Source organism: Burkholderia sp. AU31652, assembly GCF_002223155.1.
Lineage (GTDB): Bacteria > Pseudomonadota > Gammaproteobacteria > Burkholderiales > Burkholderiaceae > Burkholderia.
The window spans coordinates 1,191,589-1,249,049 of record NZ_NKFG01000005.1; the positions used below are offsets into that span (position 1 = coordinate 1,191,589).

Annotated in this window: 46 protein-coding genes and 1 pseudogene (2 of these 47 only partly in view); 31 read left to right on the forward strand and 16 right to left on the reverse strand. The window is 67.7% G+C overall.

Annotated elements, in window-relative coordinates:
- The 7 genes and pseudogenes from CFB40_RS22955 to CFB40_RS22995 all read left to right on the forward strand — a co-directional run.
- A protein-coding gene (locus CFB40_RS22955; protein WP_089432466.1) for an RNA-guided endonuclease InsQ/TnpB family protein crosses the window boundary here: on the forward strand, positions 1-912 show its 3' portion. Its footprint begins 291 nt before the window's first position; 912 of the gene's 1,203 nt are visible here — the last part of the coding sequence; the start codon falls outside the window, past its left edge; it ends in the stop codon at positions 910-912.
- 63 nt (positions 913-975) lie between these two features.
- Positions 976-1,869, forward strand: a pseudogene (locus tag CFB40_RS22960) (MFS transporter); the annotation flags it as partial.
- A 514-nt stretch (positions 1,870-2,383) separates the two neighbouring features.
- Complete coding sequence (locus CFB40_RS22970) at positions 2,384-3,799, forward strand: NAD(P)/FAD-dependent oxidoreductase (protein ID WP_089432467.1); 1,416 nt, start codon at positions 2,384-2,386, stop codon at positions 3,797-3,799.
- A gap of 180 nt (positions 3,800-3,979) precedes the next feature.
- Positions 3,980-5,401, forward strand: coding sequence for an amino acid permease (locus tag CFB40_RS22980; RefSeq protein WP_089432468.1), 1,422 nt, complete (start codon positions 3,980-3,982; stop codon positions 5,399-5,401).
- 252 nt (positions 5,402-5,653) lie between these two features.
- Positions 5,654-8,590, forward strand: a complete 2,937-nt coding sequence (locus CFB40_RS22985; RefSeq protein WP_089432469.1) for a molybdopterin oxidoreductase family protein — start codon at positions 5,654-5,656, stop codon at positions 8,588-8,590.
- Positions 8,591-8,606: 16 nt separating this feature from the next.
- On the forward strand, positions 8,607-9,353 hold the full coding sequence (locus CFB40_RS22990) for a 4Fe-4S dicluster domain-containing protein (protein ID WP_089432470.1): 747 nt from the start codon (positions 8,607-8,609) through the stop codon (positions 9,351-9,353).
- A gap of 41 nt (positions 9,354-9,394) precedes the next feature.
- Positions 9,395-10,342: a dimethyl sulfoxide reductase anchor subunit family protein gene (locus CFB40_RS22995; RefSeq protein WP_089432471.1), complete on the forward strand. Its 948-nt coding sequence runs from the start codon at positions 9,395-9,397 to the stop codon at positions 10,340-10,342.
- Positions 10,343-10,374: 32 nt separating this feature from the next.
- Here CFB40_RS22995 and CFB40_RS23000 read toward each other — a convergent pair whose 3' ends face one another.
- Positions 10,375-11,127: an IclR family transcriptional regulator gene (locus tag CFB40_RS23000; protein ID WP_089432472.1), complete on the reverse strand. Its 753-nt coding sequence runs from the start codon at positions 11,125-11,127 to the stop codon at positions 10,375-10,377.
- A 196-nt stretch (positions 11,128-11,323) separates the two neighbouring features.
- On the opposite strand from CFB40_RS23000, the gene CFB40_RS23005 reads away from it, so the two are divergent.
- Together CFB40_RS23005 and CFB40_RS23010 are read left to right on the forward strand one after the other, a co-directional pair.
- Positions 11,324-12,313: an AAA family ATPase gene (locus tag CFB40_RS23005; protein WP_089427827.1), complete on the forward strand. Its 990-nt coding sequence runs from the start codon at positions 11,324-11,326 to the stop codon at positions 12,311-12,313.
- The gene (locus CFB40_RS23010) at positions 12,310-14,031 is read left to right on the forward strand and encodes a cobaltochelatase CobT-related protein (protein ID WP_089432473.1); all 1,722 of its coding nucleotides are present in this window, start codon (positions 12,310-12,312) and stop codon (positions 14,029-14,031) included. Before CFB40_RS23005 ends, CFB40_RS23010 begins: the two co-directional genes overlap by 4 nt.
- Positions 14,032-14,119: 88 nt before the next feature.
- On the opposite strand, the gene CFB40_RS23015 is transcribed toward CFB40_RS23010, so the two are convergent.
- The 6 genes from CFB40_RS23015 to pdxR form a co-directional block, all read right to left on the reverse strand.
- Complete coding sequence (locus CFB40_RS23015) at positions 14,120-14,887, reverse strand: sulfite exporter TauE/SafE family protein (protein ID WP_089427825.1); 768 nt, start codon at positions 14,885-14,887, stop codon at positions 14,120-14,122.
- Positions 14,884-15,918 carry a phosphate acetyltransferase gene (gene pta, locus CFB40_RS23020; protein ID WP_089427824.1) on the reverse strand — a complete coding sequence of 345 codons (1,035 nt, stop codon included), beginning with the start codon at positions 15,916-15,918 and terminating at the stop codon, positions 14,884-14,886. The genes CFB40_RS23015 and pta overlap by 4 nt, the downstream gene beginning before the upstream one ends.
- A gap of 129 nt (positions 15,919-16,047) precedes the next feature.
- The gene (gene xsc, locus CFB40_RS23025) at positions 16,048-17,865 is read right to left on the reverse strand and encodes a sulfoacetaldehyde acetyltransferase (protein WP_089427823.1); all 1,818 of its coding nucleotides are present in this window, start codon (positions 17,863-17,865) and stop codon (positions 16,048-16,050) included.
- Between the two features lie 160 nt (positions 17,866-18,025).
- Positions 18,026-18,424, reverse strand: coding sequence for a nuclear transport factor 2 family protein (locus CFB40_RS23030; protein WP_089432474.1), 399 nt, complete (start codon positions 18,422-18,424; stop codon positions 18,026-18,028).
- Between the two features lie 375 nt (positions 18,425-18,799).
- Positions 18,800-21,685 (reverse strand): GH92 family glycosyl hydrolase, encoded by a 2,886-nt coding sequence (locus tag CFB40_RS23035; protein WP_089432475.1) that lies wholly within the window; start codon positions 21,683-21,685, stop codon positions 18,800-18,802.
- Between the two features lie 480 nt (positions 21,686-22,165).
- On the reverse strand, positions 22,166-23,692 hold the full coding sequence (gene pdxR / locus CFB40_RS23040) for a MocR-like pyridoxine biosynthesis transcription factor PdxR (RefSeq protein WP_089432476.1): 1,527 nt from the start codon (positions 23,690-23,692) through the stop codon (positions 22,166-22,168).
- A 271-nt stretch (positions 23,693-23,963) separates the two neighbouring features.
- Here pdxR and CFB40_RS23045 point away from each other — a divergent pair, with 271 nt between their 5' ends.
- A complete protein-coding gene (locus tag CFB40_RS23045; RefSeq protein WP_089432477.1) occupies positions 23,964-24,305 on the forward strand; it encodes a GNAT family N-acetyltransferase in 342 nt (113 codons plus the stop codon).
- Positions 24,306-24,349: 44 nt separating this feature from the next.
- On the forward strand, positions 24,350-25,804 hold the full coding sequence (gene phnY / locus CFB40_RS23050; protein WP_089432478.1) for a phosphonoacetaldehyde dehydrogenase: 1,455 nt from the start codon (positions 24,350-24,352) through the stop codon (positions 25,802-25,804).
- A 45-nt stretch (positions 25,805-25,849) separates the two neighbouring features.
- Here the strand turns inward: phnY and CFB40_RS23055 are convergent, their stop codons facing one another.
- Positions 25,850-28,093 carry a TonB-dependent receptor gene (locus CFB40_RS23055; RefSeq protein ID WP_089432479.1) on the reverse strand — a complete coding sequence of 748 codons (2,244 nt, stop codon included), beginning with the start codon at positions 28,091-28,093 and terminating at the stop codon, positions 25,850-25,852.
- 322 nt (positions 28,094-28,415) lie between these two features.
- Between CFB40_RS23055 and CFB40_RS23060 the strand changes: the two genes are divergently transcribed.
- Entirely contained in the window at positions 28,416-29,480 is a 1,065-nt protein-coding gene (locus tag CFB40_RS23060) for an asparaginase (protein ID WP_089432480.1), read from the forward strand.
- An 88-nt stretch (positions 29,481-29,568) separates the two neighbouring features.
- Here CFB40_RS23060 and CFB40_RS23065 read toward each other — a convergent pair whose 3' ends face one another.
- Positions 29,569-30,543: a LysR family transcriptional regulator gene (locus tag CFB40_RS23065; protein ID WP_089429133.1), complete on the reverse strand. Its 975-nt coding sequence runs from the start codon at positions 30,541-30,543 to the stop codon at positions 29,569-29,571.
- Between the two features lie 142 nt (positions 30,544-30,685).
- Between CFB40_RS23065 and CFB40_RS23070 the strand changes: the two genes are divergently transcribed.
- Both CFB40_RS23070 and CFB40_RS23075 read left to right on the forward strand, forming a co-directional pair.
- A complete protein-coding gene (locus CFB40_RS23070; protein ID WP_089432481.1) occupies positions 30,686-32,092 on the forward strand; it encodes an aspartate ammonia-lyase in 1,407 nt (468 codons plus the stop codon).
- 108 nt (positions 32,093-32,200) lie between these two features.
- Positions 32,201-33,712: an amino acid permease gene (locus tag CFB40_RS23075; protein WP_089432482.1), complete on the forward strand. Its 1,512-nt coding sequence runs from the start codon at positions 32,201-32,203 to the stop codon at positions 33,710-33,712.
- A gap of 61 nt (positions 33,713-33,773) precedes the next feature.
- Here the strand turns inward: CFB40_RS23075 and CFB40_RS23080 are convergent, their stop codons facing one another.
- Positions 33,774-34,457, reverse strand: coding sequence for an alpha/beta hydrolase (locus tag CFB40_RS23080; RefSeq protein WP_089432483.1), 684 nt, complete (start codon positions 34,455-34,457; stop codon positions 33,774-33,776).
- Between the two features lie 214 nt (positions 34,458-34,671).
- On the opposite strand from CFB40_RS23080, the gene CFB40_RS23085 reads away from it, so the two are divergent.
- Positions 34,672-34,914 (forward strand): antitoxin, encoded by a 243-nt coding sequence (locus tag CFB40_RS23085; protein WP_089432484.1) that lies wholly within the window; start codon positions 34,672-34,674, stop codon positions 34,912-34,914.
- Positions 34,911-35,318, forward strand: coding sequence for a type II toxin-antitoxin system VapC family toxin (locus CFB40_RS23090; RefSeq protein WP_089432485.1), 408 nt, complete (start codon positions 34,911-34,913; stop codon positions 35,316-35,318). The genes CFB40_RS23085 and CFB40_RS23090 overlap by 4 nt, the downstream gene beginning before the upstream one ends.
- A gap of 62 nt (positions 35,319-35,380) precedes the next feature.
- On the opposite strand, the gene CFB40_RS23095 is transcribed toward CFB40_RS23090, so the two are convergent.
- Complete coding sequence (locus CFB40_RS23095) at positions 35,381-36,868, reverse strand: aldehyde dehydrogenase (RefSeq protein WP_089432486.1); 1,488 nt, start codon at positions 36,866-36,868, stop codon at positions 35,381-35,383.
- 28 nt (positions 36,869-36,896) lie between these two features.
- Positions 36,897-37,475, reverse strand: a complete 579-nt coding sequence (locus CFB40_RS23100; RefSeq protein ID WP_089427810.1) for a thioesterase family protein — start codon at positions 37,473-37,475, stop codon at positions 36,897-36,899.
- A 273-nt stretch (positions 37,476-37,748) separates the two neighbouring features.
- On the opposite strand from CFB40_RS23100, the gene CFB40_RS23105 reads away from it, so the two are divergent.
- Complete coding sequence (locus CFB40_RS23105; RefSeq protein ID WP_089427809.1) at positions 37,749-38,879, forward strand: porin; 1,131 nt, start codon at positions 37,749-37,751, stop codon at positions 38,877-38,879.
- 193 nt (positions 38,880-39,072) lie between these two features.
- Here CFB40_RS23105 and CFB40_RS23110 read toward each other — a convergent pair whose 3' ends face one another.
- The 3 genes from CFB40_RS23110 to CFB40_RS23120 are packed head-to-tail and all read right to left on the reverse strand — an operon-like array spanning position 39,073 to position 43,210.
- Positions 39,073-41,208 (reverse strand): acetate--CoA ligase family protein, encoded by a 2,136-nt coding sequence (locus CFB40_RS23110; RefSeq protein ID WP_089432487.1) that lies wholly within the window; start codon positions 41,206-41,208, stop codon positions 39,073-39,075.
- 52 nt (positions 41,209-41,260) lie between these two features.
- On the reverse strand, positions 41,261-42,418 hold the full coding sequence (locus tag CFB40_RS23115) for an acyl-CoA dehydrogenase family protein (RefSeq protein ID WP_089427807.1): 1,158 nt from the start codon (positions 42,416-42,418) through the stop codon (positions 41,261-41,263).
- Positions 42,419-42,421: 3 nt separating this feature from the next.
- Positions 42,422-43,210, reverse strand: coding sequence for an enoyl-CoA hydratase/isomerase family protein (locus CFB40_RS23120; protein ID WP_089432488.1), 789 nt, complete (start codon positions 43,208-43,210; stop codon positions 42,422-42,424).
- A gap of 145 nt (positions 43,211-43,355) precedes the next feature.
- On the opposite strand from CFB40_RS23120, the gene CFB40_RS23125 reads away from it, so the two are divergent.
- From CFB40_RS23125 to CFB40_RS23155, 7 genes are all read left to right on the forward strand, one after another.
- The gene (locus CFB40_RS23125; protein ID WP_089427805.1) at positions 43,356-44,522 is read left to right on the forward strand and encodes an ABC transporter ATP-binding protein; all 1,167 of its coding nucleotides are present in this window, start codon (positions 43,356-43,358) and stop codon (positions 44,520-44,522) included.
- A gap of 114 nt (positions 44,523-44,636) precedes the next feature.
- A complete protein-coding gene (locus CFB40_RS23130; RefSeq protein WP_089427804.1) occupies positions 44,637-45,746 on the forward strand; it encodes an ABC transporter substrate-binding protein in 1,110 nt (369 codons plus the stop codon).
- A 25-nt stretch (positions 45,747-45,771) separates the two neighbouring features.
- Positions 45,772-46,647, forward strand: coding sequence for an ABC transporter permease (locus CFB40_RS23135; protein WP_089432489.1), 876 nt, complete (start codon positions 45,772-45,774; stop codon positions 46,645-46,647).
- Between the two features lie 20 nt (positions 46,648-46,667).
- Positions 46,668-47,462: an ABC transporter permease gene (locus CFB40_RS23140; protein ID WP_089427802.1), complete on the forward strand. Its 795-nt coding sequence runs from the start codon at positions 46,668-46,670 to the stop codon at positions 47,460-47,462.
- Positions 47,463-47,503: 41 nt separating this feature from the next.
- Entirely contained in the window at positions 47,504-48,232 is a 729-nt protein-coding gene (locus CFB40_RS23145; protein WP_089427801.1) for an NAD(P)H-dependent oxidoreductase, read from the forward strand.
- A 64-nt stretch (positions 48,233-48,296) separates the two neighbouring features.
- Positions 48,297-48,935: a MarC family protein gene (locus tag CFB40_RS23150; protein WP_089432490.1), complete on the forward strand. Its 639-nt coding sequence runs from the start codon at positions 48,297-48,299 to the stop codon at positions 48,933-48,935.
- A 55-nt stretch (positions 48,936-48,990) separates the two neighbouring features.
- Positions 48,991-50,592 carry a 5-guanidino-2-oxopentanoate decarboxylase gene (locus CFB40_RS23155; protein WP_089432491.1) on the forward strand — a complete coding sequence of 534 codons (1,602 nt, stop codon included), beginning with the start codon at positions 48,991-48,993 and terminating at the stop codon, positions 50,590-50,592.
- An 88-nt stretch (positions 50,593-50,680) separates the two neighbouring features.
- Here CFB40_RS23155 and CFB40_RS23160 read toward each other — a convergent pair whose 3' ends face one another.
- A complete protein-coding gene (locus tag CFB40_RS23160) occupies positions 50,681-51,337 on the reverse strand; it encodes a TetR family transcriptional regulator C-terminal domain-containing protein (RefSeq protein ID WP_256976886.1) in 657 nt (218 codons plus the stop codon).
- 259 nt (positions 51,338-51,596) lie between these two features.
- On the opposite strand from CFB40_RS23160, the gene CFB40_RS23165 reads away from it, so the two are divergent.
- The 7 genes from CFB40_RS23165 to CFB40_RS23195 all read left to right on the forward strand — a co-directional run.
- Complete coding sequence (locus tag CFB40_RS23165; RefSeq protein WP_373452696.1) at positions 51,597-52,382, forward strand: ABC transporter ATP-binding protein; 786 nt, start codon at positions 51,597-51,599, stop codon at positions 52,380-52,382.
- A gap of 74 nt (positions 52,383-52,456) precedes the next feature.
- Positions 52,457-53,254 carry a transporter substrate-binding domain-containing protein gene (locus CFB40_RS23170; protein WP_089432492.1) on the forward strand — a complete coding sequence of 266 codons (798 nt, stop codon included), beginning with the start codon at positions 52,457-52,459 and terminating at the stop codon, positions 53,252-53,254.
- 40 nt (positions 53,255-53,294) lie between these two features.
- Positions 53,295-54,011: an ABC transporter permease gene (locus CFB40_RS23175; RefSeq protein ID WP_089427796.1), complete on the forward strand. Its 717-nt coding sequence runs from the start codon at positions 53,295-53,297 to the stop codon at positions 54,009-54,011.
- Positions 54,012-54,060: 49 nt separating this feature from the next.
- On the forward strand, positions 54,061-54,756 hold the full coding sequence (locus CFB40_RS23180; RefSeq protein ID WP_089432493.1) for an ABC transporter permease: 696 nt from the start codon (positions 54,061-54,063) through the stop codon (positions 54,754-54,756).
- A gap of 52 nt (positions 54,757-54,808) precedes the next feature.
- Entirely contained in the window at positions 54,809-56,002 is a 1,194-nt protein-coding gene (locus CFB40_RS23185) for a pyridoxal phosphate-dependent aminotransferase (protein WP_089432494.1), read from the forward strand.
- A gap of 31 nt (positions 56,003-56,033) precedes the next feature.
- Positions 56,034-57,044, forward strand: coding sequence for a succinylglutamate desuccinylase/aspartoacylase domain-containing protein (locus tag CFB40_RS23190; RefSeq protein ID WP_089432495.1), 1,011 nt, complete (start codon positions 56,034-56,036; stop codon positions 57,042-57,044).
- 272 nt (positions 57,045-57,316) lie between these two features.
- Positions 57,317-57,461, forward strand: the 5' portion of a protein-coding gene (locus CFB40_RS23195; protein ID WP_043179330.1) for a DUF485 domain-containing protein. The gene runs 164 nt beyond the window's last position; only the first 145 of its 309 coding nucleotides appear in the window; its start codon is at positions 57,317-57,319; the stop codon falls past the right edge of the window.

Here is a 57,461-nt window from a genome sequence, read left to right on the forward strand (position 1 = left end):
GGGGCGTTTCCGAAGTTCAAGAAGCGCGGCCAGCGCGACAGTTTTCGCTACCCGGACCCCAAGCAATTCAAGCTCGACCAGCCCAATGGGCGCATTTTCCTGCCCAAGCTGGGCTGGATGCGGCTGAGGCTGTCGCGTCCCGTGCTTGGCGAACTGCGCAACGCAACGGTCAGCTTCAACGCGGGCAAGTGGTGTGTCTCGATTCAGACCGAGCGCGAGGTCGAGCAGCCGGTGCCCGATGCCACCAGCGTGATCGGCATCGATGTTGGCATTGCCCGCTTCGCCACGATGAGCGACGGCACGTTTCTCACACCGCTCAACAGTTTCAAGAAACATGAGGCTCGTCTGCGTCGATGCCAACGTGCGATGAGCCGCAAGGTCAAGTTCAGCAATAACTGGAAAAAAGCCAAGGCCAGAGTCCAGCGTATCCATACGCGCATCGGCAATGCTCGCCGCGACTACCTGCACAAGGCCACGACCACGATCAGCAAAAACCACGCGATGGTGTGTATCGAGGACTTGCAGGTTCGGAATATGTCCAGGTCGGCGGCGGGCAGCACCGATGCGCCTGGCAAGAACGTGCGGGCCAAGTCCGGTCTGAATAAGGCCATCCTCGACCAAGGGTGGTTCGAGTTCAGGCGGCAGTTGGAATACAAGCTGGCCTGGAATGGCGGCTGGCTGGTGGCGGTGCCGCCCGCGAATACAAGCCGGACGTGTCCGGCTTGTGGATACGTGAGTGCGGATAACCGGACCACGCAGGAAAAATTCGCCTGTGTCGAATGCAGTTACGAGGAGAACGCCGATGTCGTCGGCGCTCTGAACATTCTGGCGCGGGGACACCGCGTTGCAGCCCGTGGAGAGCCGGTGCAGTCGGGCCGCTCGATGAAGCAGGAACCCGCCGAGGCGATCTGAGATAAGCATTATCGTTTCAGACGCGGCAGGAATCCCCCGTCTTCAGGCGGGGGAGGATGTCAAGGCTACGAGTACGCGCCGCCGCACCGGCGCGGGCTGTATGCGAGCCTGCCGCAGATCGGGCTCGCGATCGGGCTGTGCCTCGCGGCCGGCGTGGTCGCGGCGCTGTCGCGTGCGCTGTCGGACGCCGCCTTTCTCGCGTGGGGCTGGCGCGTCGCGTTCGCGGCGTCGCTGCTGCTGGTGGCGGTCGGCTTCTACATCCGCACGCGGGTTGCCGATACGCCCGAGTTCGTCGCGCTCAAGCGCCAGCGGCGCGATACGAAGCTGCCGGTCGTCGAGCTGCTCGCCAACTATCGTCGGGCGATCCTGCTCGGGATGGGCGCGCGTTATATCGACGGCGTGTTCTTCAACGTGTTCGCGGTGTTCTCGATCGGCTACATGACGCGCAACCTGTCGATCTCGCGCGGCGACGCGCTGCTCGGCGTGATGAGCGCGGCCGTCGTGATGTGCGTGTTCATCCCGGTGTTCGGCGGGCTGTCCGACCGGCTCGGCCGTGCGCGCGTGTACCGGTGGGGCGCGACGCTGTGCGGGCTGTCGGTGCTGCCCGCGTTTTGGCTGTTGCAGACGCAGTCGACCCACCTGCTCGCCGTGTGGCTCGCGCTGGTGATCCCGTTCGGGATCTTCTACGCGATGGCGTACGGGCCGGAAGCCGCGCTGTTCGCGGAGCTGTTCGACGCGAACGTGCGTTACACGGGGATTTCGTTCGTCTACCAGGTGTCGGGCATCTTCGCGAGCGGGCTCACGCCGATCGTCGCGACCGCGCTGCTGCGCGTGAACGGCGGGGCGCCGTGGCTCGTCGGGGTTTACGTGATGTTGTCTGCACTCCTGTCGATCGTGTCCGCGCGGGCGATCGAGAAGCGCGGCGGCGTGGACGGCGTCGCGGTGCGGGCGATGTGACAGCGGGTGGGGTGGGGCGCGGGGTCGTATCGGCGGGGCGGTCGTCGGTCGGTGCCGTGCCCACACCTGAGCCGACACCCGAGCCCACGACGACGGCCACGGCTACGCCAACGCCCATGCCCACGCCAACGCCGCTGACCGTTGCCGTCAGCAGGTCGTCCGATGCTGCCGGCTGATCGATTTCCCGGTGGTGACAGGCCCGCGCCGCACCCCTTGCCGATCGCGACCCACCACCGGCTGCCCGCCATTCGGCCGCCCACACGCTGGTCCAAGCGAATCCGGTCGACTGGCCCTACCTGCGACAAATCGGCCTGCCTACACTTTCCTCGACAGATCGCCGCATTGAAGCATCTGCACACGATCGACCCGAAGAGAACGATCAGGAGACAGGCATGACCAACAGGCAGTCGGCAGCATTCGCCCGTGCGGCGAGCGTGCGCCCCGCATCAGTCAGTCGAATCGCCTCGCGCGCCCGTTGCGGCGTGGCAGGCCAGCCCGCGTCGGAGGTCTGAGCATGTCGACCCCTTCCATCGAACGCACCGCGAGCGGTTTCAACGGCGGCCGGCCGAACGACACGCGTTACGACCCGACCTACGATCCGCTCGTGTCGCCGGGGCCCGGGTGCGGCCGGCAGTACGCGCCGACCTACTGGGTCGCGACGGCCGGCACCCCGCCGCCCGACGACGGCCCCGTGACGCGCGATCTCGATGTCGACGTCGCGATCATCGGCGCCGGCTACACGGGCCTCGCGACCGCGCTGTGCCTCGCGCGGGACCACGGCATCAAGGCCGTCGTGCTGGAAGCCAACCGCACGAGCTGGGGCTGCAGCAGCCGCAACGGCGGGCAGGGGCAGAACGCATCGGGCCGGCTGTCGCGCTCGCAGTGGATCGAGCGCTGGGGCAAGGACGTCGCGCTGAAGATGCACGACGAGATCCTCGAAGGCTTCGAGAACTTCAAGTCGCTCGTGGCGGAAATCGACTGCGACCCGCAGCCGGGCGGCCATTTCCTGATCGCGCATCGTCCGCGCATCATGGCCAAGCTCGCAGCCGAGGCGAAGGTGTGGAAGGACGTGTTCGGCTATCCGTCCGAACTGCTGAGCGCCGAAACCTTCCGCCGCGAATTCATCAACGACCACGAAGCGGCCGGCGCGCTGCACGAGCCGGAAGGCATCGGCATCCACGCGCTGAAGCTCGCGTTCGGCTACCTGCGCCTCGCGCGCGAAGCCGGCGCGAAGGTGCATACGAGCAGCCCGGTGCTCGGCTTCGAGACGATCGACGGCATGCACCACCTGCGCACGCCCGGCGGCGTCGTGCGGGCCCGCGCGGTCGGCATCGCGACCGGTGCGTATACCGCGCAGACGCTGCATCCGTCGCTGCGCAGCAAGGTGATGCCGATCCTGTCGAATTCGATGGTCACGCGCCCGCTCACCGACGCGGAGATCGACGCGTGCAATTTCCGCACGACGCAGGTGCTGACCGACACGCGTACGCTGCGCTTCTACTACCGTTTCCTGCCGGATCGCCGCTTGCAGATCGGCAGCCGCAGCGCGATCACCGGTGACGATGCGCCGAACCCGCGTCACTTCGAATTGCTGAAGGACGGGATGGCGCGCAAGTTTCCCGCGCTGCGCGGCGTGGAGATCGACTACTCATGGTGGGGCTGGGTCGACGTGAGCCACGACATGATGCCGCGCGTGTGCCAGCCCGACCCGCGGCAGTCGGTGTACTACGCGCTCGGCTACGGCGGCAACGGCGTGTCGTACTCGCAGCAGGCCGGCCGCCGGCTGGCCGAGCAGATCGCGGGGAAGGGCGCACGCCAGACGCTGCCGATCTTCACGTCGCCGCTGCCTGGCCACCCGTTCGCGCCGTTCCGGCGCCTCGGGCAACGGATGCTCTACCTGTCTTACTTCAGGAACGACGAAAAGCCCTGAACGTAGTGCATATCGCCCGGCGTGACACAACGCGCGCCGGGCTGTCGAACACAATAAAAGCAATAGAAATCCGTGCGGCCGGGGCTGCAGGCGCCCCTGCACGCGCCGTCGCCGGCGGCGCCCGCGCTCACCCGATGGTGGTGTGCGGGCGGCGTCCGGACAACTGGATATGGAGAAGACATGCAACCCTCGAATCAGAGTGACCTGAAGTGTGGGCTCAAGCAGCGCCACATGACGATGATCGCGCTTGGCGGCGTGATCGGTGCCGGGCTGTTCGTCGGCAGCGGCGTGGTGATTCAGCAGACCGGGCCGGCCGCGATCCTGTCGTTCCTGATCACGGGCGGGCTCGTCGTGCTCGTGATGCGGATGCTCGGCGAGATGGCATGCGCGATGCCGGCCGTCGGTTCGTTCTACGAGTACGCGCGGCTCGCGTTCGGCAACTGGCGCGGGCCCGGCAAGATGGCGGGCTTCCTGACCGGCTGGATGTACTGGTATTTCTGGGTGATCGTCGTCGCGCTCGAAGCGGTGGCCGGCGCCAAGCTGATCCAGTTCTGGCTACCCGATACGCCCGCATGGATCATCAGCCTCGCGCTGCTGGTCGTGCTGACGCTCACGAACCTGATCTCGGTCGGCAGCTACGGCGAGTTCGAGTTCTGGTTCTCGTCGATCAAGGTCGGCGCGATCATGGTGTTCCTGTTCCTCGGCGGCCTCTACGTGCTCGGCCTGTGGCCCTCGTCGATGCACACGACGTCGGTGCTGCCGACGCTGCTCGGCCACGGCGGCTTCATGCCGCTCGGCATCGGGCCGGTGATGAGCGGGGCGGTCGCGGCGACCGGCTTCTACTTCGGCGCCGAGATCGTCACGATCGCGGCGGCCGAGGCGAAGGAACCGGCGAAAGCGGTTGCGAAGGCCACCAATTCGGTGATCACGCGCGTGCTGGTGTTCTACGTCGGCTCGGTCGCGCTCGTCGTGGCGCTGGTGCCGTGGAACTCGCATCAGATGGCCACGCCGTACGTGAGCGCACTCGAAGTGATGGGCCTGCCGGCTGCCGCCAACGTGATGAACGCGATCGTGCTGACGGCCGTGCTGTCCGCGCTCAACTCGGGCCTCTATGCGGCGTCGCGGATGCTGTTCGCGCTGACCCGCCACGGCGACGCGCCGGCCGCGCTCGCGAAGGTCAACAAGCGCGGCGTGCCGGTGCGCGCGATCCTGCTTGGCACGGTGTTCGGCTACGTGTCGGTGGTGATGTCGTACGTGTCGCCCGATACCGTGTTCGCGTTCCTCGTCAATTCGTACGGCACCGTCGCGCTGTTCGTGTACGTGCTGATCGCGTTCTCGCAACTGCGCCTGCGCAAGCGCCTCGACCCGGTGGCCGCCAGCAAGCTGCGCGTCAAGATGTGGGCGTATCCGTACCTCACCTGGGTCGCGATCATCGGGATGGTCGGCATCCTCGTCGCGATGGCGTTCATCCCCGACCAGCGCAAGCCGCTGTGGCTCGGTGTCGCCAGCCTCGGCGTACTGGTCGTCGCCTACGGGCTCACGCGCCGCAGCCGCCGCGAGCATCTCGACGACAGCGAACTGCTCGCCTATCCGCCGCGTTGATGCCGGGTAATGCGCGCTAACGCCTGACGCCGAAGGCCCGGCCCGCGTGCCGGGCCTTCGTGCATGCGGCTGCCGGCCCGAGCCGATGGATGACCGGGGCAACTATCGGCGCAACTATCGGGCCGACCGATAGCACCGATCAGAGGATGCGACTTTATGTCGGCCGCGTGCCGGCATAGCATGGATGAACCGATTCACGGGTGCGCCCGCCGGGCGCGCCCTCATCCGCGAATCCGCGAACGAGGACAGACGATGGAACATCGGGCACGCGAGCGGGACGAGCAGGCCGAGATCAAGACGACGACGTGCTACATGTGCGCGTGCCGCTGCGGCATCCGCGTGCACCTGCGCGACGGCGAGGTGCGCTATATCGACGGCAATCCCGCGCATCCGCTGAACCAGGGCGTCATCTGCGCGAAAGGTTCGTCCGGAATCATGAAGCAGTATTCGCCCGCGCGGCTCACGCAGCCGCTGATGCGCAAGCCGGGCGCCGAGCGCGGCGACGCGCAGTTCGAGCCGGTGTCGTGGGAGGTCGCGTTCGACGTGCTCGAAAAGCGTCTCGCGCACCTGCGCGCCACCGACCCGAAGCGCTTTGCGCTGTTCACCGGCCGCGACCAGATGCAGGCGCTCACCGGCCTGTTCGCGAAACAGTTCGGTACGCCGAACTATGCGGCGCATGGCGGGTTCTGCTCGGCGAACATGGCGGCCGGGATGATCTACACGATCGGCGGCTCGTTCTGGGAATTCGGCGGGCCCGATCTCGACAACGCGAAGCTGTTCTTCATGATCGGCACCGCGGAGGACCACCATTCGAATCCGCTGAAGATCGCGCTCGGCAAGTTCAAGCGCGCGGGCGGCCGCTTCATTGCGATCAATCCGGTGCGCACCGGCTACGCGGCGATCGCCGACGAATGGATTCCGATTCGCCCCGGCACCGATGGCGCGCTGTTCATGGCGCTGATGCACGAACTGATCGCGCGCGACGCGTTCGACCTCGAATTCGTGTCGCGCTTCACGAACGCGGCGGAGCTGATCGACCAGCGCGACGGCGCCGACACGTTCGGGCTGTTCGTGCGCGACGCCGGCGCGCCGGAGGTCAACGCGCTGTATCCGCAGAACCGGATGTGGTGGGACACGAAGACGAACCGCGCGGTGCTGCATCACACGGAAGGCGCGGCGCCCGCGCTCGACGGCCGCTATACGCTCGACGACGGCACGCCCGTCGCGCCGTCGTTCACGCTGCTGCGCGAACAGGTGGCCGAATGCACGCCCGAATGGGCAGCCGACATCACCGGCATCGCGGCCGACACGATCCGCCGCCTGGCGCGCGAGATGGAGACGGTCGCGCGCGACCACGCGATCGCGCTGCCGGTGCGCTGGACGGATTCATGGGGCAAGGAACACGATTCGGTGAAGGGCGCGCCGATCGCGTTCCATGCGATGCGCGGGCTCGCCGCGCATTCGAACGGCTTCCAGACGATCCGCGCGCTTGCCGTGCTGATGTCGCTGCTCGGCACGATCGACCGGCCGGGCGGCTTCCGGCACAAGGCGCCGTATCCGCGCGCGGTGCCGCCGTCGGCGAAACCGCCGAACGACCCGGCGCAGATCAGGCCGAACACGCCGCTCGCCACCGGCCCGCTCGGCTGGCCCGCGGGCCCCGAGGATCTGTTCGTCCATCCGGACGGCACGCCCGCGCGGCTCGACAAGGCGTTCTCGTGGGAATACCCGCTCGCGGTGCACGGGCTCATGCATTCGGTGATCACCAATGCGTGGCGCGGCGATCCCTATCCGATCGACACGCTGCTGATCTTCATGGCCAACATGGCGTGGAATTCGTCGATGAATACGACGGAAGTGCGCAAGATGCTGGTCGACAAGCGCGACGACGGCGAATACCGGATCCCGTTCCTCGTCGTGTGCGATGCGTTCGCGTCGGAGATGACGGCGTTCGCCGACCTGATCCTGCCCGACACGACCTACCTCGAACGGCACGACGTGATGTCGGTGCTCGACCGGCCGATCTCCGAATTCGACGGGCCGGTCGACTCGGTGCGCGTGCCGGTCGTGCCGCCGACCGGCGAATGCAAGCCGTTCCAGGAAGTGCTGATCGAACTCGCGAGCCGGCTGAAGTTTCCGGCCTTCACGACCGCGGACGGGCAACGCAAGTTTCGCGACTATCCGGATTTCGTCATCAATTTCCAGACCGCGCCCGATTCCGGCACCGGCTTCCTGATCGGCTGGCGCGGCAAGGACGGCGACAAGGCGGTCGTCGGCGAACCGAACCCCGACCAGTGGAAGCGCTACGCGGAGAACAACTGCGTGTACCACCACCGGCTGCCGGAGCCGCTGCAGTACATGCGCAACTGCAACGGCCCGTACATGCAGTGGGCGGTCGACAACGGGATGCGCAAGTTCGGCGTGCCGATCGTGATCCAGCTCTACTCGGACGTGATGCAGAAATTCCGGCTCGCCGCGCAAGGCCGCACGTCGGGCCGCCAGCCGCCGGACCATCTGCGCGAGCGCATCGCGCGCTATTTCGATCCGCTGCCGTTCTGGCATCGGTCGCTCGAAAGCGGGCTGACCGATGCGGGCCGCTATCCGCTCGCGGCGATCACGCAGCGGCCGATGGCGATGTATCACTCGTGGGATTCGCAGAATGCGTGGCTGCGGCAGATCCATGGCGAGAACCACCTGTTCGTGAACCCGGTCACGGCCGCCGCGCAGCAGATCGACGACGGCGCGTGGATCTACGTCGAATCGCCGTGGGGCAAGGTGCGGTGCCGCGCGCGCTACAGCGAGGCGGTCGAGCCCGGCACCGTATGGACCTGGAACGCGATCGGCAAGGCGGCCGGCGCGTGGAACCTCGGGCCGCAGGCGGGCGAGTCGCAGCGCGGCTTCCTGTTGAACCACGTGATCACCGACGAGCTGCCGGATGCGGCGCGCGGCGGTGCGCGGATGTCGAACTCCGATCCGATCACGGGGCAGGCCGGCTGGTACGACGTGCAGGTGCGGATCTATCCGGCCGAAGCCGATGCGGCGACGACCTTGCCGCAGTTCGCGCCGATGCCGGCGCTGCCGGGCACGCCGCGCGTGCTGCAGCGCGTGCAGGCGTATTTCGCGGGAACCGGTGCATTCGCCGCGCGGCTGCGGCGCGCGGCGTCCGCCGGCCCGAAGTCTGAAGATCGCTGATCGAAGGAGCACCACCATGACCCAGATGGCCCTCGTCATCGACCTGAACGTGTGCGTCGGCTGCCATGCCTGCGTGACGAGCTGCAAGGAATGGAACACGTCGGGCGAAGCCGGCAGTCTCGCGGATATGCGCCCGTACGACGACGATCCGTCCGGCACGTTCTTCAACCGCGTGCAGACGTACGAAGCGGGCGTGTTCCCGATGACCGACACGATCCATTTCCCGAAGTCGTGCCTGCACTGCGAGGATCCGCCGTGCGTGCCGGTATGCCCGACCGGCGCGAGCTACAAGCGCAAGTCGGACGGGATCGTGCTGGTCGACTACGACAAGTGCATCGGCTGCAAGTACTGCGCGTGGGCGTGCCCGTACGGCGCGCGCGAGCTCGACGAAGGCCGCAAGGAGATGACGAAGTGCACGCTGTGCGCGGACCGCATCGACAACCAGGCGCTGCCCGAACGCGACCGCAAGCCGGCCTGTGTGCTCGCGTGCCCGACGTCGGCGCGACTGTTCGGCGACGTGCACGATCCGGAGTCGGACGTGTCGCGCGCGATCCGCGAACGCGGCGGCTATCAGCTGATGCCCGAATGGGGCACGCGGCCATCGAACCATTACCTGCCGCGCGTGAAGACTGAAGCATCGTGCGGGTGCGGAAGTAGCGGCGGGTGCGGCAGTGCATCGAACGGCATCGGCGAAGACGATTCATTCGAGGCTCGCGCGGCACGCGGCGACATCGATCTCGTGTCGCTCGCGACTCAGCGCTGAACGCGCAGCCCCTTACTCATAGTCTAAAAAACGGAGTCCCCATGCGCCCAGCTTTTTCGGTCGTTTTCCTCACCACGCTGTGCGGTGCCGCGCAGGGTCTGTTGCTGACGCTCGTGATCGTCGAGGCACTGGCGCGCGCGGCAGGCGTCGATATTGCCGCGTCGTTCTACGTGACCGGCGCCGCGCTGTCGGTCTCGCTCGGCGCACTCGGCCTGCTGGCGTCGTTCTTCCATCTCGGCCACCCCGAACGCGCGTGGCGTGCGATCGCGATGTGGCGCACGTCGTGGCTGTCACGCGAATGCATCGCGCTGCCGGTGTTTCTCGCGTGTGCGTTCGCATATGGCGCGGCGCACCTGTTCGGCTGGCCGGGCACGTTGCGGATCGGCGCGGTGGGCGCGCTCGCGAGCGTTGCGCTGTTCGTGTGCACCGCGATGATCTACGCGTGCCTGCGCTTCCTGCAGGAATGGGCAAGCCCGCTGACGCTCGTGAACTTCGTGCTGCTCGGCTGCGCGTCCGGCTGCACGCTGGCGACGGCGTGCGCCGCGTGGCTCGCGCCGGCGCTGGTCGGCCGGCTTGCGGTGGCTGCCTGCGTGCTGACGCTCGCGGGCGGCGTGGCGCGGCTCGCGTCGCTCGCACGCAATGCGCGGCTGCGGCCGAAGTCGACCGTGCAGAGCGCGACCGGGATCCGCAGCGACAAGGTCGAGCAGAAATCGCGCGGCTTCACGGCCAGCGCGTTCAATACGCGGGAATTCTTTCACGGGCAGGGCAACGGCACGCTGCGCGCGGTGAAGGCCGGCTTCCTGATCGGCGCATTCGCGGTGCCGTTCGTGCTGACCGGCGCGGGCGCGCTCGCGCCGACGTCGGTCGCGGCCGCCGTCGCGCTTGGCGCGGCGTTCGTGATCCAGTATGCGGGGCTGGTCGCGGAACGCTGGTTCTTCTTCGCGGATGCGCGGCATCCGCAGAACCTCTACTACCAGCGCGCGTCATGACGTTGCGCGTGCGCCGCCACGCCGTGAGGGAACTAGAACGTGTCCGCGAGCGCGCGGGCCGCTTCCTGCAAACGCGGCACGTGGTCGAGCAGCCGCGACAGCGGTGCGCGCGACACAGGTGCATGCACGGCGACCGCGGCGATGCACGCGCCGTCGTCGCCGACGATCGGCGCCGCGATGCACACGATGCCCGCGACGAATTCCTCGTTGTCGATCGCGACGCCCTTGTGCGCGGTGCGGTCGAGTTCGGCCTCGAGCAGCTCGGGGTCCGAGATCGTGTTCGGCGTGTAGCGCGGCAGCGCCAGTGCGCGCACCAGCGCGGCGCGTTCGTCGCGCGGCAGCAGCGCCAGCAGCAGCTTGCCGCTGGCGCTGCAATGCGCGGGCACGCGCGAGCCGGGCTTCAGGTCGAGCCGCAGCGGCCAGTCGGCTTCGACGCGGTCGAGATAGACGACTTCCGTGTCGTGCAGCGCGGTGAGGTTGCAGGTTTCGCCGAGATCGGCGACGAGCCGTTCGAGGATCGCGTGGCGCAGCCGGCGCGCGCCCGCATGCAGCATCACGCCGGTGCCGAGCCGCGCGAGGCGCGGGCCGATCGCATACGCGTTCTTGCGGCCCGGCTCGCGGATCACGAGGCCGCCGGCTTCGAGCGACGCGAGCATCCGGTGCAGCGACGCCTTCGGGATATCGACTTCACGCACGAGATCGGCGAGCGACACGGCGTCGCCGGCCTGGACGAGATGTTCGAGCAGCGCGAAGGCGCGCAGCGTGGGCGTATCCGCGGGCAGCATGGCAGGCGTTCCGGAAACTGGATGACGGCCATTGTACCGAACGGCCCGGCAGGCCGGCCGCGTGGGGCAGTGGGCGCGGCAACCCGGCACGCATTTTCAGCGACGGAACGAATCGTTCCATAAACGCGACCGGCGCGGGCGCGAAGATCGATGCCCGCGCGGCCAGCAACGACAGCAACGACAGGAGCGCAACGCAATGGATGGGGTGGCGAACAAGCCGGACTGCATGGTGTCGGTCCGCGAACGGTTCGGGTTCGATTCGGACCTGATGGTGCCCGCGTTCAGCACGCGCGACGATCACGTACCCGATATCGACGATGCATACCGTTTCAACCCGGACGTCACGCTCGCGATCCTCGCGGGCTTCGCACGCAACCGCCGCGTGCTCGTGCAGGGGATGCACGGCACCGGCAAGTCGACGCATATCGAACAGGTCGCGGCACGGCTGAACTGGCCGTGCGTGCGCGTGAACCTCGACGGCCACATCAGCCGGCTCGACCTCGTCGGCAAGGATGCGATCGTCGTGCGCGACGACGTGCAGGTGACCGAATTCCAGGAAGGAATCGTGCCGTGGGCATTGCAGCGCCCGGTTGCGCTGATTTTCGACGAATACGACGCGGGGCGGCCCGACGTGATGTTCGTGATCCAGCGGATTCTGGAGCGCGACGGCAAGTTCACGCTGCTCGACCAGAACCGCGTGATTCACCCGCATCCGTCGTTCCGGCTGTTCGCGACCGCGAACACGGTCGGGCTCGGCAACCTGAACGGGCTTTACCACGGCACGCAGATGCTCAACCACGCGCAGATGGACCGCTGGAACGTGGTCGCGACGCTCGACTACCTGCCGCGCGACGAGGAGATCGGCATCGTGCGGGCGCGCGTGCCGGAACTCGCGGACGAAGCCGGCCGCCCGCTGCTCGAATCGATGGTGAGCCTCGCGGAACTGACGCGCAACGGCTTCGCGACCGGCGACCTGTCGACGCTGATGTCGCCGCGCACGGTGATCAACTGGGCCGAGAACTGCCAGATCTTCCGCGATCCGGCGCTCGCGTTCCGGCTCACGTTCCTGAACAAGTGCGACGACGCGGAGCGGCCGGTCGTCGCCGAGTATTACCAGCGCTGTTTCGGCGAGGAGCTGGCGGTTGCGTCGCGGGCCGGCGGCGGCGAGCCGGGGGCAGGGCGGTGAGCGCCGATCGCGACGCCGCGCGCCGCGCGTCGGCGCGCGAAGCGCTGGGTGCGTCGACGGTACGCGCGCTGACGCGTGACGCGGCGCTGCATTACCGCGCGGGCCGCGTGTGCCGCGACCTGCGGCCGTTGCCGATCCATGCACCGCACCTGCGCGCGCAGGCCGCCGACGACGATCTCGCGTCATGGCGCGGCGCGGCCGACGGTGCCGCGCTGCGCATCCTGCATTCCGATGCGGACCTGCATCGCGCGTTGTCCGGCGACGATCCGGTCGAACGCGTGCTGTTCGAGATGCTCGAGCAACTGCGCTGTGAGTCGCTGGCGCCGCCAGCCATGCGGGGTGTCGTGCAGAATCTGCGTCATCGCTTCGAGACCTGGTCACGCGCGTTTCACCGGTCGGGGCAGGCCGATACGCATGTCGGGATTCTCGTGTACACGGTCGCGCAGATCGCATGGTCGCGGCTGACGGGCTGGCCCGTGCTCGAAGAGACGGAAGACCTGATCGAAGCATCGCGCGCGGCGATCGTGCCCGAGATCGGCGTGCAGCTTGCCGGGCTCAAGCGGTGCCGGCACGATCAGCGCGCCTTTGCGGAACATGCACTCGCGCTCGCGAAGTGCATTGCGGCGATGATCCGCGATGCGCGTGCAGCCGTCGTGGAAACGGAGACGGAAGACGCACGCGAGCAGGACGATGCACTGACGAATTTCTCGCTCTGGGTCGATTTCGACGAGACGGGCATCGATATGCCGGCACTCGTGGAGACGGGCGACAGCGTCGTGCTGCAAGGCGGCGACGCCGTCTACCGTGCATACACGACGCGCTACGATCGCGAGCTTCGACCGGCCGCGCAGATCCGCGCGGCACTGCTGCGCGAGTATCGCGACCGGCTCGACGCCCAGGTCGCCGCGCAGCGGATCAACGTCACGCGGCTCGCGCGTGTGCTGCGCGCGGCGCTCGTCGTGCCGCAAGCCGACGGCTGGTCGTTCGGCGAGGAGCATGGCCGCCTCGACGGCCGCCGGCTCGCGCAACTCGTCAGCTCGCCGGCCGAACGGCGGTTGTTCCGGCTCGAACGCGTGCGGCCGCATGCCGACTGCGCGCTCGCGTTCCTGATCGACTGCTCGGGGTCGATGAAGACGTGGATCGACGGCGTCGCGCTGATGGTCGACACGCTGGCCCGCGCGGGCGACGCCGCCGGTCTCGCAACCGAAGTGCTCGGCTTCACGACGCTCGCCTGGAACGGCGGCCGTGCGCGGCAGGACTGGCTCGCGCGCGGCAAGCCGCGCCATCCGGGCCGGCTCAACGAAACCGGCCACCTGGTGTTCAAGGACGCGGATACCCGCTGGCGGCATGCGCGCACGGGCATTGCCGCGCTGTTCAAGGCTGATCTGTTCCGCGAAGGTGTGGACGGCGAAGCGGTCGAATGGGCGTGCGCGCGGCTCGCGGCGCGGCCGGAGGCGCGCAAGATCCTTGTTGTGATCTCCGACGGCAGCCCGATGGACGGCGCGACGGCGCTCGCGAACGATCCGTTCTACCTCGATAACCACCTGAAGCAGGTGGTTGCGCGCCAGGAGTCGGCGGGCCGCGTCGAAGTGCTCGGGTTGGGTGTCGGGCTCGATCTCGGCCCGTATTACCGGCACCGGCTGGCGATCGATCTTGCGTCGGCGCCGGACATGAAGCGGCTCGTTGAAATCGCCGGATGGATCGGCGCGCGGCGGTGACGCGGGTGACTGCATTCGACGCGGATGCGTCGAGTCCGAATCGATCGCCGGGAACAAGGCGGTTCGACGCGGCGCGTGCCGCGCGACATCAAGCGCGATGCAGCAGCGGCGGCAGCGACGTCGCGATCAGCCCGATACCGATCGCCATCAGCACGCCGAACGCAAGCCGGCGCAGCGCGACCGGCGACAGCGGCGGCGGGTACTGGCGCGCGGCCACCGTCGTCAGCATCACGACCGGCGTCGCGATCGCGGCCAGCAGCCAGATGTCGCGATCGAGCTGGCCTTCGCATGCGCTGTACAGCACGCGCGTGGCCGAGGTCGTCGTGAACAGCACGATCAGCGCGCAGCGGATCTGCACGAGCGTCAGCGGCTGCCGGTAGAACTGGAAGATCAGCGGCGGCCCCGACACGCCGAACATCCCGCTCAGCAAGCCGCCGAACAGGCCGCTGACGAAGAAGCTGCGGTTGTCCGAGCGCTCGGTGAGCGGCGTCGGGCGCAGCGCCGCGCTCAGGCCGCCGTACAGCACGACCGCGCCGAGGATCAGTTGCAGCAGGTCAGCCGCCGATCGGCTCAGGCATTCAAGCAGCAGCACGCCCGCGACGACCGACGGCAGGATGCCGAGCGTCGCCGCGCCGACCGCGCGCCAGTCGATGTGATGCAGCCGGCCGGGCAGTGCGGTCGCGCCGTTCGCGAGCGACACGACGCTCATCAGCGTGGCGACGGTGGCAAGCGGCGCGAGCCCGAAGCCGCTCGTCGCGCCCATCACGATCATCCCGAGCCCGAACCCGGTGACGGTCTGGAAATAGCTGCCGGCGCCGATCACCGCGATCAGGATCGCCAGTTTGTCGGCTGTCATGCGTGTGCGGCCTCGCCGGTTGCGGCGCGCTGCGCGGCCGCCTGCGCCTGCACGGTGGTCGCCGCGATCACGTGATACACGTCGTCGGCGCTGCAGCCGCGCGACAGGTCGTTCGCGGGGCGGCGCAGCCCTTGCAGCAGCGGGCCGACGGCCTTCGCGCGGCCGATCCGTTCGGCGAGCTTGTAGCCGATGTTGCCGGCTTCGAGGCTCGGGAACACGAGCACGTTCGCGTGGCCGCCCACCTGTGAATGCGCGATCTTGCGCTCGGCGATTTCGGCAACGATCGCCGCGTCGAGCTGCACGTCGCCGTCGATCGCGAGGGTGGGGCGGAGTTCGCGCACGTGCGCGGTCGCGGCCGTCACCTTGTCGACCGCCGCGTGATGCGCGCTACCGCTCGTCGAGAACGACAGCATCGCCACGCGCGGCGCCTCGCCGAGCAGCGCGTGCGCGCTGTCGGCGGCAGCCATCGCGATCTCGGCGAGTTGATCGGCGTCCGGATCGACGACCAGCGCGCAGTCGGAGAAGATCAGCCCGCCCTTGATCGTGTGAAACGGCTCGCACAGCATCATCAGGAAGAAGCTCGACACGATCCGGAACGCCGGATCGACGCCGATCAGCTGGATTGCCGCGCGCACGACGTCGGCCGTCGCATGCACGGCGCCCGCGACCGAGCCGTCCGCATCGCCGAGCCGCACCATCAGGTTCGCGTGGCAGAGCGGGTCGAGCACCGCGTCGCGCGCGGCATCGGCCGTCATGCCCTTGCTCTTGCGCAGCGCGTGCAGCGTGTCGGCATAGGCGTCGCGTTGCGTGGCGGTGGCCGGATCGACGAGCGTCATGCCGTCGAGATCGATCGCGTCGCGCGCGGCCGCCGCGTGAATGGCCGCACGGTTGCCGACCAGCACGATGCGGGCGATGCCGTCGCGCGTCGCGCGCGCGGCGGCCTGCAGCACGCGCGGATCGTCGGCTTCGCACAGTGCGATGCGCATCGGCTGGCGGCGCGCGGCGTCGAGAATGCGGTCGAGGGCTTTCATCGTTCGCTCGGGTAAGAAAAGAAAAAACGGCCGGATGCGGCGGCCCGCACGGGGCACGGCGTCCGGCCGGAGGGCCGGCCGCGCGAGAGGGGCGCGCGGCCGGCAACGGGGTGCGTCGGCGACGCGGCGTTACACGTAGTCCTTGTACTTGTCGAGCATGCGCACCGGCTTCGACAGCGCATCGCGACGGAACGGGTCGCCGAGTTCGCGCGTGCACATGATCTCGATGATCGTCGTCTTGCCTTCGTTCATCTGCATGTCGATCGCGCGCTTGAGCGCCGGGCCGACATCCTCGAGGCGGTCGACCGTGATCCCTTCCGCACCCATCGCCCGCGCGATTGCCGCGAAGCTCTGGTTGTCGAGTTCACCGGCGACGAAGCGGCGGTTGTAGAAGTCGACCTGGTTCTTCTTCTCCGCGCCCCATTGACGGTTGTGGAACACGACGGCCGTGACCGGGATGTTGTGGCGCACGCAGGTCATCGTTTCCATCAGGCTCATGCCCCACGCGCCGTCGCCCGCATACGACACGGCCGGGCGGTGCGGCGCGGCGACCTTCGCGCCGATGATCGTCGGGAACGCATAGCCGCAGTTGCCCCAGCTCATCGCCGCGAAGAAGCTGCGCGGCTTGTTGAAGCGCAGGTAGCTGTTCGCGACCGAGTTGATGTTGCCGATGTCGGTCGACACCATCACGTCCTCGGGCATCGCCTTCTCGAGCTCGCGCAGCACCTGGCGCGGATGCAGGTACTGGCCGCCGCTGAACGGCTTCTCGTGCTTCTGCTCCTCGATCATGTCGAGGCTGTACGCGTCGCGCTCGTGCGTCCAGTCGTCGAGTTCCTTTTCCCACGCGGCCTTCTCGGTCGCGATCTGGTCGGCGCGCTCGCCGCGCGAGCCGTCGCACGCGAGCGTGCGACCTTCGAGGCGTTGCGTGAGCGCGACCGCCGCGGCCTTCGCGTCGCCGCAGATGCCGACCGAGATCTTCTTCACGAGGCCGAGCATCTTGTGATCGGCGTCGATCTGGATGATCTTCGCGTCCTTCGGCCAGTAGTCCATCCCGTGCTGCGGCAGCGTGCCGAACGGCCCGAGGCGCGAGCCGAGCGCGATCACGACGTCCGCGCGCGACAGCAGCTTCATCGCCGCTTTCGAGCCCTGGTAGCCGAGCGGGCCGCACCACAGCGGATGGTTCGCCGGGAACGAGTCGTTGTGCAGGTAGCTGTTGACGACCGGCGCACCGAGCCGTTCGGCGAGCGCCTTGCATTCCTCGATCGCGTCGGCCATCACGACGCCGCCGCCCGAGATGATCACCGGGAATTTCGCCTGCGCGATCAGTGCGGCTGCGTCGTCGAGGCTCTGTTCGCCGCCGGCGCCGCGATCGAGCCGGCGCGGTTGCGGAATCTCGACCTTGACCTTGCCGTAGAAATAGTCGCGCGGGATGTTCAGCTGGGTCGGGCCCATCTCGGCCTGCGCGCGGTCGAAGCAGCGCGCGGTGAATTCGGCCATCCGCGCCGGGTGCGTGACGTGGCCCTGGTATTTCGTGAATTCCTGGAACATCGGCAGCTGGTTCGCTTCCTGGAAACCGCCGAGGCCGATGCCCATCGTGCCGGCTTCCGGCGTGACGATCACGACCGGGCTATGCGCCCAGTACGCGGCCGCGATCGCCGTCACGCAGTTGCTGATGCCGGGGCCGTTCTGGCCGATCACGACGCCGTGGCGGCCCGATACGCGCGCATAGCCGTCGGCCATGTGGCCCGCGCCCTGCTCGTGCACGACAGGAATCAGGCGGATGCCGGCCGGCGCGAAGATGTCCATCGCATCCATGAACGCGGAGCCCATGATGCCGAACATGTCGGTCACGCCGTTGGCCGCGAGGGTCTCGACGAAGGCTTCGGACGGCGTCATGTCCTGCGGACCGTTAGCCGATGCACGCAGGGAAGTGGATTGTTCGCTCATGGGTTGTCTCCGATTGTTCAATTAACGGAACGTCTCGTTCCAGATGCTATTTGCTGGGGAAGGCCGGTCAAGTCATTCCGCCCGCTGCCGGGAAATGTGGAATGAAATGAATCGATTCGTTTCAAAATGCGCGCCGGGCACGGTGGCCTGGGCGGTGCGCTCAGGCCGGCTGCTTCGGCCGTTCCTTGCGGAAGGCACGCTTGACGGCGATCAATCCGTCGCGGAATTCGAACAGGTCGCAGCCTTCGGCCTCGATGCGCCAGCCTTCGGCGTGCGTGCCCGTGAACACCCATTCGGAGACGCCGCGCTCGCCGGCGACGGTGTGGCGGCCGTGGCCCCAGTGCGCGTCGGGGAAGGTCTTGAACACGGCTTCGAACGCGGCGCGTACCGCGTCACGGCCGACGAAGCGCGTGCCGTGGATGTCGGGGCCGCCGGCCGCGTCGAACACGCAGTCCTCGGTCATGAAGCCCATCAACGCATTGGCGTCGTGCCGGTTGAAGGCGTCGGAAAATGCCGCGAGCGTGGCGGCCGTGACGGGGCCGGTGAGCGTATCTGTCATAACGTGTCTCCTGTCGAATGGTGGGCGGTGCGCAAGGCGCTGGCGCGCATGCGGCACGCGGTATCGACACGTTAGTGAGCGCTTGTTATTGGCGGTAGCGCCAGTGGGGGGGATTCGCTTGGGCCAGCGGGAGAAGCCGGGCCGGTGCGCCCGGCTACCGGCGCCCGGTGGCTGCCCGACGGCGGGTTCGTTGACGCGCATCGACAGAAATCACCGGTGCGGATCAATGGGCAAAAAGATCAGCCGCAGGGGAGTGTCGCGAATCCGTCGCTGTTGCACGATGAGTCACGGCGTGCGGAAACCGCACGGCAGCAGCGCCGGCCGACGAGGGGATACATCGGAGTGCCCGATGCATCCCCGCCGGTCATGCGGACATCAAGACGCCGCCATCCCGATCCCGAACACATGCATCTTGCCGGCGCTCACCTGCCGCGGCAGCACGATGCTCGTCACCACCTTGCCGAGCGGCACCGGAATCTTCTGCGCGAAGATATAGGTCTTGACGTTGTCCTGCTGGCCGCTGCCCGAATTGCGGTACGCCATCGTGACGGCGATCGCCGCGCTGGCATGCGCGCTGCCGCCATTCAGCGTCCAGTCGTCGAAAGCCAGCGTCACAGCCTGACTCGATCCATCCGCAAAATTCAGCTGAGCCGTGCCGCTGCTCGGGCCATTGTTGGCCGAGCCGAGCACCACCACGCCGGTGCCGGCCGATCCCGGCGGCAGCATCACGGTCTGGCCGACGGTCACGGTGTTGTCGAGCGAGAGCGGCCCACCCGCCACCGCGACGCTCGCGCCGGCCACCGCGAACGGCTTGCCGGGCTGCACGCCCGCCGCTGCCAGCGCATTCAGCGAGTAGCTGAACAGGCTGCCGTCGAAGTCCGCGCCCTGGCCGTCGGCATTGGTCGCGCCGTCCGCGCTGAAGCCGCGATTGTTGTAGCTGTCGATCGCGTTGACCGCCACCGGCACGCCGAACGACGGCGGCTGCTTCCGGCTGCCCCATTGCGACGGCGCGCTGCCCATCGCGAAGTGCAGCGTCGCGCCGTTCGCGATGTCGTCGTAGGCGACCCACGGCACATCGTGCGCGCGACCGTTGATCGACAGCGACTGCACATAGCTGGACGCGGGTGCACCTTCGGCACGAATCCGCCACGTGCGACCGTTGCCGAGCCGGACGTCGATCTGCGGGAACTGCGGACTGCCGATCGCCAGGCCCGCCACGCCGGGGATCTGCGGATACAGGCCCAGCGCGCCCCACACATACCAGCCCGACACGGCGCCGAGGTCGTCGTTGCCCGGCAAGCCGTCGGGGCCGGTGCCGAACGCGCTGGCGAGGATCTGCTGCACCACGCGCTGCGTGCCCGACGGCTGCCCGGCCCAGTTGTAGAGCCAGGGCACCTCGAAGGTCGGCTCGTTGCCCATGTAGAAGTTGGGCAGGCTCAGGCCCGCATTGAGCACCGTGAAGAACTGGTCGAGCCGCGACGTCACCGCCGCATTGCCGCCCAGCTGTGTGAACAGGCCGGCGCCGTTGTACGGCACCATCCACGTGTACTGCTCGGCATTGCCTTCCACGTAGTTGTCGCCGCTGCTCGGCGTCTCGGGAATCCACGCGCCGTTCGACTGGCGCGCCGCGATCAGCGGCGGCGTCAGCGTGGTGTCGAGCAGGTTCTGCCAGTAGGCCGAGCGGCTCAGCAGCATGCGCTGCGTGGCGGTATCGCCGAGCGCCCCGGCGAAGCGCGAGATCGCGAAATCGCTGCTCGTGTATTCGAGCGTGGACGAAGCCTGCCCCCACTCGCCGTTGGTGATGTAGCCGGTCTGCAGGTAGCTCGCGCGGCCGCCGTTGGTGGTCACGTTGTTGCAGGCCGTGCCGGGGATGTTCGCCATCTTCACCATGTGCTGCAGCGCGGACCGCGTATCGAAGCGCCGCGCGCCGAACGCATAGGCGTTCGAGACGATCAGCGAACCGGCGTCGCCCGGCATCACGCCGTCCTCGACGTTGTCGTTGACCCAGTGCGGAATCGCGCCGCATTGATCCGCGTCGTTGATCAGCGACTGGATCATGTCGCTGGTCTCGGACGGATTGAGGATCGACTTCAGCTGGATCAGCGAGCGGTAGATGTCCCAGCCCGAGAACGACGAATACTGGGCCTGCTGGCCCTTGGCGACCTGATGCACGGTGTTGTCGAAGCCGATGTACTGGCCGTTCACGTCACTGAAGATGCTGGGTGCCCACAGCGCGTGATACAGCGCCGTGTAGAACTTTTTCTTCGCGTCGAGCGTGCCGCCCGCCACGCGGATGCTGTTGAGGCGATCATTCCAGATGCGATCGGCCTGCGTGCGGACACCTGCGAAGTCCCAGCCGCGATTTTCCGCGTCGAGGTTGGCTTTCGCGTTGGCGACGCTGACGTAGGAGAGGCCGATCTTCATCCTGACCGTCTGGCCCGGGCGGAAACCCAGTTGGGCCACGCCGTGCGTAATCGACGCCGACGTAAAAGCCTGGTCGAAGGCGGCGTAGAAGTAGACGGGTACCGGCACCGAGTTGCCGCAGAAGCCGCCGCCGATCGTGCTGCCGGAAATGGCGCTGCCGGAAACCTGCGTGATGGCGCCGGTGGTCGAGGTCTTGGTGTTGGTGCGGGTCGCGTCGAGTACCAGCAGCGCGGGTTTGCCGGCCGGGTACGCGAACTGGCCGAAGCCGGTGCGCAGGGTGGCGGTCAGCTCCACCTTGATCTGCGAGTCGAGCAGTACGGAATAGTAGCCGGGCCTGGCCGTTTCATTCGCATGACTGAAGGTTGGCGAGAGCTGCGTCGGGTCGGTGGTCGGCATGACCGGAAATTCGCCGTTGTTGCCGCTGCAGCCGGCGCCCGGCATGTGCGTCAGGCTGAAGCCCTGGATCGAGTGGATGTCGTAGTAGTAGCCGGCGGGCGAGTTCGGCTCCTGGCTGTTGCTCGGCGCCGGCGTGGTGTTGGTGTCGGGCGCCCACTGCACCATGCCCGACGGCAGGCCGGCGGCCGGTTCGACGCTGCCGGCCTGTCCCGCCGGCACCGGGTTCGGCGAATTGCTCGCGAGCGTGCCGATCAGCGGATCGACGTACTGTGTCAACGACAGGTTGCGGTTGTCATCGAGATTGGTCGTATCGGCCGCGGCGTCCGACGGGCGTGCCGCCAATGCCGACGCCGCAGTTCCGTCGCTGCCGTCACCGCCTCCGCACCCGCTCAACGCGCACGCCGCGGCCAGGATTGCCGCGAGCGTCGTGAATCGAATCATGATCGCCCCCTCCGGTTATCCATGCATTTTTTCATCGGCAGTCCAATCGATCGAACCGTCGGTTCGTCGTGGATTGTTGCCGTCTTTCAGCGTCGTAACACTAGGATTTGGATGAATCCGTTGTCAATCGGATTTGGAGAGTTGTAATGTTTTTATTGGATTTACTAAACGAATCGAAACGAAAACAATCCAGGCGATCGTGTGTTGAAGCCGCACTGTAGCGGTGTGCAAGCGTGAGCGATGCACGCGGTGTCCGATGAAGCAGCGGATATGGCCTGCCGGTCGAATCGATGCATCTTGCGTTCACGTCTGCGATTCATCGATACCCGACGAGGCGGTCCGCAAGCGCGCGGCCGTGAGTCACTCTGCAGGATGACTCACGGCCGATCGTTGAAACGGGTTTGCCAGCTGCAGCACGCACAACGCTCGTGCTCCCGGGTGACTGCGCCGCGCCGGCGCACGATGCCTGTTCACGTGTGGTCAGGCCACCGGACGTTGCGTACGCACGCATTGTGCGAGCGCTCTCACACCCGGCTCGATCCGCTCGAGCGGGATCGCAGAAAACCCCATCCGGAAGCAGCGCCGCGCATCGCCTTCATCGTTCATGAAGAACACGCTGCCCGGCTCGATCAGGATGCCGGCTTCCTGTGCATCGGCGGCGAGGCGCGTCGCATCGAGCCACGGCGGGCCCTCGACCCAGCACGATGCACCGCCCGTCACCGGCACGTACCGCGCTTCCGGCAGATGCGCATCGAGCGCGGCCATCAACGCCTGCGAGCGCTCGCTGTAAGCATGCGCGAGCCGGCGCAGCAGCGCGTCGTGATGGCCGAGCGCGAGAAAGGTCGCGAACGCGCGCTGGATATACGCAACCGGGTGGCGCACCATCAGCCGCCGCAGCGCGCGCAGTTCGCGGATCAGCTCGCGCGGCCCGACCACGTAGCCGAGCCGCAGCCCCGGCGCGAATGTCTTCGACAGGCTGCCGACGTAGATCACGCGGTCGGCCGTGTCGAGGCTCTTCAGCGCCGGATGCGGCGTGCCGGAGAACGTGTTCTCGCTCTCGTAGTCGTCCTCGATGATCACGAAGTCATGCTGCTGCGCGCAATCGAGCAGCGCGCGGCGGCGTTCGACCGGCATCGTCGCGGTGGTCGGGCACTGGTGGCTCGGCGTCACGTACACGTAGTCGCAGCGCGAGAGCGTTGCGCCGAGCGCGTCGGGTGCGATCCCGTGGCCGTCGACGGGCAGCGGCAAGAGCCGTGCGTTGCGGTTCTCGAAGATGTTGCGCGCGTCCGGATAGCCGGGGTTCTCGAAGCCGACCGTGGTGTGCTTGCCGCACAGCAGGTCCGCGATCAGGTACAGCGCCTGCTGGCAGCCGTTCGTGACGACGATCTCGTCGGGCATCGCGAACACGCCGCGCCGTGGCAGCACGCGCGTGCGGATCTGCTGGATCAGCGATTCGTCGTCGCGCTCGATCAGGTCGGGCGCCCAGTTGCGGATCTCCATCACCGACAGCGCCTTCAGGCAGCATTCGCGCCAGTCGTTGGTCGGAAACAGCGACTGGTCGAACTGCCCGTAGATGAACGGATATTCGTAATGCTGCCAGTTCGCGGGCTTCACGATGTTGCGCTGCCTCGACGGCGGATGTGCGATGCGCTTGTCCCATGCGGGGCGGCCCGGCGTGTCGTCGCCGCCGCCGGGCTGCGCGGCGGGCTTGGCGGCCGCGAAGCCGGGCACGCCCTCGAGCATCTTCGGGTTCACGAAGTGCCCGCTGCGTTCGCGCGAGATCAGGTAGCCCTCTTCGACGAGCATCTGGTACGCGAGCACGACGGTGTTGCGCGCGACGCCGAGCTGGTCGGCGAGCTCGCGGCTCGACGGCAGCGCGGCATCGGGCGCGAGCTGGCCGTCGAGGATCGCGGCCACGAGCATCCGCCGGATCTGGTCCTGCAGGCTCGACGCCGACGACCGCCGGAACTGCTGGGCCCATAAGGCGGTCGGGGTACGACTCGGCATGCTTCCTCCTGTGATCGATACGGGAAACGCGAGGCGGTGCGCGTGGCGTGCGTGCGGCCCGCGAGGGGCGCGATGTCGCGAGAATACGCGCGCCGCGCCGCGGATGTGGACTCAATGAAAGGTGCCGTCTGGCACTACTGCGCGCCGACGTGGCAAGACGATACTCAAACCGTCGCCGCTGGACGATCCGGATTAGTCCCCGGTTCGCGGGCGCAGGGAGGCGTGCGCGCATCGCGTTCGCCTGCAACGTGTTGCCAAGGAGAGGCGCGCCATGCACGTCGTCGTGTTCAGGGATCGCTGCGAGCGCGTGATCCGCATCGTGTTCGACGACGCACGCGCGACGGCGGTCGCGTATCGCGACGACGAGGCGATCGGCGAACTCGATATCGACGACCACAGTGGCGATGCCGTGCGATCGCCGTCGCTCACGCGGCTGTACGTCGAACCCGCGTATCGGCGCAGCGGCATCGCGCACACGCTGCTGGCGTGCGCGTCGCGCGAATTCGGGCGGCCGATCCGCATCGATGCCCGCGCGCGTGAATGGCCCGATACGCCGGCCTGGGCGACGCTGTGCCGCTGCCTCGAATACGAAGGGCTGGTGGTGGTGCGCTAACCGACAGCGTGACCAAGATCACGCTGCACCAAGACGGAGACGACATGAGCACGGTCCTGAAGCCGATTCCCGCATCCGACGTGCGGCACGAAGCGCTGCGCATCGACGGGCAGCGCGTGTGGCGCGACGCGGTCATCGACGTGCGCAACCCGTACGACGGCACGCTGGTCGGCACCGTGCCGAAGGCGACGCTGGACGACGTGCGGCGTGCCTTCGCGGTCGCACGCGCTTACCGGCCGACGCTCACACGTTACGATCGAGCGACGATCCTGCGCCGCGCGGCCGACATCGTGCGTTCGCGCACCGCCGAGATTGCAGCGCTGATCACGGCCGAGTCTGGTCTGTGCATCAAGGATTCGACGTACGAAGCCGGCCGCGTGGCCGACGTGCTGACGTTCGGCGCGGGTGAAGTGCTGAAGGACGACGGGCAGATCTTCTCGTGCGACCTGACCCCGCACGGCAAGAAGCGCCGCGTGTACACGCAGCGCGATCCGCTGCTCGGCGTGATTTCCGCGATCACGCCGTTCAATCACCCGATGAACCAGGTCGCGCACAAGATCGTGCCGTCGGTGGGCACCAACAACCGGATCGTGGTGAAGCCGTCGGAGAAGGTGCCGCTGTCGTGCTACCTGTTCGCGGACATCCTGTATGAAGCCGGGTTGCCGCCGCAGATGCTGCAAGTGCTCACCGGCGACCCGAAGGAGATTGCCGACGAGCTGATCACGAACCCGGCGATCGACCTCATTACGTTCACGGGCGGTGTGTCGATCGGCAAATCGATCGCGTCGCGGATGGGCTACCGCCGCGCGGTGCTCGAACTCGGCGGCAACGATCCGATCATCGTGATGGAAGACGCCGATCTCGACGAAGCGAGCACGCTCGCGGTGTCGGGTTCATATAAAAACTCGGGGCAGCGCTGCACGGCGATCAAGCGGATGCTCGTGCACGAGTCGGTGGCCGATCGCTTCACGGAGCTGGTGGTCGAGAAAACGCGTGCGTGGTCGTACGGCAATCCGGCCGATCCGTCGGTCGACATGGGCACGGTGATCGACGAGGCCGCCGCGAAGTTCTGCGAGAAGCAGGTGAATGACGCAATTGCACGCGGGGCGCGGCTACTGGTCGGCAACGTCCGCAGCGGCGCGCTGTATTCGCCGACGGTGATCGATCGCATGACGCCCGACATGCCGCTCGTGAAGTACGAAACCTTCGGCCCCGTGTCGCCGATCATGCGCTTTCGCGACATCGACGACGCGATCCGGATGTCGAACAGCACCGACTATGCCCTGTCGTCGTCGGTCTGCACGAACCGCTTCGACCACATCACGCGCTTCATCACCGAGCTGGAAGTCGGCAGCGTGAACGTGCGTGACGTGCCGGGCTACCGGCTCGAAGTGACGCCGTTCGGCGGCCTGAAGGATTCGGGGTTGGGCTACAAGGAAGGCGTGCAGGAAGCGATGAAGAGCTTCACGAACGTGAAGACGTATTCGCTGCCGTGGTGAGCGCGGCGGGGAAGGGCGCATCGCGCCCGCCCGCCGCCAACCGCGTTACTGATAGAAGTTGAGCGTGACCATCGCCGAACGGCCCGGCGCCCACGTCGCGTAGATCGGATACGCGCTCGCGTAATACTTCTTGTCGAACAGGTTCTGCACGTTGAGCTGCACGTCCATCGTCTTGTTCACGCGCCACGTCGCAGCCGCGTCGAAGCGTGCGTAGCCGGGCGTCCATTTCTTCGTCGTCGCCGACACCGACGCATAGGTCTGGCTCATCACCGTCGCACCCGCGCCGAGCGTGAGCTTCGGCATCACGTCGTAGCTCGTCCACAGCGTGAAGTTGTGCTTCGGCACCATCACCATCGGCAGGCCCGATGCGCCCGGGCTGCCGGGGCCGGCATCGGTCGTGATCGCGTTCAGGTACGAGTAGCCGCCGAACACGTGCCACTTCGGCGTCAAGTTGCCCGCGAAACCGAATTCCGCGCCGCGAACACGCTGTTTGCCGGCATTAACCTGGCGACCGAGCCCATCGGGGACTTGAGCGTTGTTTTTCTCGGTGTCAAAGAGTGCAGAGGTCAACGAAAGTTGCTCATCCAGCACGTCCCACTTCGCTCCGATTTCGATGTTTCGCGTGCGTTCCGGCGACAGGTTCAGCGTGTTTGCCGTGAGCTGATCAGTTCCGCCGCCAAGGCCACCGTTCGAACCGGGTGGGTTCGACGACGTGCCATAGGATGCGTAGAGGCTGACATTGCGGACGGGTTTGTACACGAGACCAAACTGGTAACTGAACAGATTTGACGTGTTTGACAGGTCGGCGACGCCGGCCTGTTTGGCCGTCGTATCGTAGCGGTCGAAGCGCAAACCTGCATTGAACAACCATTGTTCGGTCAGTTTCACCGTGTCGAAGATGTACGCTGACGCGGTGGTCGTACGGGTGTTCGTCGTCGCGCCGGGGAAGCCCTTGTCTCCATTCAGCACGATATTGCCGGTCCACGGCATGTTTGGATTCCATCCGCCAGAGATTGGTGCACAGAACGCTGGCGATGTGACGCAGATGTCTCCCGAGCGGAGGTTCGTGCCTGAAGCGTCCGAGACGAGATACCCCTCGTAGCGGTTCTGCTCCTGACTGAACTCCACACCAGCGGTCATCGTGTGCTGCATGCCGAACAGATTTGCTCGGCCGGTAATCTCGGTCTGGTTGGCGACACCGTTGGTCGCGTACTTGCCGCTCTTTGCCTGCATGCCGAGTCGGTCGGGGTACTTGGTTGAGATCTGCGGGTTCGTCGCCACGTAATCGAGCGTCGAGCGGCCGAACATCGTCGTGTTCTTCAGCTTCCAGTCGTCGTTGAGCTTGTGCTCGACGCGCACCTGGGCGGTGTCGGTCTGCCCGTAGCGGTAGTCGCGCGTGTTCAGCCCGAAGAACTGCCCGCGATCGGTCGGCACCGGCGTGCCGCCCGACGCGCGGAACGGCACGCTGAAGTCCGGCATGTCGTACGAGTTCATGTGGTAGTAGCTGACCGTGACCGTGGTCGGCGTATTCAGCCCGAACACGATCGACGGCGCGACGCCCCAGCGCTTGTTGTACACGTCGTTGCGGCCGGCCTGGTTCGCGTCGTGACCCATCACGTTCAGGCGCACGGCAGTCGTGTCGTTGATCTTGTGGTTCGCGTCGACCGTCGCGCGCTTGTAGCCGTCTGTGCCGAAGCCGATGCTGCTGTTGATGAAGTTGTCGTTCTTCGGCGTCTTCGTGACGATGTCGATGCTGCCGCCCACCGAGCCGCGGCCCGCGTAGACCGAATCCGGGCCCTTGATCACGCTGATCTGCTCGACCGCGAACGTTTCGCGGTTCTGCAACCCCGAGTCGCGCATCCCGTCGACGAAGATCGAGTTGCGCGATTCGAAGCCGCGGATCACCGGGCGATCGGCCGACGGGTTCGCGGCCGCATCGCCGCCGAGGAACGTGATGCCCGGCACCGAGCGCAGCGCGTCCGCGAACGACGTGACGTTCTTTTCCTTGATGAGTTGCTCGGGGATCACCGTGACCGAGCGCGGCGTGTCGAGCAGCGGCGCGGTGAACTTGTACGACGGCGAACGTTTCACCTGCATGTCCGACGGCGCGGTCGACTGAACATTGATCGTCGGCAGCGTCGCCCGCACGTCGGCGGACGGGGCCGGCTGGCCGGCGGCGGGTGCGGGAGCAGGGGCGGTTTCGGCGGAAGCGAGCAGCGGGGTCAGGAACACGGAGCAGGTCAGCGCCGACACGAGGGCGCGAGGCCTCGTCTTGAACTGGGCGGGCATATCGAGAGGCAGCAGAAGGTTCGGTGAGCAGGTGCGTCTTCTCGATGCCGGGCGGGCCGCACGGCACATCGGAAAACGTCAATGTAAATGCGTATGATTCGCGTTTGCGGTCGCAATTGTACGGATTGGTACTAATTCTGTAAACGATCGAATGGTTTTTGTACTAATTTGGTCGGGCTTTCGTGGGGGGCGGATTGCCTTTGCGTGGCGTGCAACACCACTTTCCATCACCCGGCCGTGCGCGGCGGCGACGACTCGATACACTGCCGTACCGGTTGGACGGGCCCCGGCAAGCTGGCCCCGAGCATGGAGACAACACAAGATGGACACCCAACGCGCAGCAGTCGTCACGTACCGAGGCGATGCGATCGAGAACACGCACGTCGCCCATGTGGCGGTGGTCGATGCACGCGGCCGGCTGCTGGCCCGGTTCGGCGATCCGTTCCGGATGACGCTCGCGCGCTCGGCGGCCAAGCCGGCGCAGGCGCTGTCGGTGCTCGAGACGGGCGCGCCCGAGCGCTTCGGCTTCGACGATGCGGACATCGCGCTGATGTGCGCATCGCACAGCAGCGAGGACCGGCACATCGAACGCACGCGCGCGATGCTCGCCAAGGTCGCCGCGCACGAATCGGACTTGCGTTGCGGCGGCCATCCGCCGTTGTCGGACGCGGTGTACCGCGCGTGGATCAAGCGCGACTACACGCCGACCGGCGTGTGCAGCAACTGCTCGGGCAAGCACGTCGGGATGCTGGCCGGCGCGCAGGCGATCGGCGCCGCGATCGCCGATTACCACCTCCCCGAGCATCCGATGCAGGTGCGCGTGAAGCACGTGGTGGCCGATGCGTGCGGGCTGCGCGACGACGAGGTCGAGTGGGGCATCGACGGGTGCAACCTGCCGACACCGGCGTTTTCGCTGGACCGGCTCGCGCGGCTTTACGCATCGCTGGCCGACGGGGCGGATACGGTGGAAGCGGGCGGTGACGCAATCACCGATCGCGTCCGCGCGCTGGCGCGCATTCATCATGCGATGACCGCGTATCCGGAGCTGGTTGCCGGCGAAGGGCGCTATTGCACGGTGCTGATGAACGCGTTCGGCGGGCAGGTGGTCGGCAAGCTCGGCGCCGATGCGTGCTACGGGATCGGCGTGCGGGCGTCCGAGCGCACGCGGGCGCTGGGCGCCGATGGCGCGCTCGGCATCTCGGTGAAGATCGAGGACGGCAATCTCGACGTGCTCTACATGGTCGTCAGCGAACTGCTCGAGCGGCTGCAGATCGGCACGGCCGAGCAGCGCGCGCCGCTGGCCGGCTTTCATCGGCCGCGGATGCTCAACACGCAGGGTGTCGAGATCGGGCACGCCACGTTCCCGTTCGAATTGCAGGCGGCTTGATCGGCCTGAACGGCGCGGATGCGCTGCTGCCGGTGGTCCGCGACGCGGGCCGTGCGCAGCGGCGCGAACCCGACCCAGGGCGCGTGCGCTACACGCTCGCGCCGCGAATCTTCGTCAGCTCCAGCGCCGACAACTCGCCGATATGCGCGAGGTGTTCCGCGAGAAAGTCCTTCAGCACGCGCAGCTTCGCCGAGCTGCGCCGGTTCGCCAGATACGCGATGTAGATGTATTCGCCGGTCAGCCGGTTCTGCAGCCGGTAGCGCGGCAGCACGGCTTCGAGCCGCCCGCTCGCGAGCAGGTCGCGCACCAGCCAGATCTCGAACTCCGCGATGCCGAGCCCCGCGCAGGTCGCTTCGAGCAGCAGCTCCGAATGGTCGGTGACGAGGTTGCCGGCCGGCAGCACGCTGTGATGCGCGTCGCCGTTCACGAGATCCCAGCGCGGATCGCCTTCCGGATGCACGTAGCGCAGGCAGTTGTGTTGCTTGAGGTCGTCGGGCGTGGCCGGGCGCCCGCAGCGGTCGAGATAGCCGGGCGTCGCGCACAGGATGCTGTCGTTGCGCGACAGGCGGTGGACGACGAGGTTGTCCAGGTAGTTCTCGCCTTCGTGAATGTCGAGATCGAAGCCGCCGGCCACGAGGTCGTTGTGGTTGTCGGTGAGCCGCACGTCGAGCTGGATCGTCGGGTAGCGCGCGAGGAACGGCGCGACCAGCGGTGCGAGATGGCGGCGGCCGAACGCCACCGGCGCGGTGAGCTTCAGCGGGCCGCTCGGCTGCGCATTCAGCTCGGCGACCACGCGCAAGGTGTCGTCGAGATCGGCGATCAGCGTGACGGCGCGTTCCAGGTAGATGTGGCCGGCTTCGGTGAGCGTCACGCTATGCGTGGAGCGGTGCAGCAGCGCGACGCCGAGCGCCTCCTCGATGGCCGTGACCTTGCGTGCGACGGTGGACGTCGACACGTGCATCTCCTTGGCGACCGCCGAAAAACTCCCCGTTTCGACCACCCTGACGAACGCGCGCATCGCGCCCATGTGATCGATGCCGGTTTCCCTCGCGCCTTTTTTCATCCGATTCTCATTGTTGCGTGCCACGCAAAACCGCTTTCGATAATACAGAAGTGAGCTTGTTTTTGCAAAGGCATAGAATGCGAACCCGTCGCGTCGGGAAGCGGCGCACGACGAGCGGCACGAGACATCCAGGAGGGGCACGATGACACAAAACGGCTTCCGCGTCGAAGCGGATCTTTTAGGTAAGCGAAGCATCCCGAACGAGGCCTACTACGGCGTCCATACGCTGCGCGCGAAGGAGAATTTCGACATTTCGGGCCGCACCATCGCGTCGCTGCCTTACTTCGTGATGGCGCTCGCCGCGGTGAAGGAGGCCGCGGCCGACGCGAACTGCGAGCTCGGGCTGCTGCCGCGGCCGTACCGCGATGCGATCGCCGCCGCGTGCGTCGAGATCCGCGAAGGGCGCCTGCACGACCAGTTCGTCGTCGACATCATCCAGGGCGGGGCCGGCACGTCGACCAACATGAACGCGAACGAGGTGATCTGCAACCGCGCGCTCGAAATCATGGGCTACGCGCGCGGGCAGTACGAATACCTGCATCCGAACGAGCACGTGAACCTCGCGCAGAGCACCAACGACGTCTATCCGACCGCGATTCGCGTGGCGACCTGCTTCGCGGTCGAGCACCTGCTCGAAGCGATGGCGCGCCTGCGCGATGCGTTCGCGGAGCGGGCCGACGCGTTCGCCGGCTTGCTGAAGCTCGGCCGCACGCAGCTGCAGGACGCGGTGCCGATGACGCTCGGCCAGGAATTCTCGACCTACGCGGTGATGCTGACGGAAGACATCGCGCGCCTGCAGGAAGCCGGCTGGCTGATTCGCGAGATCAACCTCGGCGCGACCGCGATCGGCACGGGGATCACCGCGCATCCGCAGTACGCGGAGAAGGCGCTCGCGGCGCTGCGGCGCATTACCGGGCTCGACCTGAGCACCGCGCCGAACCTGATCGAAGCGACCCAGGATTGCGGCGCGTTCGTGCAGGTGTCGGGCGTGCTCAAGCGGATCGCCGTGAAGCTGTCGAAGATCTGCAACGACCTGCGGCTGCTGTCGAGCGGCCCGCGCGCGGGGTTCGGCGAGATCAACCTGCCGCCCGTGCAGGCCGGCTCGTCGATCATGCCCGGCAAGGTCAATCCGGTGATCCCGGAAGTCGTCAACCAGGTTGCCTTCGAGGTGTTCGGCAACGACCTGACCGTGACCTTCGCGGCCGAGGCCGGACAGCTTCAGTTGAACGCGTTCGAGCCGGTGATCGCCAGCGCGCTGTTCCGCAGCTTCAGCCACCTGACGGCCGCCTGCACGACGCTCGCGCAGCGGTGCGTGAGCGGGATCACCGCGAACCCCGAACGGCTGCGCGAAACGATGGAGCGCTCGGTCGCGCTCGCGACCGCGCTGAACCCGTACATCGGCTACAAGCGCGCGACCGCCGTGGCGGCCGAAGCGCACGCGACCGGCAAGTCGATCCGCGAGGTCGTGCTGGAGCGCGAGTGGATGACCGCTGCGCAGGTCGAGGAAGCGCTGCAACCCGAAGCACTGATCCGGCCGCGCGTGCTTTGACGCCGGCTGCGCAGGCCGTCGGTGCGTGACGCCGGCGGCTTGCATGCGACTGCATCCGACGCGCCCCCGCGCGGGGCGCGACACATCAAGAAACAACGGAGACTCACGATGACCCACAGCAGCGAGCGCCCGGCCGATCCGGCCGGCGGCGCGGATTCCCGACATGCCGACCCGGATGCGATGTTCGCGTCGCACGAAGCCGGCTATGCGAAGCAGTTGAAGCCCCGGCACGTGCAGATGATCGCGATGGGCGGCGCGATCGGCACCGGCCTCTTTCTCGGTGCGGGCGGGCGCCTGCAGCACGCGGGGCCGGCGCTCGCGCTCGTCTACCTCGTCTGCGGCGTGTTCGCGTTCCTGATCATGCGCGCGCTCGGCGAGCTCGTGATGCACCGGCCGACCAGCGGCAGCTTCGTGTCGTATGCACGGGAGTTCATGGGCGAACGCGCCTCGTTCGTCGCGGGCTGGATGTACTACCTGAACTGGGCGACCACCGGCATCGTTGACATCACCGCGGTCGCGATCTACATGAAGTACTGGGCCGTGTTCACGGACGTGCCGCAGTGGGTGTTCGCGCTCGGCGCGCTCGGAATCGTGTCGGTGATGAACATGATCGGCGTGAAGGTGTTCGGCGAGATGGAGTTCTGGTTCTCGCTCGTCAAGGTGGGGACGCTCGCGGTGTTCCTCGCGGTCGGCGCCGTGTTTCTCGCGAGCGGCCATCCGGTCGCCGGGCAGATGCCGGGGCTTCACCTGGTCGCGGATCACGGCGGGATCTTCCCGCACGGCATCCTGCCGGCCGTGCTGATCGTGCAGGGCGTCGTGTTTGCCTACGCGAGCATCGAGCTCGTCGGCGTCGCGGCGGGCGAGACGGCCGATGCGCGCAAGGTCTTGCCGAAAGCCATCAACAGCGTGATGTGGCGCATCGCGCTGTTCTACGTCGGCTCGGTCGTGCTGTTGACGATGCTGCTGCCGTGGACGGCGTACAGCGCGCACGAAAGCCCGTTCGTGACGTTCTTCAGCAAGCTCGGCGTGCCGTACGTCGGCACCGTGATGAACGTCGTGGTGCTGACCGCCGCGCTGTCGAGCCTGAACTCCGGCCTCTATTCGACCGGGCGCGTGCTGCGCTCGCTCGCGATGGGCGGATCGGCGCCGCGCTTCGTGTCGCGGATGAACGCACGCGGCGTGCCGTACGGTGGGATCCTGATCACGGTCGCGATCAATGCGATCGGTGTGCCGCTGAACTACATCGTGCCGGCGCAGGCATTCGAGATCGTGCTGAACATGGCGTCGCTCGGGATCATCACGACGTGGGGCTTCATCGTCATGTGCCAGATCCTGTTCCGTCGTGCGGTCGATCGCGGCGAGCTGAAGGCGGTGTCGTTCCGGATGCCCGGCGCGCCGTTCACGTCGTGGCTCACGCTGGCCTTCCTCGTCGGCGTGCTGGTGCTGATGGCCTTCGACTATCCGGGCGGCACGTGGACCATCGCGACGATTCCGGTTGTCGTGCTCGCCCTGGTGATCGGCTGGAAGCTCGCGAAGCGTGGCGCGGCGCGGGAGCAGGCGGCGGATGCGCTTGCATCTTCGGCCACGCGCGCCGTTGCCGATCCGGTGCGGGGCGCCTGAAGACGGTATGCGCCGGGCGCGCCGGGTCGTTCGCGGCCGGCGCCCCGGCGCCTCGTGACGGTCAGTTCAATCCGGTGCGTTCGCCGACCCAGCGGCCGAAATCGCCGGCCATCTCCGCGGTCAGCTCGTGGCCGGCCGCGTACAGCCGCGTTTCGTGCGCGACGCCGAGGGCCGTGAGTTTTGCGTCGGCGGTGTCGGCCCACGCGACGGGCAGCTTGTCGTCGGCGCGGCCGTGCACGATCAGCGCATGGAGCGGGCGAAGGGCATCGCGCGGCGCGATCAGCGGATCGATTTCGGGCAGGATGCGCCCGCACAGCACTGCAAATGCGGTGACGTCCTGCGGCGACGTGAGGCCGACGCTCGCGCTCATGATGCCGCCCTGGCTGAAGCCGGCAATCACCGTCGGCAACGCGGTGCCTGCGTCATCGTTGCCACGGAAGCTGCGGAGCAGCGTGATCAGCTTGAGTCGGCTCGCGTCCGCGCGGGCCGCGTCGATTTCGGGGCCGTTCGGGCCGAAGCGCACCGGAAACCACGCGTGCTGGTCGGGGCCGAACGCGAGCGGGGCGCGCAGGAAGGCGATCTCGATGCGCGGATCGATGACGTCGGCCAGATTCAGCAGGTTGGTTTCGTTGCCGCCGACGCCATGCAGCAGCAACAGGCGGGCAGCGGGGCGGCCGGTGGCCGGGCGCAGCCGGTACTGGAGGCCCGACTCGGGATCGGTGGTCAGCGGCAGGACGTCGGTCATGGCGTGGGGTCCGGAAAGGGGAGCGATGCGACAGTCTAGGGCGTGCGCGCGGTGACGTGAATCGCTGGCGTGCGATTGATTGTTTCCAGACAGGAATGAATCGGGTGTTCCGCGACGCCACGTTGCTCGTTGTTCATATACCGATCGGGTGACTCGTCATCAGCGCGCGGAGTGGTTAAAGTAGATACATTTCGTAGATACGCGAGGGGCGAGGATGGATACTGCCAAGATTTTCAAGCATGGCGGATCGCAGGCTGTCCGTCTGCCGAAGGATTTCCGCTTCGACACGACCGAGGTCCGGATTCGTCGCCACGGTTCGTCCGTGATTCTCGAGCCGGTGCCGCAAGACTGGGCATGGCTCACGCCGCTGATCGGCCCGGTCGACGCCGATTTCGAAGCCGCCGCCACGACCGAGCCTGCCGCTCAGGACCGCCCGGATCCGGACGTATTTGAATGAAATTTCTGCTGGATACCCATGCCGTAATCGCCATCCTGAAAGGCGAGCCGGCCATGCTGGCCCGGCTGCGCACGTATCAGCCAGCAGATTTCGGCATGCCGGCGATCGTCGCGCATGAACTCTATTACGGCGCCTACAAGAGCCACAGAGCGGCTGCGAACGTGGCACGTGTCGAGGCACTTCAGTTCGAGGTGGTGTCGTTCGATGTCGAAGATGCTCAGCACGCCGGCGAGATTCGTGCGCATCTGACTGCGGCGGGCACCCCGATCGGTCCGTACGATGCGTTGATCGCAGGGCAGGCACGCGCTCGGCGTCTGGTGCTCGTCACGCATAACATGCGCGAGTTTGCGCGAGTCCCGGGGTTACAGGTCGAGGATTGGCTCGCCGAGGCGCGTGAAAACTGATCGCATGACGGTCATGCCGCAACGGGAGCGGATTCGTCCCGCGGGCGCGCGCCGCCCGGACCTCACCGCAACCGAATCACCGTCGATTTCAACTCCGTATATTTCTCCAGCGCGTGCAGCGAGTTGTCGCGCCCGTTGCCCGATTCCTTGAAGCCGCCGAACGGGAAGTTCATGTCGTCGGTTTCCTCGTAGCCGTTCACCCACACCGTGCCGGCCCGCAGCCGGCGCGCGGTTTCGTGCGCGGTCGTCAGGTTGGCCGTCCATACCGATGCCGCCAGCCCGTAGCGCGTGTCGTTCGCGTGCGCGATGGCCGTATCGAGGTCGTCGAACGTCGTGACCGCCAGCACCGGCCCGAAAATCTCCTCGCGCACGATCCGCGCGTCGGCACGCGGGCAGTCGAACACGGTCGGTTCGACGTACTGGCCGCCGCTCCCGGCGCGCGCACGCTTGCCGCCCGCGAGCAACGTCGCCTCGTCGCGGCCCGCGTCGACGTAGCCGAGCACGCGTTCGACCTGCGCGGCATCGATCAGGCTGCCCATGCGCGTAGCGGGCGACAGCGGATCGCCGGGCGCGTACTCGGGGGCGATCGCGAGCACGCGCGCGACGAGTTCGTCACGGATCGCGCGATGGACGAGCAAACGGGAACCCGCCGTACACATCTGCCCGGTGTTGTAGAACACCGCATGCGCGACGGTGCGCGCCGCGCGTTCGAGGTCCGGACAGTCGGGCAGCACGATCTGCGGCGACTTGCCGCCGAGTTCGAGCCACACGCGCTTCAGGTTCGAATCGGCCGCGCAGCGCATGACCTTGTGGCCAACCGCGGTCGAGCCGGTGAATGCGATGCAGTCGACGTCCGGATGCCGCGCGAGCGCTTCGCCCGCATCGCCGAAGCCCGGCAGCACGTTCAGCACGCCGGCCGGCAGCCCGGCCTGCGCGGCCAGCGCGGCGAGTCGCAGCGCACTGAGCGGCGATTTCTCCGACGGCTTCAGCACGACGCTGTTGCCGGCCGCGAGCGCCGGCGCGCATTTCCACATCGCGATCATCGCGGGGAAATTCCATGGCACGACCGCCGCGACCACGCCGATCGGCTCGCGCGTGACGAGCCCGACGAGATGCGCGTCGGCCGGCGCGACTTCGCCGCCCGTCTTGTCGATCGCTTCGGCGAACCACTCGGCGCAGTAGGCGGTCGACGGGATGTCGATCGTGGTCGTGTCGCCGATCGGCTTGCCGGTGTCGAGCGTTTCGAGCAGCGCGAGATCGTCCGCGTGCTCGCGGATCAGCGCGGCCCAGCGCAGCATCACGCGCTTGCGTTCGCGCGGCGACGCGTCACGCCACGCACCGCTTTCGAATGCGCGCCGCGCGGCCGCGACCGCGAGGTCGGCGTCGGCCTGCCGGCAATGCGCGACCTGCGCGAGCGCACGGCCGTCGATCGGGCTCGTGCAGGCGAAGGTGGCGCCGTCGTGCGCGTCGCGGAACCTACCGTCCACGAATGCGCGGGATTCGATGTCGAGCTGGCTGGCGCGCGTGCGCCAGGTGTCGTTCGTCTGCATGAGAACACTCCGTCGTGGGTCGGCGAGATCAGCGTGAAGCGGGCGTCGGGCGGCGGATCGCGATCGCGCGGCCCGCATGCGGCTCGTGCGGCGCGCGCGCATGTTCGGCGTGAATCGCGTCGAGATGCCGGCGGATCGCGGCCGGGAACGGCGCGGAGCGTTTCGCGCGCATGTCGACGTGGGTCAGCAGTTGCTCGCCGGTCGCGAGTGGCGCCCCCGTCGTCGCATGGTGCATCGAATGAAACACGTGCAGCCGCCGGTCGTCCATGTCGAGCAGCCGCACCGTGAGCCTGAGCGGTTCGCCGAGCATCGCTTCGCGCAGGTGGCGGATATGCGTTTCCGCCGAGTAAATCGAGCAGCCGGCCTCGCGATAGTCGTCGTCGATGCCGAAGTAGCGGAAGAACGCATCGCTGCTGTCGCCGAACACGAGCAGATAGCACGATTCGCTCATGTGGCCGTTGTAATCGACCCACTCGGGCTGCACGGTGCAGCGATGCAGTTCGAGGGGCGTCGCGATCGGTGCGGCGGGGTCGTACGGACGCGCCTTCTGTCCTTCGTAGGCCGAGCGCAGGCGCGGCTCGGCGGCGGGGCTGAGGTGGGTCGTCATCCAGTGCACTCCAGGGTTCGGAACGGGCCCGCACGTCGTCCGCGGGGGCTGCCGGTCGATGTTATGACGGGTTGAACGTTTTTTCAATAAAGAGATCGCCGATGCGTGTAAACACCGGTGCGGATTCATCGCTCAATTAATTGAACATTCATTCAACGGAACCTATACTCGCCAGCGCCGCGATGCCGAAGCGAAGCAGGGCGGGCGGCGCATCTGCACGATACGCACAACGAAAAATCGATCCGCCTCGCGCGGAAACCGGAGACACCGAAAATGAAGAAGCGCTTCCTGCTGGCCGGCATGATGTCGGTGATGGTCCACGGCTACGCACACGCCCAGAGCAGCGTATCGCTGTACGGGATCATCGACGGCGGCATCACCTACGTGAACAATACGGGCGGCGCGCATGCGTACCTGTTCGACGACGGCGTGTCGTACGGCAACCGCGTCGGCCTGATGGGCACGGAGGATCTCGGCGGCGGCAACAAGGCCGTGTTCAAGCTCGAGAACGGGTTCCGGCTCGGCACCGGCAAGCTGAACCAGGGCGGCGCGATGTTCGGGCGGCAGGCGTACGTGGGGCTGGGCAATGACTGGGGCACGCTGACGTTCGGCAACCAGTACGACTTTGCATTCGATTTCACCGCGAACTACAACGTCAGCGCGTTCGGCAGCGGCTACGGCGTGCACCTGGGCGACTTCGACCGTCAGAGCGGCGACCGGCTGCAGAACGCGGTGAAGTTCGTCAGCAACAGTTTCCACGGGCTCGTGGTCGGTGGCATGTATTCGTTCAGCAACGATGCGGGCAGCTTCCACGACGGCAGTGCGTGGAGCCTGGGCGCGAGCTACACGCACGGCGATTTCTCGGCAGGCGGCAACTATACGCGGCTCAACGCGCCGCGCCGGCTCGCGGCGCTCGATCCGTATGCGCAGATGGGCGTGAGGACGATGCTCGGACAGACGGTCGCGACCGTCGATCCGGCGACGGGCGCCGTCACCGACCTGCACGATTCGACGCCGTTCTCGATCGACTCGCAGTCGATCTTCGGGATCGGCGCGTCGTACACGCTCGGCAAGCTGACGCTCAACGCGGATTTCAGCAACACGACGTTCAAGGGCTACGGGCAATCGTCGACGATGCGCGTGTACGAGGCGGGCGGCCTGTACCAGGCGACCCCGGCGCTGTCGCTCGTCGCGGGCTACCAGTACACGACGTTCGAAGGCCATCACTGGCACGAAGTCGCGCTCGGCACGCATTACGCACTGTCCAAGCGCACCGACGTCTATGCGGGCGTCGACTGGATGCGCGCGTCGAACGGCGTCGATGCGGTGATCGGCTACAGCTTCACGCCGTCGACGAGCCGCACGCAAGCCGCCGCGCGCATCGGCATGCGGCACAACTTCTGATCGCTTCTACCGCACGGCCCGGCCCGGGCCTGCGTCGAAGGGGGCGTCGTCGCCGTGCTGCGCAACGCGCCCGGCGACGATGACGTGAGCACAGACGGCACGCTCGGCGAGCGTCACTGAACGCACTGCGGCGAAGACCCGCGCACGGTTGCCGCCGGCCCGCTCGGGCGATGCATGAGCGGGCCGGCGGGTGTCAGGCGTCGAGCCTCACCAGCGCATCGACGGCCACCGCGCCGCATTCCATCACCAGCAGCGGATTGACGTCGAGTTCGACGAGCGTGTCGGCGTGTGCCTGCGCGAAGCGTGCGATCGCCATCACGTTCGCCACCACCGCATCGAGATCGGCCTTCGGCCGTCCGCGATAGCCGGTCAGCAGCGGGCCGAGCTTCAGCCCGAGCAGGGCGTCGCGCACGTCGCTTTCACGCACCGGCAGCAGGAGTGTCGCGGTGTCGCGGATCAGCTCGACCAGCACGCCGCCGGCGCCGAGCACGAGCGCTAGACCGAAATTCGGCTCGCGCTTCACGCCGACGATCAGTTCGAGCAGCGGCGCGTCGGCCATCTTCTCGACGAGGATGCGCTCGACCCGCACGTCCGGCGCGTAGCGCGCGACCTGTTCGGTCATCCGCTCGACCGCGGCGGCGACGGCTTCGGGCGACGCGAGCTTCAGCGCGACCGCGCCGGCCTCGGTCTTGTGCGGCAGGCGATCGCTGACCACTTTCACGCAGACCGGAAACCCGAGCCGCTGCGCGGCGGCCGGGGCATCGGCGGGCGCGACGCATTCCGCTGACGGTACGTCGAGCCCGTGCGCGGCCAGCATCCGCTTGCTCGCCCATTCGTCGTGCAGCGTCGTGGCGCCGTGACTGCCGCCGCCGTTGCCGGCCCGCAGTACCGGCAGCGCGTTGAGCGCATCGGCGTCGAGCACGCGGCGGCGCGTCTCGCCGTAGGTCATCGCCGCGCCGATTGCGTCGATCCCGTCGGCGAGCCCCTGCAGCGGCGCGATGCCGGCCGAGGCCATGCGTGCGGCGTGATCGGGCGGCGTGAGGTCGGGAAACACCGAGATGACCGCGCCGACCACGCCGTGCTGGCGCGCGGAGGCCGCGAACGCGTTTGCCGCGATGTCGCACAGCGGTCGCTCGCCGGTCGCTTCCTGCGGATAGTCGAGAATCATCGCGGCCGCGCCGGGCCGGTCGGCGAGCAGCGCGTCGCAGCACGCGCGCATCTTGTCCGGATCGCCCCACGGTGTCGTCGTGAAATCGAGCGGGTTCGCGATCGTCGCGTACGCGGGCAGCACGTTGCCGAGCGCGTGGCGCCCGGCGTCGCCGACCGGCGGGAACGCGATGCCCTGCGCGTCGCCGAGATCCGCGACGAGCCCCGCATCGCCGCCGGACGTCGCCAGCGCGGCGAGCGTGCGGCGCTCGGGCACACCGGCGATCGCGAGCAGCTTCAGCGTTTCGACGAGGCCGACCGGGTCCTTCACGCGGATCACGCCGAGCCGCCGGAACAGTGCGTCGTACAGCGCGTCCGAGCCCGCGAGCGAACTCGTGTGGCTGATCGCGAGCTGCGCGCCGAGCGCCGAGGTCCCGCTCTTCAGCGCGATGATCGGCACGCCGCGCGCGAGCGCGCGGGCGGCGGCCTCGCTGAACGCGCGCACGTCCTTCAATCCTTCGAGATGCACGCCGATCGCGCGGATGCGCGGATCGTCGACGAAGGCATCGACGAGGCGCGCGATGTCGACCGACGCCTGGTTGCCGACGCTCGCCAGGTATGCGAACGGCACCGAGCGTGCGCTCATCGACAGGTTGTACGCGAGGTTGCCGCTTTGCGTGATCACCGCGACGCCCGATTCGACGCGCGGCGCGCCGTGCGCGACCGGCCACAGCGCGCTGCCGTTCAGGCCGTTGATCAACCCGTAGCAGTTGGGCCCGAGTACGGCCATGTCGCCGGCGGCGTCGACGAGCGCCTGCTGCAGCGCGGCGCCGTCGGCCCCGGTTTCGGAGAAACCCGACGCGTACACGATCGCGCCGCCGGCGCCGCGTTCGGCGAGCGCGCGCACGACGTCGATCGCTTGCCGCGCGGGGACTGCGACGAACACGGCATCGGGCGCGGCGGGCAGGTCGGCGACGCTGGCATGGCAGGGCACGCCGTCGATCTCGGCATGGTTCGGATTGACGAGCCAGATGTCGCCGGCATAGCCGTAGTGGCGACAGCGCTGCACGGCGCCCGCGATGCCGCGCCCGCCGACGAACGCGATGCTGGCCGGCTCGAGCAGCCGGCGCAGGTTGGCCGCGGCGTCGGCACGGCGATCCCTGACTTCAGGGGAAGAGGTCATGATGGTCCTTTCGGAACGCGCGCCGGCTTGCGCGCCGGCGCGACGATTCGCGTCAGCTGTAGCGTCGGAGGATTTCCTTGGACAGGATGTGGCGCTGGATCTCGGACGTGCCTTCCCAGATGCGCTCGATGCGCGCATCGCGCCAGAAGCGCTCGATCGGCAGTTCGTCCATCAACCCCATGCCGCCGTAGATCTGCACCGCGTGATCGGTCACGCGGCCGAGTGTCTCGGTGGCCAGCAGTTTCGCGAGCGCGGCGTCGCCGTCGGTCATCGTGCCCTGGTCGAGCTTCTGCGCGGTATAGAGCGTGACGAGTTCCGCCGCGCGAATCTCGGTCTGCATGTCGGCGAGCTTGAACGACGTGCCCTGGAAATCGCCGATGCGCTTGCCGAACTGATGGCGCGTCGCGGCCCATTCGGCGGCCATCTCGAACGCGCGCTGCGCGCGGCCGATGTTGTTCGCGGCCACCATCACGCGGCCGGCGGTGAGCCAGTCGTTCGCGAGCTCGAAGCCGCGATGCTCTTCGCCGAGGATCTGCGCGGCGCTCACGCGGCAGTCGGACAGGAAGATCTCCGACTGGTGGTAGCCGCGCAGGCTCGTGCAGTGCGGGCCGCGCCGCACGGTCATGCCCGGCGTGTCCTTGTCGATCAGGAAGCAGGTCACGCGCTTGCGCTTCTGGCCGCGCACTTCCTCCTCGCCGGTGACGGCGAACAGGATCACGAAGTCGGCCGTATCCGCGTGGCTGATGAAGTGCTTGCTGCCGTTGATCACGTAGTCGTCGCCGTCGCGCACCGCGCGCGTGCGGATGCCCATCGCGTCGGAGCCGGCGCCCGGCTCGGTCAGCGCGAAGCAGTCGACGCGCTCGCCGCGCACGGCCGGCTTCAGGTAGCGCTCGATCTGGTCGCCCTTGCATGCCATCAGGATCTTGCTGGGCCGCGCGACGAACACGTGCAGCGCCCAGCTCGTGCGGCCGAGCTCGCGCTCGACCAGCGCCTGCGTCACGTAGTCGAGGCCCGGGCCGCCGGCGCTCTCGGGCATGTTGAACGCGTAGAAGCCAAGCTCGAGCGACTTGCGGCGGATCGAATCGGCGAGTTCGGCCGGCACGTCGTCCGCGCGATCGACTGCGAATTCATGCGGCTGCAGTTCCTTCTCGACGAACTGACGCAGCGACGTCACCAGCATGTCCTGCTCTTGGGTCAGCGAAAAATCCATCAATCATCTCCCGATAAAATGGGGGGCGCGACCTTCGACCGACGCGCGAAGCGCTTCCCGGCCGTCCTCGCTGTGACCGCAAGCGACGCCGGCCGCCAACTCGCCGCGCAGTTGCTCGGCAAGGGTATGCGTGAGCGACTGCGCAAGCAGTGCCTTGGTATGGCCGAACGCGACGCTCGGCCCTTGAGCGAGCCGCGCGGCGAACGCGGCGACATGCTCCGCGAACGCATCGGCGTCGACGACTTTGGACACGAGCCCGGCCGCGAGCGCATCCTGCGCGTTCCAGCGTTCGTTCAGGAAGACGAAACGGCGCACGACGTCGGGGCGCGCGAGGCGCGGCAGGAACCAGCTTCCGCCCATGTCGGGGCTGTAGCCCATGCCCGTATACCCGCAGCGCAGCGTCGCGGCCGTGCTCGCGATGCGGAAGTCGCACGCAAAGCCGATGTCGGTGCCCGCGCCGACCGTCGAGCCGTTCAGCGCGGCGATCGTGGGGCGCGGAAACGCGGCGAGCGCCTGCACGAAACGGTGCGCGCGTTCGGTCCACCCGTAGGTGTCGAGTTCGCCGTTGCGCTCGGCCTCGGCCCACTCGTCGACGTCCGCGCCCGCGCAGAATGCGCTGCCGGTGCCGGTCAGCACGACGCAGCGCACCGCCGGATCGTTCGCGAGCGCGTCGAGCGTCTCGCGAAGAAAGTCGAGATGCGGCCGCGCGAGCGAATTGCGCTTCGCCGGGCGGTTCAGTCGAAGGGTCACGACGCCGTCGTGCCGTTCGATTCGGATGTCCTCGATGCTCATGCTGATCACTGTCTCCTGGTTGTTGTGTGTCGGGGTGTGTCAGAGCCGGCAAGGGTCGCCGCTACTTGCGGACCGCATTTCGGCATAGTATAAGTTCTGTTAAATGAACGTTCAACCCAATTGTGAGTCGACCAGGAGACACACGATGAGCGTGGTGATGGAGACGTCGGCGGGTGTGGAGGAGGGAAGAGCCGGGGCGCATGCGGCACGCACCGCGTCGGCGGAGCGCATCGCGAGCGGCGCAGGCCTGCAGATCGATCGCGTGTCGAAGCGCTACGGCAGCGTGCATGCGTTGCGGGAAACGTCGATCGAGATTCCGCGCGGCGAATTCCTGACGATCCTCGGGCCGTCGGGTTCCGGCAAGACGACGTTGCTGACGATCGTCGCGGGCTTCGAGCATCCGACCACCGGCGACCTGCGCGTGGGCGGCCGCAGCATCGTCGCGTTGCCGCCGGAGAAGCGCAACTTCGGGATGGTGTTCCAGGGCTATGCGCTGTTTCCGCACATGACGGTCGAACAGAACGTCGCGTATCCGCTGATGGTGCGCAAGCAGAAGGGGCCCGACGCGGTGAAGCGCGTGAAGGCCGCGCTCGATCTCGTGCGGCTCGGCCCTCTCGCGGATCGGCTGCCGCGCCAGTTGTCGGGTGGCCAGCAGCAACGCGTCGCGATCGCGCGCGCGCTGGTGTTCGATCCCGATCTCGTGCTGCTCGACGAACCGCTCGGCGCGCTCGACCGCAAGCTGCGCGGCGAGGTGCAGGTCGAACTGAAGGCGCTGCACGAACGGCTCGGGGCAACGTTCCTGTTCGTCACGCACGACCAGGAGGAAGCGCTGTCGATGTCGGACCGGATCGCGATCATGCGCGACGGCCGGCTCGAACAGATCGGCACGCCGGACGGGCTGTACGAGCAGCCGGCGAACCGCTTCGTCGCGGACTTCCTCGGCAAGAGCAACTTCATCGAAGGCGTCGCAGTCGGCGGCGATGCGGACACCACGCACTATCGCGTCGGCGATACGCGGTTCGTCGCGCCCGCGTGCGGCGCGCGAACCGACGACACGCTGCTGTTCGCGCTGCGCCCCGAGAAGGTCGCCGTGTCCGCGACGTCGTGCGGCGGCGCGCACAACGAAGTGGCCGGCCGCATCCGTCATTGGAGCTATTTCGGTTCGTCGTACCGCTTCGAGATCGAGACGTCGGCGCTCGGCTGCATGACGGCGGACGTGCCTGCGTGGCGAGGGCTCGCGTCGCCGCGCACCGGCATGGACGTGTTCGTGCAGTGGGAGCGCGACGCGACCTGCCGGATCGCGGCCGACTGACGCGGCGAACGCTGCATCCCGCGCGACGCGGCGGCTGCCGTCGTCGCCGGCCGATTCCCCGTGCCCGACAACGCCGAGATGCGTGCGGGCGCTGCCCAGCCTGGAGGAGACACCATGACGAAGCGCCATCTGCAGGACCTGCTCGACCAAGCGCGCGACCTTCAACCCGCGACGTCGCAACGCCGCCGCGATTTCCTGCGGCTGTGCGCGGCCGCCGGCATCGCGCCGACGCTGCTGTCGCTCGGCGCGAAAGACGCGCTGGCGTCGAACCCGAAGGAAATCGTGCTCAGCGCATGGGGCGGCGAAGCGCGTTCGGCGTTCCGCTCCGCATACATGGACCCGTTCACGAAGGCGAGCGGGATCAGGATGGGTTACGACTCGTCGCCGGAGGACGGCAAGATCAAGGCAATGGTCGAGAACAGGAACGTGATCTGGGACGTGATGGATCTCGACGGCTTCGCGGCGATCAAGCTCGGCAAGCAGGGCTTCCTGCGGCCGATCGATTATTCGGTCGTGGGCCGCAACACACTGCCGGGGCTCGGGTCGGATTTCGGCGTGCCGTCGTACCTGCTGAGCTACGTGCTCGTCTACGACGCGCGCAAGTTCGGCGCGAATCCGCCGAAGAACTGGGCCGATTTCTGGAACGTCGGCAAGTTTCCGGGCAAGCGCGGGCTGTGGAAATGGATGGGCGGCGCGCTCGAAGCCGCGCTGATGGCCGATGGCGTCGACAAGGACAAGGTCTACCCGATCGACGTGCCGCGCGCGCTGAAGAAACTCAAGGAGCTGCGCTCGAACGTGCTGCTGTGGGATTCGGGTGCGGACAGCCTGCAACTGCTGCGCAACGGCGAAGTCAGCATGGCGTGCATCTGGCATACGCGCGCGAACGTGATCCAGCGCGAGAGCAACGGCCGGTTCCGCTATACGTGGGAGCAGGGGCTCGCGTCGTGCGACGTGTGGGGCGTGCCGAAGAACAACCCGTCGGGCGATGCCGTGTGGCAGTTCATCAAGTTCGTGCAGGGTGTCGAGCCGCAGGTGCGCCTGCTGTCGCTGCTCGGCAACGGGCCGGTGACGCCGGCCGCGACGGCCGCGGTGCCGCAGGCGCTGCGCGCCGACAATCCCGGCACGCCCGAGAACTGGGCGAAGCAGTGCAAGGTGAATCCCGAATGGTGGGCGCAGCATTACGAAGCGACGCTCGCGCAGTACACCGACCTGATGTCGTCCTGATCCGCCGCCTCGTGAGCGTGACGCCATGACTACCCTGTCTCCTCCCGCCGCGGGCGCGGTCCCGCTAGGCCGCGCGAAGGCCGACCGCTACTGGCTGCTCGTCGTGCCGCTGCTCGCGGTGCTGATCGTGCTGTACGTGGTTCCGCTCGTGCGCGTGCTGTGGCTCGGCTTCACGGTGCCGGCGCCCGGCCTGACGAACTACGCGCGGCTGCTGGACAACCATGGCGTGCACCGCGTGCTGTGGACGACGCTGCGCGTGTGCGCGGTCACCACGGTGTTTTCGGTCGCGCTCGGCTACGCGATCGCCTATGCGATGGCGCACGTCGGCCCGCGTCAGCGGATGGCGCTGATGTTCGGGCTGCTCGTGCCGTTCTGGGCGTCGGTGCTGGTGCGTGCGTTCTCGTGGCTGTTCCTGCTCGGCGAGCAGGGGCTCGTCAACACGCTGCTGATGCGCGTCGGGTTGATCGACGCGCCGCTGCCGCTGATGCGCAACGAGATCGGCGTCGTGATCGGGATGATCCACTTCATGATTCCGTATGCGGTGCTGCCGCTGTACGCGAACATGAAGGGCATCGACCCGCAGCTCGCGCGGGCGTCGCAGGGGCTCGGCGCGGGCGCGTTCGTCACGTTCCGCAAGGTGTATTTCCCGCAGACGCGGCCGGGCATCGTCGGCGCGGCGATCCTCGTGTTCATCTTCTCGCTCGGCTTCTACGTGACGCCGGTGATTCTCGGCGGCGGCCGCACGGTGATGATCGCCGAGTACATCAGCACGCAGATCCTGCAGCTCGTGAACTGGGGCAGCGGGGCGGCGCTCGCGTCGCTGCTGCTGGCGTCGATCCTGGCCGCGCTCGCGCTGCTCGCGCGTTTCGTCGACCTGCGCGAGCTTTTCGGCGCGCGCTGATTCGAACGGAGGACGAACCGATGAAGAATCGAATGACCGCAGGGCGCGCGCTGGTGGTCGGTGTCGCATGGGCCGCGATCCTGTTCCTGATGCTGCCGCTGCTCGTGTCGGTGCCCGTGTCGCTGACGCCGAGCGACTACCTGTCGATGCCGGACGGCGCGCTGTCGTTGCGGCACTACGGCGTGCTGCTCGACGACGACGGCTGGGTGTCGAGCTTCCTGCAAAGCGGGCTGATCGCGCTGGCGTCGTCGGCGATCTCGGTCACGCTCGGCACGCTGTGCGCGATCGGCCTGTGGAAGGTCGCGTCGCGGCGCGGCGAGTTCGTGCGCGGCGTGATCCTGTTTCCGCTGATCGTGCCGCCGATCGTGTCGGCGCTCGCGTTCTATCGGCTGTGGGGCGAGCTCGGGATGCTCGACAGCCTGCCGGCAGTGATCCTGTCGCACGTCGTGCTGTCGGTGCCTTACGTGGTGGTGGCCGTGTCCGCGTCGCTCGCGACGGTCGGCCTGCGGATCGAACAGGCGTCGCGCAGCCTCGGCGCGAACCTCGCGCAGACGCTGCGCTACGTGATCCTGCCGTCGATCCGGCCGGGCGTGCTGTCGGCGGCGGTGTTCGCATTCATCCTGTCGTGGGACGAGCTGGTCGTCACGCTGTTCATCTCGAGCCGGAGCGTGTACACGCTGCCGCGCCGCATGTGGGACGGGATGCGCGAGAACGTCGACCCGGCGATCGCGTCGGTGTCCACGCTGCTGCTCGTCGCGACCTGCGTCGCGATCGGCCTGTCGCTGCTGCGCAAGCGCGCGGCCGGGGCCGTGTGAGTTCAACCCTTCAACGTTACGTTGCGGAGAAAAATCGCCTCATGAAAGTCCTGATCGTCCACGCCCATCCCGAGCCGCAGTCGTTCACCACGTCGATGCTGCACCGCGCGGTGAGTACGCTCGAAGCGCAGGGGCACACCGTGACGGTGTCCGACCTGTACGCGATGCAGTGGAATCCGGTGGCGAGCGCGGCCGATTTCGGCGTGCGCAAGCACCCCGACTATCTCGTCTACGCGCTCGAGCAGCGCGAGAACGTCGCCGCGCACGCGATCGCGCCGGACATCGCCGCGGAACTCGACAAGCTCGCCGCATGCGACTTGCTGATCCTGAGCTTCCCGCTGTTCTGGTGCTCGGTGCCGGCGATCATGAAGGGCTGGATCGACCGCGTGCTCGTGTCGGGCAAGGTGTACGGCGGTGTGCGCTTCTACGATCGCGGCGGGATGCGCGGCAAGCGCGCGCTGCTCGCCTATACGTGCGGCGGCCGCGACTACATGTTCGGCGCGGATGGTGTGCATGGCGAAATGGACCTGATGCTGCGCCACGTGCTGCGCGGCACGCTCGGCTATGCGGGCTTCGACGTGCTGCCGTCGTTCGTCGGCTATCACGTGCCGTATATCGGCGATGCCGAGCGCGCGGCCGTGCTCGATCGGTACGGCGACTACCTGGCGCGGCTCGACCGGCTCGAACCGATGGCGTTCCCGACGCTCGACGATTTCGACGGCGACATGCGGCGGCGCGAGCGCGCGCCGCAGGAAGCCGCGCAGGACTGATCGCGACACCCGGCCGCGATGCCGATACGCGTCTCAACCATCCGACCGCTTGAGAGTTCGAGCAATGACCCTGACGTCGAGCGACGTGCTGCTGTTCCTGACCGGCCTGCTGACGCTGTTCTGTCCGCCGGTCGCGATCCCGATGTACGCGGCCGTCACCGGGCATTTTCCCGACGTGACGCAGCGGCAGATCGCATTCAGGCTGTTCGCGTGGATCGCGGCGCTGATGGTCGGCGCGGTCTGGGGCGGCCAGTTCCTGCTGCGCATGCTCGGCCTGACGCTCGGTGCGCTGACGCTGACGGGCGGCCTCGTGCTGTGCCTGTGGTCGATTCCGATGATGCGCGGCACGGCCAACGACGAACGCAGCGGCGGGGAGCGGCGGCTCGAATATGCGCAGTGGCGCACCTACATCGCGGTGCCGCTGATCTTCCCGCTGTCGATCGGCAGCGCGGTGATGTCGCTCGTGATCACGACCGCGACGCGCTTTCATACGCCGTCCGACCTGCTCGCGCTGAGCGCGGCCTGCGTGCTGCACGCGGGCGTGATCGGGCTCACGTATGCGTGCTCGGCGTCGTGGTGCCGGCGGCTCGGCGAGATCGGCAGGACCCTCGTCGAGCGGCTGTCGGGGATCGTGCTGACCGCGATCGCGTTCCAGATGCTCGCGCAAGGCGTACGCGAACTGCTGCCGGGGCTCGCGCACTGATGGCTTCGCCGCCCGGCGAATGATCCAGAAACCTGTCCTGAACGATGGAAGACAAATGAAAACAGTTGGCATGTATCTCGTCGACCTGCTCGCCGCGTACGGCGTCGATACGGTGTTCGGCATTCCCGGCGTGCACACGATCGAGCTGTACCGCGGGCTGGCCGGCAGTACGCTGCGTCACGTGAGTGCGCGCCATGAGCAGGGCCTCGGCTTCATGGCGGACGGCTATGCGCGCGCGACCGGCAAGCCCGGCGTGTGCTTCGTGATCACCGGCCCCGGGATGACGAACATCGCGACGTCGATGGCGCAGGCGTTTGCGGATTCGATTCCGATGCTGGTGATCTCGAGCGTCAACGCGTCCGGCGATATCGGCTCGGGCAACGGCCATCTGCACGAACTGCCCGACCAGCATGCGTTCGCGGAGAATGTCGCCGCGTTCAGCTATACGGTGCCGCGCGCCGACGCACTGCCGCAGGCGATCGCGCGCGCGTTCGCGGTGTTCTCGGGCGGCCGGCCGCGCCCGGTGCATATCCAGATCCCGCTCGACGTGCTCGCGGCGCCGGCCGACACGTTGCCGCCGGTGCCGGCGGCGCCGCCGCGCATCGCACCCGGTCCCGCATCGGCCGACGGCATCGACGCGCTGCGCGCGCAGGCGGCTGCCGCGCGCGCGCCGCTGATCCTGGCGGGCGGCGGCGCGCTCGACGCGTCCGACGACGTGCGGTGGCTCGCCGAAGCACTCGATGCGCCGGTCGTGATGACGATCAACGGGCGCGGCGTGCTGCCGCCCGCGCATCCGCTCGGCATCGCGTGGTCGGCGTCGAGCGACGCGGTGCGCGCCCTGATGCGCGACAGCGACCTGATCGTCGCGCTCGGCACCGAGCTCGGGCCGACCGATTACGACCTGTATGCGACGCGCAGTTTCTCGATGCCCGCGCCGCTCGTGCGGATCGACATCGATCCCCAGCAGCTGTGCCGCAATGCGGTGCCCGCGCTGCCGTTGCTCGGCGACGTCGGCGAAACCCTGCGCGCGCTGCGGCGCGTATGGCCCGGCGACGCGGGCGCCCGTGCGGATCGCGACGGCGTCGAACGCGCAACGAAGTGCCGTGCGGCGGCGCGACAGGAACTGAATGACGAAATGTGCCGCGATCTCGCGCTGCTCGACAGCGTGCGCGACACGCTGCCCGATGCGGCGATCGTCGGGGATTCGACGCGCATCGTCTACGCGGGCAACGTCGGCTTCGCGGCGCCGCGCCCGCGCAGCTGGTTCAACGCGTCGGTCGGGTTCGGCTCGCTCGGCTACGGGCTGCCGGCCGCCGTCGGCGCGAGCCTCGGCGATGCGTCGCGGCCGGTGGTCTGCCTCGCCGGCGATGGCGGATTCCAGTACACGCTTGGGGAGCTCGGCACCGCGGTGCAACACCGTGCGCGCGTGATCGTCGTGCTGCTGAACAACGGTGGATACGGGGAAATCAAGCGCGCGATGGTCGACGGCGGCGTCGAGCCGGTCGGCGTGGATCTGCATACGCCGGATTTCGTCGCGATCGCACGGGCGTACGGATGGGGCGCGCAGCGCGTCGACGAGGGTGCTTCACTGGTCGGGGCGCTCAGCGAGGCGGCGGCGCATGACGCGCCGTATCTGATCGAGATTCGCGCGTGCTGAAAACGCGAACGGCCTCGCGATGCGAGGCCGTCGGGTGCGCCGCCGGGTTGCCGGCGGCGATGATGCGTCAGGTCGCCGGCGCGCCGCGTTACGCGCGCTTGCGGGCCGTCTTCGGCGGCGGCAGGAACGTATCGACGACGCGCAGGCAGCTCGCCAGCGCGTCTGCCGCGGTAAAGGACGTCGGGTCGCGCGCGAGCTCGAGCCAGAACCCGTCGATCACGGCCGTCAGCGTCAGCGCGGCGAGATCGCTGTCGACGGTCCCGCCGCGCACTTCCGCGATCTGGTCGAACAGCTTCTTCAGGGCTTGCCGGTAGCCGGCGTACAGCTCCTTGTGTGCCTTGCGGATCACCGGGTCGCTATGCGCGACACTCCAGAAGCCGAGCCACACCTTCACGTTCTTCGGCGCGAACACCGGCGCGGCGAAACACACCTTGATGATCGCGTCGAGCTTGTCCTCGGGGCCGGTCGCGTTCGCGGCGGCCGCGCGCGACACGTCGAGCAGGTCGGACGCGAGCCGCTTGTAGGTCTGCGCCATCAGCTCGTCTTTCGACTGGAAGTGATGGTTGATCAGCCCGCGCGACACCTTCGCTTCCGCGCAGATGCGGTCGATCGTGGTTTCCGAATAGCTGTAGCGCGCGATACAGCGCATCGTCGCGTCGATGATCGATTGCTGCCGCACCGCGGGCGTTTCGCGGATGCCGCGGCTGCGGGCCGGAACCGGTGCGCTGCCAGGAGTCTTTTTCACGGGGTGACCTTACGGAATCGTCATGGCACCGATTATAGGGGAGTGTCGGACGCTTGTTCAATTACACCATCGAAAGCAGCGTGGAACCCGCGAAAACCCTTGCTCCAGGATGATTGAAATCTGTTGAACCACCGTTCAACAGCGCCTATACTCGACTCCGCATGAGGTTGGTCGGCCATTCAACAAGACGCCGCGGTCCCGCACGGGACGGGCATGAGAATTCGACACAGGAGACAGCATGTTGGCGCGGGTGGAGAGCGTGAAGGCGGCCGTCGACGAGCGCGTGCAGGTGACGGATCTGCACAAGCGGTTCGGCGAGCTGGAGGTGTTGAAGGGCGTGTCGCTGAGCGCGCGCGAAGGCGAAGTGATCTCGCTGATCGGCGCGAGCGGCTCGGGCAAGAGCACGCTGCTTCGCTGCATCAACCTGCTGGAGACGCCCACCCGCGGACGCATCGTGGTCGACGGCGAGGAGATCGGCCTGAAGGTCGACCGCAAGGGCCGCACGGTGCCGACCGATCCGCGCCAGGTCGAGCGCATTCGCACGCGGCTCGGGATGGTGTTCCAGAGCTTCAACCTGTGGGCGCACCGCACGGTGCTCGAGAACGTGATCGAGATGCCCGTGCACGTGCTGCGCGAACCGCGCGCCGAAGCGATCGCGCGCGCCGAGCAGCTGCTCGAACGCGTCGGCCTTGCCGACAAGCGCAACGTCTATCCCGCGTTCCTGTCCGGCGGCCAGCAGCAGCGCGTCGCGATTGCGCGCGCGCTGGCGATGCGGCCCAGGGTGATGCTGTTCGACGAGCCGACGTCCGCGCTCGATCCCGAACGCGTCGGCGAAGTGCTGAAGGTGATTCGCGATCTCGCGTGCGAAGGCCGCACGATGATTCTCGTCACGCACGAAATGGCGTTCGCGCGCGACGTGTCGAACAGGGTGCTGTTCCTGCACGAAGGGCGCGTGGAGGAGAGCGGCACGCCGGCCGAGATCTTCGACGCGCCGCAGAGCGAACGCTGCCGCCAGTTCGTCAACGCGCATCGGCAACGCCACTGAACCGCGGGCGCGGCCCGCGCGTGCCAGTACGGGCGGCTGCCCCGATCCCTATCTTTCCCGCAAGGAGTCCGACCATGAAACGTGTCGTACGCAGTCTGCTGTGCCTGTTGAGTCTCGTCCTCGCGGCGCTCGCGCCGTTCGGTTCCGCGCACGCGTCGTCGGGCGTGCTGCGCTTCGGGGTCGCGGCCGAGCCGTATCCGCCGTTCCTGATGAAGAGCCCGACGGGCCAGTGGAGCGGCTTCGAGGCCGATCTGATCCGCGCGCTGTGCGACCAGATGAAGGCGAAGTGCGAGATCAAGGAAGTCGCGTGGGACGGCATCATCCCGGCGCTGCTCAGCGACAAGATCGACGTGATCTTCAACTCGATGTCGATCACGCCGGAGCGCCAGAAGGTGATCGCGTTCTCGCGGCCGTACTACGAGACGCCGGGCACCTTCGTCGGAGCGAAGAACCAGAAGCTCACGCTGACGCCGGACGGGCTGAAGGGCAAGGTGATCGGCGTGCAGGGTTCGACCGCGAACGCCGAGTTCATCAAGATGGCCTACGGCAAGACCGCGACGGTGCGCCTGTACAACACGCAGGATGACTGCAACGCCGACCTCGTCGCCGGCCGCATCGACACGATGTATCTCGACCAGCTCGGCATTCTCGATTTCCTGAAGTCGAAGGACGGTTCCGCGTTCGAGCTGAAGGGCCCCGGCAGCGTGAAGATGGACCCGGCGGTCTTCGGCTACGGTGTCGGCGCGGGGATGCGCAAGGCCGATGCACCGCTCAAGCAGCAGATGGACCAGGCGCTCGAGCAACTGCATGCATCGGGCAAGTACGCGCAGATCGCGAAGAAGTATTTCCCGATCGACCTCTGGCCGCACTGATCGAGCGCACACGGGCGTCACGCACGGACGAGGGGGCGGCATGGACGGTTGGGGATGGGTGAGCTACCTGGGCATGGACCCGGACGGCTGGGGCGTCGCGCTCTTGCAGGGCGCGGGCGTGACGCTCGAGATTTCGCTCGGCGCGTTCGTCGTCGGCATCGTGCTCGGGCTGCTGGGTGCGGCCGCGAAGCTGTCCGGCGTGCGGGTGCTGGAGCGGCTCGCGCAGGGCTACACGACGCTGTGCCGCGCGGTGCCCGAGCTGCTGCTGATCCTGCTGCTCTATTACGCGGGCACCGACGCGATCAACCTGCTGATGACGGCGATCGGTGCCGGGCCGGTCGCGGTCAACGGCTTCGCGGCGGCCGTGATCGTGCTCGGCATCGTGCAGGGCGCGTATGCGGCCGAGATCATCCGCGGTGCGATCCTCGCGATCCCGTACGGGCAGATCGAGGCGGCGCGCGCGTTCGGCGCGCCGCCGTCGCTCGTGTTCCGCCGTGTGACGCTGCCGGCGATGGCGCCGTATGCGCTGGCCGGCTTCACGAACCTGTGGCTGATCCTCGTGAAAGACAGTGCGCTGATCAGCGTGGTCGGCTACAGCGAGCTGCTCTACACCGCGAAGCAGGCGGCCGGGTCGACGCGCGAGTACATGCACTACTACCTGATGGTCGCGGCCGTGTACTTCGCGATCACGTCGCTGTCCGGCATGCTGTTCCGCGAGATCGAGCGGCGTTTCGGCCGCTGGATGCCGGCATCGTGAGCCGCGCCGGGTCTTCTCACGTATTTTTTGACCGAACCGGATCAACGTCATGGATCTGAGCGTACTGTCTTCCTACGGATCGCTGCTGCTGCTCGGCGTGCTGACCACCGTCAAGCTGCTCGTCATCTCGGCCGTGTTCGGCTTCGCGCTCGCGATCGTCGTCGCGTTCGCGCGGCTGTCGGGCAACCCGGTCGTCGCGCGCGTCAGCAAGGCGTTCACCGAAGTGATACGCGGCACGCCGCTGCTCGTGCAGATCTACCTGATCTACTACGGCGTCGGCTCGCTGTTCGCCGGCTGGCCCGCGCTGCGCGACAGCGTGCTGTGGCCGTTCCTGCGCGACGGTTTCTGGTATGTCGCGTTCGCGCTGGTGATCAGCGTCGGCGCGTATGTCGGCGAGGTACTGCGCGCGGGCCTGCGCGGCGTACCGAAGGGCGAGATCGAGGCGGCGCGCGCGATGGGGATGCGCCCGTCGATGATCGCGCGGCGCGTGTGGCTGCCGCGTGCGATCCAGATCCTGCTGCCGACGCTCGCGGGCGAGACGGTGATGCTGCTGAAATCGACCGCGCTCGCGTCGACGGTCGCGGTGATGGACGTGCTCGGCGCCGCGAACTACATTCGCGCGCAGACACTGCGGACCTACGAGCCGCTGCTGGCGATCGCCGTGATCTATGTCGTGCTCGCGTTCGTGATCGAACGCGCGTTTGGCCGGCTCGAGCGGCGTGTGCCGGTACGCATGCCGCGGTGAACGAACCCTTGAAGAAGCGGCGGCCGCTCGGACGCCGCGCGACGGAGAACGCATGAACTATTCGAAGCTGGTCGATCGCCTGCAGGGCAAGCGCACGACTGCATGGGACATTCATTACGCGGCACAGGCGGCCGTCGCGGCGGGCGAGCCGGCGATCATCCTGAGTGTCGGCGATCCCGACTTTCCGACGCCGGAGATCATCGTCGAGCGTGCGGTCGCCGCGCTGCGCGGCGGCGATACGCACTACAGCGAAGTACGGGGCCGCGCCGAACTGCGCACGGCGATCGCGCGCGAGCATGCGAAGGCGTCCGGGCAGGCGGTCGGTGCCGAGCACGTGATCGTGACGGCCGGCGCGCAGAACGCGCTGTTCGCGATGGCGATGTGCCTGTGCGAGGCGGGCGACGAGGTGATCGTGCCGGAGCCGATGTATCTGACGTACGAAGCCAGCGTGCGCGCGTCGGGTGCGACGCTCGTGCCGGTGCCGGTCGATGCGTCGCGCGGCTTTCATCTCGACTTCGACGCGCTCGAAGCGGCCGTGACGCCGCGCACGAAGGCGATCTTCTTCGCGACGCCGTGCAACCCGACCGGCGTCGTGCTGCCGCGTGCCGATCTCGAACGCATCGCGCGGCTCGCCTGCGAGCGCGATCTGTGGGTCGTGTCCGACGAGGTCTATGCGGAACTGACGTTCGAGCGCGACCTGGTCAGCATCGCGTCGCTGCCGGGGATGGCCGAACGCACGGTGACGATCGGCAGCCTGTCGAAATCGCACGCGATGCCCGGCTGGCGGGTTGGCTGGGCGATCGGCCCGGCCGAGCTGATCGAGCACGCGGAGCGGCTCGCGCTGTGCATGCTGTACGGGCTGCCGGGCTTCATCCAGCAGGCGGCCGTCACCGCGCTCGACAACAAGGCCGCGATCGTCGCGGACATGCGCGAGCTGTACCGGCGCCGCCGCGACCTGGCCTACGCGCGCCTGCGCGACGTGCCGGGGCTGCGTTGCCTGCTGCCGGAAGCCGGCATGTTCATGATGGTCGACGTGCGCGGCACGGGGCTCGACGCGCACGCGTTCACGTGGGGATTGTTCCGCGCGAAGCAGGTCGCGCTGCTCGACGCGAGCGCGTTCGGCGATACCGCATCCGGCTTCGTGCGCTTCGGCTTCGTCGTCGACGATGCGAAGCTGGCCGACGCATGCGAGCGCATTGCGGCATTCGTCGCGAGCCTTGGCGCGGATTCGCGCGCGGTGTCGTGATGGGCGAGCCGAACCCGAAGGAGGACGGACGATGATCGAGGCGCTGACCTGGCAGGTGCCCGGCGACGGCGGGCAGCCGCTCGCGATCCGCGCGTGGCGGCTGTCGGGCGGCGACGGGCCGTGCGTGCATCTGCAGGCCGGCGTGCATGCGGACGAGATCGCCGGCATGCTCGTGCTGCACCGCTTGCTCCCGCAGCTGTGCGCGGCGCACGATCGCGGCATGCTGCGCGGCACGGTGACGGTGGTGCCGCAGGCGAACCCGCTCGGGCTCGCGCAGTTCCGGCAAGGGCGGCTGCTCGGCCGCTTCCACGATGCAACGCAGCGCAATTTCAACCGGCATTTCCATGAATCGGCCGCGGCGCGCCGGCCCGCGACGACATTCGCCGCCTGGCAGCGCGCGCTGTTCGACGCCGCGTGCGGCGCCGATATCGTGCTCGACCTGCATACCGACTCCGAGGCGCTGCCGTATCTGTACGTGCAGCGCGAAATGTGGCCGGCCAGCCGCGATCTCGCGGCGGCGCTCGGCGTCGACGTCGCGATTCTGTGGGACGAGGACGACGACGGCGCGTTCGAAGGTGCGATCGCCGCGCACTGGGCGCGCAACGGCGGCCTGCGCGAACGGCTCGTCGCAACGGTCGAGCTGCGCGGGCAATCCGACGTATCCGATGCGCTCGCCGAGCGCGATGCCGACGGCGTGCTGGCGTTCCTGCGCGGCCGCGGCGTGATCGCGGAGCCTGCCGGCGCGCACGACTGGCACGGCGAGGCCGTGCCGATCGCGCACATGGAGACGGTGCTCGCGCCGGTATCGGGCGTGCTCGTGTACGAACGCGAACTCGGTGCGACGGTCGCCGCGGGCGAACGCATCGCGCGGATCGTCGCGCATCCGGGCGTGCCCGGCAGCGAGCACGTGCTGGTCGCGCCGCAGGCCGGACGCATCGTCACGCGCAATCGCGAGCGGCTGGTCGCGCAGGGCGACGTCGCGCTGAAGCTGACGGGTTCGCGTCCGTCGGCGGGGTGGTCGGGCGGCGCGCTCGATCCATGAGCGACGCGGCGCGCGACCATCCGCCGGTCGAGAACGATCGAACTATTGCATCCGGGCCAACCCGCGTCGCGGTGCCGAACTGACGTCGACGTGACGGCGCGCCCCGTGCATGGCCGCGTACATCCATCAAGCATTTCGCTTCCGACAGCGGCGCTACGCCCGTTCCGCTAGGGAAAACCATAGTGCACTCGCGAAAGACCGAGTAAGCGCGCAGTCAGCTTCGCTGTTCAGAATCGCCGAACTCATTCAAAAAGCAAACTAGGAGACAGGCGATGCATGATGGGTTGGTGAAAAAAATCGAAGCGCATCCGAAGTATGCGCAGCTCAAGCGACGGCGCAACACGCTCGGTATCTGCCTGACCGTGCTGATGCTGATCGTGTACTACGGCTACATCGCACTGATCGCATTCGACAAGT

Bases quoted from the DNA above. Each gene is read 5' to 3' on its own strand.
- CFB40_RS22970 (WP_089432467.1), top strand. From the start codon at position 2,384: ATGTCGACCCCTTCCATCGAACGCACCGCGAGCGGTTTCAACGGCGGC.
- CFB40_RS22980 (WP_089432468.1), top strand. From the start codon at position 3,980: ATGCAACCCTCGAATCAGAGTGACCTGAAGTGTGGGCTCAAGCAGCGC.
- CFB40_RS22985 (WP_089432469.1), top strand. From the start codon at position 5,654: ATGGAACATCGGGCACGCGAGCGGGACGAGCAGGCCGAGATCAAGACG.
- CFB40_RS22990 (WP_089432470.1), top strand. From the start codon at position 8,607: ATGACCCAGATGGCCCTCGTCATCGACCTGAACGTGTGCGTCGGCTGC.
- CFB40_RS22995 (WP_089432471.1), top strand. From the start codon at position 9,395: ATGCGCCCAGCTTTTTCGGTCGTTTTCCTCACCACGCTGTGCGGTGCC.
- CFB40_RS23000 (WP_089432472.1), bottom strand. From the start codon at position 11,127: ATGCTGCCCGCGGATACGCCCACGCTGCGCGCCTTCGCGCTGCTCGAA.
- CFB40_RS23005 (WP_089427827.1), top strand. From the start codon at position 11,324: ATGGATGGGGTGGCGAACAAGCCGGACTGCATGGTGTCGGTCCGCGAA.
- CFB40_RS23015 (WP_089427825.1), bottom strand. From the start codon at position 14,887: ATGACAGCCGACAAACTGGCGATCCTGATCGCGGTGATCGGCGCCGGC.
- pta (WP_089427824.1), bottom strand. From the start codon at position 15,918: ATGAAAGCCCTCGACCGCATTCTCGACGCCGCGCGCCGCCAGCCGATG.
- xsc (WP_089427823.1), bottom strand. From the start codon at position 17,865: ATGAGCGAACAATCCACTTCCCTGCGTGCATCGGCTAACGGTCCGCAG.
- CFB40_RS23030 (WP_089432474.1), bottom strand. From the start codon at position 18,424: ATGACAGATACGCTCACCGGCCCCGTCACGGCCGCCACGCTCGCGGCA.
- CFB40_RS23035 (WP_089432475.1), bottom strand. From the start codon at position 21,685: ATGATTCGATTCACGACGCTCGCGGCAATCCTGGCCGCGGCGTGCGCG.
- pdxR (WP_089432476.1), bottom strand. From the start codon at position 23,692: ATGCCGAGTCGTACCCCGACCGCCTTATGGGCCCAGCAGTTCCGGCGG.
- CFB40_RS23045 (WP_089432477.1), top strand. From the start codon at position 23,964: ATGCACGTCGTCGTGTTCAGGGATCGCTGCGAGCGCGTGATCCGCATC.
- phnY (WP_089432478.1), top strand. From the start codon at position 24,350: ATGAGCACGGTCCTGAAGCCGATTCCCGCATCCGACGTGCGGCACGAA.
- CFB40_RS23055 (WP_089432479.1), bottom strand. From the start codon at position 28,093: ATGCCCGCCCAGTTCAAGACGAGGCCTCGCGCCCTCGTGTCGGCGCTG.
- CFB40_RS23060 (WP_089432480.1), top strand. From the start codon at position 28,416: ATGGACACCCAACGCGCAGCAGTCGTCACGTACCGAGGCGATGCGATC.
- CFB40_RS23065 (WP_089429133.1), bottom strand. From the start codon at position 30,543: ATGAAAAAAGGCGCGAGGGAAACCGGCATCGATCACATGGGCGCGATG.
- CFB40_RS23070 (WP_089432481.1), top strand. From the start codon at position 30,686: ATGACACAAAACGGCTTCCGCGTCGAAGCGGATCTTTTAGGTAAGCGA.
- CFB40_RS23075 (WP_089432482.1), top strand. From the start codon at position 32,201: ATGACCCACAGCAGCGAGCGCCCGGCCGATCCGGCCGGCGGCGCGGAT.
- CFB40_RS23080 (WP_089432483.1), bottom strand. From the start codon at position 34,457: ATGACCGACGTCCTGCCGCTGACCACCGATCCCGAGTCGGGCCTCCAG.
- CFB40_RS23085 (WP_089432484.1), top strand. From the start codon at position 34,672: ATGGATACTGCCAAGATTTTCAAGCATGGCGGATCGCAGGCTGTCCGT.
- CFB40_RS23090 (WP_089432485.1), top strand. From the start codon at position 34,911: ATGAAATTTCTGCTGGATACCCATGCCGTAATCGCCATCCTGAAAGGC.
- CFB40_RS23095 (WP_089432486.1), bottom strand. From the start codon at position 36,868: ATGCAGACGAACGACACCTGGCGCACGCGCGCCAGCCAGCTCGACATC.
- CFB40_RS23100 (WP_089427810.1), bottom strand. From the start codon at position 37,475: ATGACGACCCACCTCAGCCCCGCCGCCGAGCCGCGCCTGCGCTCGGCC.
- CFB40_RS23105 (WP_089427809.1), top strand. From the start codon at position 37,749: ATGAAGAAGCGCTTCCTGCTGGCCGGCATGATGTCGGTGATGGTCCAC.
- CFB40_RS23110 (WP_089432487.1), bottom strand. From the start codon at position 41,208: ATGACCTCTTCCCCTGAAGTCAGGGATCGCCGTGCCGACGCCGCGGCC.
- CFB40_RS23115 (WP_089427807.1), bottom strand. From the start codon at position 42,418: ATGGATTTTTCGCTGACCCAAGAGCAGGACATGCTGGTGACGTCGCTG.
- CFB40_RS23120 (WP_089432488.1), bottom strand. From the start codon at position 43,210: ATGAGCATCGAGGACATCCGAATCGAACGGCACGACGGCGTCGTGACC.
- CFB40_RS23125 (WP_089427805.1), top strand. From the start codon at position 43,356: ATGAGCGTGGTGATGGAGACGTCGGCGGGTGTGGAGGAGGGAAGAGCC.
- CFB40_RS23130 (WP_089427804.1), top strand. From the start codon at position 44,637: ATGACGAAGCGCCATCTGCAGGACCTGCTCGACCAAGCGCGCGACCTT.
- CFB40_RS23135 (WP_089432489.1), top strand. From the start codon at position 45,772: ATGACTACCCTGTCTCCTCCCGCCGCGGGCGCGGTCCCGCTAGGCCGC.
- CFB40_RS23140 (WP_089427802.1), top strand. From the start codon at position 46,668: ATGAAGAATCGAATGACCGCAGGGCGCGCGCTGGTGGTCGGTGTCGCA.
- CFB40_RS23145 (WP_089427801.1), top strand. From the start codon at position 47,504: ATGAAAGTCCTGATCGTCCACGCCCATCCCGAGCCGCAGTCGTTCACC.
- CFB40_RS23150 (WP_089432490.1), top strand. From the start codon at position 48,297: ATGACCCTGACGTCGAGCGACGTGCTGCTGTTCCTGACCGGCCTGCTG.
- CFB40_RS23155 (WP_089432491.1), top strand. From the start codon at position 48,991: ATGAAAACAGTTGGCATGTATCTCGTCGACCTGCTCGCCGCGTACGGC.
- CFB40_RS23170 (WP_089432492.1), top strand. From the start codon at position 52,457: ATGAAACGTGTCGTACGCAGTCTGCTGTGCCTGTTGAGTCTCGTCCTC.
- CFB40_RS23175 (WP_089427796.1), top strand. From the start codon at position 53,295: ATGGACGGTTGGGGATGGGTGAGCTACCTGGGCATGGACCCGGACGGC.
- CFB40_RS23180 (WP_089432493.1), top strand. From the start codon at position 54,061: ATGGATCTGAGCGTACTGTCTTCCTACGGATCGCTGCTGCTGCTCGGC.
- CFB40_RS23185 (WP_089432494.1), top strand. From the start codon at position 54,809: ATGAACTATTCGAAGCTGGTCGATCGCCTGCAGGGCAAGCGCACGACT.
- CFB40_RS23190 (WP_089432495.1), top strand. From the start codon at position 56,034: ATGATCGAGGCGCTGACCTGGCAGGTGCCCGGCGACGGCGGGCAGCCG.